This window comes from Natronospira elongata (genome assembly GCF_034931365.1).
In the GTDB taxonomy this organism is placed as follows: Bacteria; Pseudomonadota; Gammaproteobacteria; order Natronospirales; family Natronospiraceae; genus Natronospira; species Natronospira elongata.
Genome location: NZ_JAYGII010000004.1, coordinates 114595 through 170477, shown reverse-complemented (window position 1 = coordinate 170477; position 55883 = coordinate 114595). Strand labels below are relative to the sequence as shown.

The following is a 55883-nucleotide window of genomic DNA, read 5'->3' as shown; positions in this document are numbered from 1 at the left end:
TCATCCACCAGTGCCCGCGGGTAGCGGTCCAGATGGTCGATACTGGCATAGCCCGCTTCCAGGGCCCGGTAAATACCCACATCCTCGGGTACATGCCCGGCGAAGGCCATGCCGAGTTCATTCGCTTCCTCGGCGATGGCGTCGAATTCCGCCCGGCCCAAACCGGGGTGAATCTTGAGAAAATCGTAACCGGCTTCCACCTGATCGCGGACCATCTCGCGGCCCGCTTCGGGGCTATCCACGCTATTGCCATTCAGGGATGGGCCCGAGGTGATCAGCCGGGGCCCCAGAAACTGGCCTTCCTCCAGGCCTTCACGGAGCTCCAGGTGCCAGGGTTCACCCAGCATGCCGCGAGCCAGGGTGACCCCATTGCTCAGATAAAGAAAAAGGATGTCTTCACGCAGTTGCATGGGGGCTTGCTCGCCCGGTACATGGGCGTGCATTTCGGCCAGGCCGGGCATCAGATAGCCGTTCCGGCCATCAATAAGCTGGATCCCGTCGTCGGCTTGCCAGTGTCCCGCGGATCGAATCTCGATGATCTGACCGTCCGAGATGCGCACCGCGCGGTCTCGTAGCACCCGCTCTTCATCCATGGGAATGATGTGCACCTGGTCTATGACGATATCCCGGTGTTCAGCGGCAGAACCGGGCCCGCCAAGCGCCATCAATATCAGGGCGATTATGGCCAAGAAAAAAGTTCGCATTGCTGACCTCCTCAGATCAGGGACTAGTCGGAGCATAGTCCTGGAATCCGTGAAAGTGAACGGCATTCCAGGCGCCGCGTATGGACGATCGGTTTCCTACAGCTGACGGCGATGGCCCGGGAAGGTTCCGCTGAGGTGGGGGCATGGCACTGTCCGTCCCCGGTGCTAGGGAACGGACAGTGCCCTGGAGATCAGGCGAGGCGGGTGAAGACCTGGCGGGCCGCATCCACGGTGCTGTCGATGTCCTCGTCACTGTGGGCGGAGGACAGAAAACCCGCCTCAAAGGCGGACGGTGCCAGGTAGATGCCCTGTTCCAGCATGCCATGGAAGAAGCGCTTGAAGCGGTCAATATCGCAGGCCTGGACCTGACTGAAGCGCTCCACCGGTTCTTCTTTAGTGAAGAACAGACCAAACATGCCGGGGACCTGGTTGATGCTGAGCGGAATGCCGGCATCGTCGGCGGCTAATTTGAGGCCACTGCAAAGCCGGCGGGTGCTGTCTTCCAGGCCCTGGTGAAAACCGGGTTCGCTGATGATGTCCATCATTGCCAGGCCGGCGGCCATGCCAAGGGGGTTTCCGGACAGGGTGCCGGCCTGATAGACAGGTCCCAGCGGCGAGAGATGCTCCATGATTTCCCGACGGCCGCCCACGGCGCCTACCGGCATGCCACCGCCCACGACCTTGCCAAGGGTAGTGACATCCGGCGTCACGCCGGCCCATTGCTGGGCCCCGCCGGGCGCCAGTCGGAAGCCGGTCATGACTTCGTCGAAGATGAGTATGGCGCCGTGTTCGGCGCAGATTTCCTTGAGTCCCTCCAGGAAACCGGCGATTGGGGGCACGCAGTTCATGTTGCCGGCAACCGGTTCGACAATAATGCAGGCGATTTCATCGCCCTTCTCGCGGAAGGCGGCGCGGACCGAATCCAGGTCGTTGAAGGGCAGGGTCATGGTCAGCTCGGCCAGGCCAGCGGGAACCCCGGGGCTGTTCGGCACGCCCTGGGTCAGGGCGCCCGAGCCGGCCTTGACCAGCAGGGAGTCTGAATGGCCGTGATAGTGCCCTTCGAATTTCACCACCCGGTCACGGCCGGTGTAGCCACGGGCCAGACGGATGGCAGTCATGGTCGCCTCGGTGCCGGAGTTGACCATGCGGACCCGCTCGATGGAGGGGACGATTTCGCAGATGCGCTTGGCCATCTCCGTCTCCACCTCGGTGGGAGCGCCGAAAGACAAGCCGCGGGTGGCTGCGCGTTGCACGGCCTCGATCACCTCGGGCCGGGAATGACCGCCAATCATCGGGCCCCAGGAACCCACATAGTCAATGTAGGCTCGGCCATCACTGGCATGGATGCGACTGCCCTGGGCACTTTCCACGAACAGGGGCTCGCCGCCAACGCCGGTGAAGGCTCGTACCGGTGAGTTGACGCCGCCGACGATGTATTGACTGGCTTTTTCCAATAGAGACTGGGTCATGGCAGATTCTTGTCTTTGTCAGATGGGTGGCTCTTGCGGGATTCTCAGGCCGCTTATCCTAACAGTTGCCCCGGCTTCCTACAGCTCCAGGTCGGGGTCATGACGGTTGCCGCTGCCGCCCCTGTTCAAAGGCCTGCTTCAATCGGGCGACATTCTCCCTCGGGTCCCCCGACCAGACGCTGCCAATGACAGCCACCAGGTCGGCGCCCGCGGCCGCGACACGATCCACATTGGCCGGTCCGATACCGCCGATGGCGCAGACGGGAGCAGGAAACTGGGCACTGGCAAGCTGCAACAGCGCCAGGGGAGCATGAACAGCGTTCGGCTTGGTGTCGGAGGGAAATATACTGCCGAAGGCCAGGTAATCGGCACCGGCCTGGGCAGCGGCCCTGGCCCGGTTCAGCTCGTTGTAGCAGGAGACCCCAATCAGCTTGTCTGGCCCCAGCTGCTGGCGCGCTGACTCCAATTGGCCGTCATCCCGGCCCAGGTGAACACCGTCGGCATCCACGGCTGCACAGAGCTCGACATCGTCATTGATGATCAGGGGGGTGCCATAGTCCCTGCATTGTGCCCGCAGTGCGAGTGCTCGCCGGTGCCGGGCGCTGTGATCATGGCTCTTGTCCCGGTACTGGATCATGGCCACCCCGCCTTGCAGGGCAGCTTCCACATCACTGAGCAGGCGCCCATCGTCCAGGCCGTCGTGATCGGTCAGCACATAGATGCCCGAGACAGGTATCGACATGGGCTGTTCAGCGCCCGGGCAGGCGATTGGGGATGTGTTGGCCCTTCCCGAGCCGCCAGCCCGAATGCAGGGCGCGCCAGGTCCAGTCCTGGGCCTGGCGTACGGCTTCAACTGCATCCTGGCCCGACGCCAATCTCGCGGCGATGGCCGAGGCCAGGGTACAGCCGGAGCCATGGTACTGGCCGGGAAGGCGATCCCAGCGGAAATCCTCGCGCCGACCTTCAGCGCCGAACAGGATATTGTCCACTGCCGGGGTGTCTTCGTCGGCACCCTTGTGCAGTACCCAGGGTGCGCCCAGTTCTAGCAGTGTGTCGGCCCGAGCCTGTGGGGTATCCGCCTCGGGTGCCAGTGCGCGGGCTTCGCTCGCGTTGGGTGTGACGACGGTGCTGATGGGAATCAATTGTTCTTTCAGAACCTGAATAAGATTCTCTTCGGCCAGCCGAGCGCCACCGGCGGCGACCAGCACCGGATCAAGGACCACGGGCAGTTCCGGATGGCTCTCCAGAACTTCGGCCACCGCTCGGCCGATCTCGGCATTGCCGAGCAGGCCCAGCTTGACCGCCGCTATCGGCAGATCATCCAGTACGGTGGCGGCCTGCTCCATCACCAGCTGGGGGTCGCTGACTTCCACCCGGTAGGCGTTGAGCGTGTCCTGTACGGTCAGGGCGGTGATAACCGGTGCCGGATGGCAGCCCAGAGCGCTAATGGCCTGGGTATCGGCGCACACCCCGGCGCCACCGGAGGGGTCATTGCCGGCAATGATCAATACAACAGGGGGTGTCGTGGTCGTTGTCATGCCGCCATTATAAGTCAGTCGGTACCGAACGGCGAAGTCCCGGGGCTTGGATGGGGCGCCGCTCCATGTGAGAATTGCCGCCTGTTCACGAGCCCAGTCAGGAGTGCAGATTCCCCATGAAAGCCTATATGTGCGTCATTTGCGGATATGTCTATGAAGAAGAAAAAGGGGACCCGGAGTCCGGTATTGAGCCGGGCACCAAGTGGGAAGATGTACCCATGAACTGGGTCTGCCCCGATTGCGGCGCGGGCAAGGAAGACTTTGAAATGATCGAGATCTGATCTGTCCTGAAGGGTTGCATCGGAGTATCTGATGCAACCCGGCATGACGGTTATTCAGGTCTTCAGATCGAGCTCTCTGCCGCCCCTCTGCCTGCCGACAGGCTTTATCGATAGACGGTTCGGCCTTTCCCGCTCCACGAAGTATTCCCTGCTTTTAGCAATTTGTAACGGACAGCGACGCGGTGCGTCAGATCCATTGCAGGCCGCCAGTATTGGCCCGGTGGCCTGCGTTGAGGAAGCGCGTAGTTACTTCCTGACCTCTCCCTGAGGAGGCGCTGTGAGCGTCGAATTGCCGGGAACCGAAGCGGTTCCCGGCTCTTTTTATGAATCCCTGATCAGGGGGGCCGTGACCAGCAGACGCTTTACTCGGCAGTCACCGACTTGGACTCGATTTGATAGCCGGCCTGGCGAAGCAGGTTAACCAGGCCCTCTTCACCCACCATGTGCAGGGCGCCGACCACCACGAAATAGTCCTGCTCGCCCTCGTCCAGGAAGCGGGTGATATCGTCCATCCAGTTGTGATTGCGATCGGTGACGATGCGCTCGTAGACCTCGGGATAGTCCTGGAAGTCTTCCAGCAGTGCATCTTCCAGCTCTCCCAGGCTGCCGGACTCCCAGGCACTGATCAGTGCCTCGATCTGCTCCTCCATGCCATCAATCTCTTCCAGCGTCTGCATGAGGAAATCAATCTGGGTTTCCTCGTCCAGCTCGTCGAAGAGGCTGATTTGAAATTGCAGGGTTTCCAGCTCGACGATGGATTTGTGCTTGTCGGCCGCCCGATTCAGGAAATAGGTTTCGACGCCGTGATCGGCGGTGTAGCCCATGCGTTCGAATTCGGTCACTGTCAGCACCAGGGCCAACAGCCAGGGTCGGAGCATGTTCATCTGCGACAGATCATAACCATTGGCACCGGCCAGCTCGGTCGCACGCTTATAGCGCTCCTCGCCCAGCACATCCTCCAGGGTGGTGCCTTCCGGGAGAAGGCCGGCATTGACCATCAGCTGCTGCTGAACCTGTGGGTCGATATTGACGATGTCGGTTTCCACCACCAGGTAAGGTGACTGTTCAAATGCCTCTTCCACCGCATCGGCCAGGGGATAGTGCTCCTCCGTCAGTACATGTACAGAGCCGAACAGCCAGACGGTGTTTTGTTCACCTTCCACCTTCCAGAAACTGGGGGCGGCCTCGGACAGATCGCTGTCTTCGGCAAGCAGACTCAGGGGAGCCAACATCAGGAGCAGGGCAAAAATCCAGGTCGCCCCGGTCAGGGCGCGGCTTAGGGGGTCTCGAAATTTCATGAACTCAACCTCCGGGTGAAGGGGAATAGGGCGGCGTTCCTCGCTGTTATTGTCCCGCCTTCTGGGAATACTTTCCAGCAAGACCAGTCAGTCGAGAATTCGTTCCAGGGGAATTCGTCCGGATTGCACAGCGATATAGGCGGTACGGGCGGATTGCTCCAGGGAGCAGCTCCACTTGTAGGCGCGATCCAGCGTCTCGCCCCGCGCGTATATGCCATGGCCGCGGACGATGCAGGCCGGGTGTTCACTCAGACAGTCGGCCACCAGCGCCGGGGCCTCCTCGACATAGCGTTCATAGGGTACATCCAGGACGGGCACACGGCCGAAGTAGAAACTGCCCTCGAAGTCCGGGGGAATGAAGTCACCCCCGCCCAGGGTCAGGCCGACCGCATGGTGGCCGTGACTGTGCAGCACCGCAGAGATGTCCTCCCGAGCAGCCTGGACCGCAAGGTGCAGGGTTGCATCCAGCGAGGCCCCGGAGGGCGGTTTCTCTCCGATCCGGCAGGCGACAAGTTCATCCGCGGTCAGCGTATCGGCGCAGGCCCCGGTGGGGGTAACCCAGATCTGGTTTCCGTCACGAACCGAAGCGTTGCCGCTGTGGCTGTCGTTGTAGCCGTGTCGTCTCAGCAGCTCGTAATAGAGGACCAGGGCCTCCTTGGGGCCGAGTGCCGACAGGGGGCGGCGCTGGGTCGGGTCCTGGGCGCTCATGAAGGCAGGTCAGCGGCCTGCAGCTGCACCAGCTCGTCGTCGATGCGGCCGGCGTCGTCGAGATAAAGAACGCGATAGGCGGGTGGGGCGTCGGGATCGATGGCGAAGTCCTCGCTGCCGGCCAGGAACTGGGCACAGGTGGAGGGTGTCCCCAGCAAGCGCAGGTGACCGTGGTATCCCTCCGAGGGCTGGTGAACATGGCCCCAGATCACGGCACGGGCATGTTCGTGGGCGCTGACTATCTCCAGCAGTTGGTCGCCATCCTTCAGGCCCACCCCATCCAGCCAGGGCGTGCCCACCGGTCGCGGTTGGTGGTGCACCGCCACGAGGGTGGGGCGAGGGCGGTTTGCCTTGAGCAGGCGGTCCAGCTCCGCGAGGCCGGACTCACCCACTCTGCCTGCCGGCGAGCCGGGAATGTGACTGTCCAACTGAATGACGTCCCAGGCACCCAGACTGACTCGGGTGTCCAGACGGAAGGGGGGCATGGTGAGGGTGCGGCGCATGATGTCCGGGTCATCGTGATTGCCCGGAATGCACAGGACGGGCACCTGGAAATCACCGAAATACTGAATGAAATGCCGGTAGGCTGCTTCGGTTTCCTGCTGGACCAGGTCGCCGGTCACCAGGATGGCCTTGGCGTCGGCATGGTGGTCCTGGACATGGTTCAGGACCTTGCGAAGGGTTTCACCGGTTCGTGTGCCGCGCAGTTCGCCATCGCCGTCGGCGAACAAGTGGGTGTCGGTGATCTGGAGAATCTTGTCCATTCGTTGCCGCCCGTCGTGCCCGCCCTGCATGGTGGCGGGAATGCCTCATTTCCCTGAGAGGGATTCCTCCGACCCTGTTCGGGGCAAGGGCCAAGCCCACAGTATTAAAGCTATCACAGCTATGATAGTTAGACTGTGAACCAGGCCTCAGTTTGCCGTTTTCAGTGGCCATGGTCATGGCCATTCAGGGCAATTTGTGGCCTCTGTGACCCAATCTGGCCCTGTCGAGGGAGAGCTTATGTCCAATCGCACCACGCCGCTGGATCCACGCCTGCACGAGTATCTGCTCGGGGTTTCCTTGCGAGAGCCCGCGCCCATGCGGGCCCTGCGTGAGGAGACCGCGAGATTACCGGAGCACAATATGCAGATTGCCCCGGAACAGGGCCAATTCATGCAAATGCTCCTGCGGCTGATGGGCGCCAGGCGCTGTATCGAGATCGGCACCTTTACCGGCTACAGTACGCTGGCGATGGCCCTGGCCCTGCCAGAGGATGGGCGAGTGCTTGCCTGCGATCTCAGTCGGGAGTGGACCGATGTGGGTCGGGGCCATTGGCGGCAGGCCGGAGTGGAGGAGCGCATTGACCTGCGTCTCGGGCCGGCGCTGGAGACTCTCACGGGCCTGCTGGAAGACGAGGAAGAGGGGCGGGCCATCTGGGATTTTGCCTTCATCGATGCCGACAAGACCGCCTACGGTGACTATTTCGAATGCTGTCTACGTCTGCTCCGGCCCGGTGGGCTCATCGCCGTGGATAATACCCTATGGGATGGCAAGGTCGCCGACCCGGCCGTGGACGATGCCGACACCCGTGCCATTCGTCAGTTCAACGAGTCTCTATTGGCCGATGACAGGGTCGACATCAGCCTGGTCCCCATTGGTGACGGGCTTACTCTGGCAAGGAAACGGCAGTAAGCATGGCAGTTTCAGAGTGGCTTTACCGATTGGCAGTTGGCAAAGAAAACGCCCGCCACATCTCCGGTGGCGGGCGTCTTTCCAGCATCCTTCGCAAGGCAATCTACCAGATTAGATCGCCGCTTTCCGGATCAAATACGGCGAATCGTTCCCGTGGAGTTCGGGCGTCCTCGTCCGCGCCGCCACCAGCTGAATCGAATGCCCCGCCCACGAAAATCATATCTTCCGTGACATGAATTGCATGAACGGCGCCTTCGCTAGTGCCCGGATTCCAATCGAGCAGATCGCCGTCACCATCCGGGTTGAAGGCAGCAATACCCTGACGGTCCTCACCGCCAGCGCTACTGAAGCCGCCCCCAGCAAAAAGGACACCGTCTTGCTCCGCGAGGCTCCATACGCGGCTGCTGACTTCCACCTCCCAATCCCGTAGCTCTCCGCTCACGGCATCGAAAGCGGCCAGGTTTTCCCGTTCGGGATCCGCCTCATCCCCGTGATAAAAGACACCGCCCACGAACAAATCGCCATCACGATAGAGCAGTGCATGCAGATCGGGCACATTGATTCCCGAGCGGCCAAGTTGGGGAGAGAAGTCCTGATCCAGGCTTCCGTCGCTGAGGTCGAATGCCGCGATCGCGTCACGCTCTTCGTAATCGGATTCGCCGGCTTCGCGTGCGCCGACAAAGGTACCCGCGACGATCAGACGGTCATCAACACGAACCATGTCCCTGATTATCGGATCAGTGAGCGTAGTGCCCTCGAATTCAATGTTCAGATCAGCGCCAACTGTTCCATCATTGGGGTCCAGCGCTGCCAGACTTTCCCGTGACTCGGCCGGTTCACCGATTTCCGTGAACATGCCAGCTGCATAAAGCACCCCATCATTGAACATCAATGCACTGACATTCTGATTGGGGTCGGGTGACCAGTCGATAACACTGCCATCTACCGCGTCTACAGCGGCCAGATTGCTCCGAGGTTCGCCATTGACTTGCTCGAACTGTCCAGCGACGAAGACGGTGCCGTCATGCGCCAGCAGATCACTGACTCCTGCGGGCGTTCCCTGAATATCGGGGGCCCAGTCGGTCAATGTCCCATGTTCGGCGTCAAGTGCAGCCGCATACTCTCTTATTTCGCCACCGAGACCTGTAAATTCCCCGCCAACGAAGAGTTTCCCACCGTTGCTTGCCAAGGCGGTCGCGACATCGTTTGCCGGTGTGCTCCAGTCCAACAGATTGCCCCCCGCCTCGAATGCTGCCAGGTGGCGCCGCTGCTGATGCTCGGGGTCCGGGCCTGATCCGCCGCCAACGCCGGTGAAGCTGCCGGCCACATAGAGAATGTCCTCATTCAGGGCCAAATCGCGGACCGCATAGCTTGTCAGCCCCTGGCCTCCAATCCCCGGATCCCAATCCTCCAGATTTCCGGTAGTAACGTCGATTGTGGCGAGGCGCATACGGCTCTGCGTCCCGGTTTCGTCTTCGAACTCCTGGAACTGTCCACCAACATACAAGGTATCGTCCTCAACCAGCAGTGTGGATACCCTGCCATCAGCTCCTGTGTCAGCCCAGGCGCTGTGAGTTTCACCGGTTTGGGGGTCGATAGCTGCGAAACGTGATTGTGTATCACCGTCAAGTTCGGTGAAAGTGCCGCCGACGTAGACAAGCTCTTCATCAGCGGTGATGGCGTGAACATGGTTGTTTGGTTCCGGAGCCTCGTTTTCGATCAAATCCCCGTCTTCCGCCTGCAGGACGCGAAGATGATCTGGCCCAGGGCCACTAGTAATGTTGCCGCCGATGTAAACACGCTCCTCATAGGTAGCAATTGCATGGACAGCAGGAGAAGCTGGATGACTCCAGTCCTTTACGGCTCCTGTGTGGACATCGAGTGCTGCCACGCCGTTCCGGGAATAATCCGTCTCGTTATGTTCAACTTCATCGAAACGGCCACCGATGTAGAGGGTGTCATCATCAAGCGCCAAGGCGTATACGTTGCTGTCTGTCGACACGTTCCAATTGGGATCCAGGGAGCCATCAGCACGTATTCTCGCCAGATTCTCACGAGGTTCGCCACCGACGGCAGCAAACTGGCCGCCAATGAACCAGCCACCCTGTCCGTCGGGCTCGGCGGCATTGATGGTTCCGTCGATATGAGGTGTTGGGCCACTGAGCTGGCCACTTTCTTCATCCAGGACGCCCCCACCGCCGGTTGCGGCCGAGGCTACTCTCGGGCGGCCGCCGACATAAAGCGTCTCATCGTAGACTTCCATTGCATCGATGTTGCCCCCGAAAGCGATTGGTGTCGGTCGAGCGCCAGCGGCAAGAGATCGTTCGCCGTTGGACTCTACAACGAAGTACCAACTCGTATCTGAGTCAAATTCGTCTGCTATGGCCCCGATTGTGACACTGCCGTCGCTTACATCGACCAACATGCCGCTATCAGCACACAGGGAATAGTTCTCCCAATCACAGTTGGGATCGGAAGAATACTTGATGTCTACCGGGTCGTTACCTTCCCACTCGAGATGCATCTGCATGATGTCGGAGTAGGCAAAGAAGGCCAGACCCATGTCGCAGTCAACCGCAAGCTCGACATCTGTTCCGTCGATTTCGCCTGAATCTGGATCTACCTGGCAAACCCGATCTGTGGGTGCATCGGAGATATCTACCGTCCAGCTCTGCCCATCTTCAAGTTCTTCATCAAAGCTGAACTGGCCGTCTTCTTCGATCGTCAGGCTTTCGGATTGTCCATTTGCGCTCAGGGTCAGTCCCAGAGCGTCGGCACCAAGTCCGTCGACAATGCCGCTGATGCCGAAGCTGTCCGCGTCATCATCATCGTCGTCGTCGTCGTCGTCGTCGTCATCGTCATCGTCATCGTCATCGTCATCGTCATCGCCGTTGTCCGGGTCCGTCACATCTCCATTGCCGGAATCGGAGTCTGAGCTACTGGAGCTGAAGCAGCCTGGCATCAGCAGAGCAATGAGTAAGGCAATTATCAGCGCATTTAAGCGACTTATCCGGGGTGTTTCATTCTGGTTTTCATCGGTGTTGGAATCCATTGTTACTTCTCCCTTGCGCGTGTCGGAAGCCGTCGACGCACTGCGTGCTGCGTGCAAGAACGGGCTTGAGACTTGGTATGCGAAGGAGTGATTTGCGGAGCAATGGCAGGCTGTAAATGATTGCGTTTAGATTGTTAGCAGTTGCCGGGTGCCCGCTACCCCAAAACCCCTCCCCAATACCGCCCAGAACCGTTTCTGGGTCCCCTGCTTCGTCGCTTCTCCGTTGCGGAGACGACGGGGCCAGCGTAGATTTTTGGATCGATGGTTGAACACCCCCCACATGGAGTGCCTCATGGTAAAAGGGAGCTCAAGGGGGCTATGAGCAGTGATTACGACCATGGCGACTGGGGCGATGGTCGGTCCAGCACCTTTGCCGGGGGCTTGCGAAGGCGCTTTCGCGCAAACTAATGTCAGGAAACGTCGTATGTGCTTGCCCAAAAAATGAAGGGAAAAGCCCCCACGTTTGGGGCTGGATTCAGGGCGCAGCACCCCGCCATTTGATGGAGCAGCCCATGCTCGGCTGCTGAGCCTCCGGCTCCGGTCCCTGGCCGGTCTGGGCAATGCGCTTCATGGCCTCGAACAGTTCGCGACGGCTGCTGTCGTCGGCGCGATGGCGGCCGCTGGCATCCAGCCGGCCCCGATACTGGAGCTTCAGTTCGGCATCGAAGCCGAAGAAATCCGGTGTGCAGACCGCCCCATACAGCCTGGCGGTCTCCTGGCTTTCGTCGTAGAGGTAGGGGAAGGTGAAACCGGCTTCCTCGGCCAGAGCCTTCATCTTGTCAAAGCCGTCTTCCGGGTAGGCCTCGGTGTCATTGGACATGATGGCGACGCTGCCGACCTCGTATTGCTCCAATTCCCGGGCATCGCGGACAATGCGGTCGAGGATTGCCTGCACATAAGGGCAGTGATTGCAGATGAACATCACCACCGTGCCCTTGTAACCGCGGCAATCCTCCAGCGTCCAGTCCTGGCCATCCACCCCGGGGAGGCGGAAATCGGGGGCCGGCCGTCCGAAGTCGCAGGCGGGTGTCTCCAGTCTGGCCATGATCCAATCTCCAGTTCAGGCACTGCCCCGGGGCTGGGGCGAGGGTGGTCGGGGCCGTCTGACCCCCCACCGGTCGAGAAAATATGACGCGAATTGTACAATGAGGCATTCTACGCGTTCCATGCGTTTTTGATCCTTTAGCGACGACCGGCCCGGTGTGGCCGGTTTCAACCCGGGAGACAGCCTGGCATGTCGAAAAACTACCTGTTCACCTCTGAGTCGGTGTCTGAGGGGCACCCGGACAAGATTGCCGATCAGGTGTCCGATGCGATTCTCGATGCGCTCCTTGAGCAAGACAAAAGGGCGCGGGTGGCCTGCGAAACCCTGGTGAAAACCGGATTCGTGATCATTGCCGGCGAAATCACCACCAGCGCCTGGGTGGACCTGGAAGATCTGGTCCGTCAGACCATCGTGGATATCGGCTATGACAGCTCCGAGCTGGGCTTTGACGGCCATACCTGTGCGGTCATGAATGCCATCGGCAAGCAGAGTGAGCATATTGCCCAGGGTGTGGACCGGGAGTCCGAGGAAGAGCAGGGGGCGGGTGACCAGGGCCTGATGTTCGGTTATGCCAGCAACGAGACCGATGTGCTGATGCCGGCGCCCATCACCTTCGCTCACCGTCTGGTCCGTCAGCAGTCGGCGGTGCGCCGCAGCGGCAAGCTGGCGTGGTTGCGCCCGGATGCCAAGAGCCAGGTCACTTTCCGCTACGAGAACAACAAGCCGGTGGGCGTGGATACCGTGGTCTTGTCCACCCAGCACGGCCCGGACGTGAGTAACGAGCAGATCCGCGAGGCGGTGATCGAGGAGATCATCAAGCCGGTACTCCCGGCGGAGTGGATCGACAGCAAGACCCGTTACCTGATCAATCCCACCGGCCGATTCGAGATCGGCGGTCCGGTGGGTGACTGCGGCCTCACCGGCCGCAAGATCATTGTCGATACCTATGGTGGCATGGCCCGACACGGTGGCGGTGCCTTCTCCGGCAAGGACCCGTCCAAGGTCGACCGCTCTGCCGCCTACGCCGCCCGGTATGTGGCCAAGAACGTGGTCGCCGCGGGCCTGGCCGAGCGTTGCGAGATCCAGCTCTCCTATGCCATCGGCGTGGCCGAGCCCACCTCGATCAGCGTGGATACCTTCGGCACCGGTCAGGTGGATGATGAGCGGCTGACTGCGCTGATCCGTGAGCATTTCGATCTGCGGCCCTACGGCATCCTCAAGATGCTGGATCTGGTGCGCCCGATCTATCAACCAACCGCCGCATACGGTCATTTCGGTCGTGAAGACGGTGATTTCCCCTGGGAAAAGACCGACCGGGCTGAAACCTTGCGCGAGGCCGCCGGTCTCAAGGCTGCACGGCAGGCCTGATACCAGAAAATCTGTAAGACCGGTCCGAGGAGCGTTGCAACGGGGTAACCCGCCAGGCTCGGAGCGGAGTTTTCTTTTCAGAACGGCGCTCGCTTCACAATCTACGGAGTTGAACTATGAACGCTGTGGTTGAAAAGCGAAATGGTGAAGACTTTCACGTGGCCGATCTGTCCCTGGCGGAATTCGGTCGCAAGGAAATCGCCATTGCGGAAACCGAAATGCCGGGTCTGATGGCCCTGCGGGAGAAGTACGGCCAGGAAAAGCCCCTCAAGGGTGCGCGCGTGGCCGGTTCCCTGCACATGACCATCCAGACCGCCGTGCTGATCCAGACCCTGGAAGCCCTGGGCGCCGAAGTGCGTTGGGCCTCCTGCAATATCTACTCCACCCAGGACCACGCCGCCGCGGCCATTGCCGACAACGGCACGCCGGTGTTCGCCTTCAAGGGTGAAACTCTGGATGAGTACTGGGAATTCACTCACCGGATCTTTGAGTGGGAGGGCGAAGGCGCCAACATGATCCTGGACGATGGCGGTGATGCCACGCTGTTGATCAATCTGGGTGCCGAGGCCGAGAAGGACCCCTCCGTGCTGGACAATCCCGGCGCTGATGAGGAAAAGGCCCTGTTTGCCGCCATCAAGAAGCGCCTGGATGAAAAGCCGGGCTGGTACTCCAAGGTCAAGGCCCAGATCAAGGGCGTGACCGAGGAAACCACCACCGGTGTGAACCGCCTTTATCGCATGCAGAAGGAAGGCACCCTGGATTTCCCGGCCATCAACGTGAACGACTCGGTGACCAAATCCAAGTTCGACAACCTCTACGGCTGTCGCGAATCGCTGGTGGACAGCATCAAGCGGGCCACCGATGTCATGGTCGCCGGCAAGGTTGCCGTGGTCTGCGGCTATGGTGATGTGGGCAAGGGCTCGGCCCAGTCCCTGCGCGGCCTGGGTGCCACGGTGTGGATTACCGAGATTGATCCCATCTGCGCCCTGCAGGCCGCCATGGAAGGTTATCGCGTGGTGGAGCTCGACGATGTGGTGGATCAGGCTGACATCTTCGTCACCGCCACCGGTAACTTCAATGTGATCAGCGCCGACCACATGGCCAAGATGAAAGATCAGGCCATCGTCTGCAACATCGGTCACTTCGACAATGAAATCGATGTGGCCGGTCTCAAGCAGTACGACTGGGAAAATATCAAGCCCCAGGTGGATCACGTGATTTTCCCCGACGGCAAGCGCATCATTCTGCTGGCCGAAGGGCGTCTGGTGAATCTGGGCTGTGCCACCGGCCATCCCAGTTTCGTCATGTCCGCCAGCTTCACCAACCAGGTGATGGCGCAGATGGAGCTGTTCAACAAGCCGGGTGAGTACGAGAACAAGGTCTATGTCCTGCCCAAGCATCTGGACGAGGAAGTGGCTCGACTGCATCTGGACAAGATCGGCGCCAAGCTGACTCGCCTGTCTGCGGAGCAGGCCAATTACATCGGCGTACCTCAGGATGGCCCCTTCAAGCCGGATTATTATCGCTATTGATCCGGGCATGCGGCCATGCACGACCCAAGGGGCCCGATTCTGCGGGCCCCTTTTTTTGCTCCATGCTTCCCGGGGCAAAGAGATCGTCAGTATCAACCAAGGGTGATGAGTCATGTACGAGAAGGATTACGAGATTCGCTGGGTGGATCTGGACCCCAACGGCCATATGCGTCATAGCGCCTATCTGGACTACGGTGCCCAGATTCGCCTGTCGGCGCTGGCTGATGGCGGCTTGACCATGGCCGCAATGGCCAAGCACGGCGTGGGACCGGTCCTGTTCAAGGAATCCATTGAATACCACCGGGAGATCCGTGGCGGCGAGACGATTCGGGTGGGGACTGAACTGACCGGCATGTCCAGCAACGGCAAGCATTGGCGAATGCGTCATGTGATCAAGAAGGCCGATGGGGAGGTGGCCGCTGTCATTGAGGTTCAGGGCGCCTGGTTGGACTTGCGGGCCCGTCGCATCGCGCCGGCCCCGGCAGAGGTGCAGACCGTCGTCGCTGAGCTGCCGAAAGCGGAGGACTACCAGGTCTTTGATTCTTCCAGGCGTTAATCGTCCTGCGCTCAGCCCCTATCCACTGACACCGACGTTCCCACGGTAAGCTCAAGCAGCGCCGCGGCACTGTCCTGGTTCGCGGCGATCTCCACCAGGTCCATGGAATTGCGATACCAGAACGACTGTCCAGGGGGGACATCGCAGAAGCTGCGGGCACGGGTGATGGCTTTTCCGTTGACCATCAGCTGACTGCTTCTGGGGACGTCGTCGGCGAGCAGGCCGGTCACGCAGTTGCCAAATCCATCCACATAGATGATTTGATCGCTGACGCTGTCGGTGGAGACCGGATCGTGGAGGGGCTGGGCGCCTATGGCAGTCGGGCTCATCCCGGTCTGAAGCTGGGCAGCGAAGGGCGCAAACAGGTCGCGGCCGTGGAAACTGGCGGAGAGCTGCTCTGGCCGCCAGGTGATTTCCCACCACTCGTGGCGGCTGGCATGGTCGGCAAGCGGCGCCAGCAGACCGTTGTCGGGTCCCACATAGTAGATACCGTCGGCCAGGAGACAGACCGGGCAGCGTGCCCCGCCCACGCCGGGGTCGACCACGGCCACGCAGATGTCACCTGGCTGGAATTGCCTGCTTAGTGCCCGCAGTAACAGGCCGGCTGCGCCGGGCTCGAAAGAGGGGGCATCATGCATCAAATGGATTGGCGTTTGTTGACTGTGGCGCCGCGCCGCGGCCTCCATTTCGCCAGCGTAAGGGCCTTGCAGGCCGAAATCCGAGAACAGGAATAGCATGAACGATCCCTCCGTTGCCGTCTGTCATTGCCGTCTCGCGGCCGGACCTTGTCCTAGTGTAGCCTTAGCGGGCATAGGGGGCAGCCCTCGGCGCCGGCCGGAGGGCATTTTCTCCGGGCTTTACCGGGCGGGACATCCCGGCTCAGACCGGGTATCCTTGTCAGCTTTGTCGGGGCAGCGTGGAAAGGGATTTTTCGGCCATCCTGGTCGGTCACGTGGAGGGCATTTTGAAGGTCTTATACGTCTTTGAGGAGATCGATGCCGGAGAGCGACACCAGCTTCTGGGCATGGTAGATCACGGCTTGGATGTGCGGGTTATTTGTGATCCGGCAGCCAAATACCAGGATGATCTGCGCCGGGCCGGCATCACCGTCGAGCACATTCAGTGGGGCGGGCGCATCGACCGCGAGGCCATTGCCCGGGTGCGGGCCATTGTCCTGCATGAAAAACCGGCGCTGGTGCACGTGTTCGTCAAGATCGCCTTGTCCAATGTGATTCGCGCCATCCGCGACCTGCCGCCCAAGCTGGTCGCCTATCGCGGCATCGTGGGTAATCTGCACTGGTTGAATCCCTCCTCGCGGCGGAGTTTTCTCAATCGCCGGGTGGACGCCATCATCTGTGTCTGCGAGGCCATTCGCCAGGATCTGCTGGCCAACCGTTTTCTCGGCTGGCGTGTGCCCATGGAGAAGGTGGTGACCATCCACAAGGGCCATTACGCGGACTTCTGGCGCAAACCGCCGCTGCGTCTGTCCGATTACGGTGTGCCCGGGGACGGTCCGGTGATTGGCTGCGTGGCCCAGATGCGCAAGCGCAAGGGCATCCCGGCACTGATTCATGCCCTGGAGCAGCTGGAGAATCCTCGCGCCCGGCTGGTCCTGGTGGGGGATGTGGCGGACCGGGAAGTGGCCCGCTGTATTCGCCAGAGTCCGGCCAGGGATCGCATTCATCAGCTGGGATGGCAGGATGATGCTTCGCGGATTGCCGGCGCCTTTGATATTTTCGTGCTGCCGGCCTTGCGCCGCGAGGGCTTGCCCCGGGCCGTCATTGAAGCCATGTGTCAGAACGTGCCGCCGGTGGTCACCCGTGCCGGTGGTAGCCCGGAGCTGGTCGAGGATGGCGTTAGCGGCCTGGTGGTCCCGCCGGGCGATGCCGATGCGCTGGCTGGCGCCCTGGGCAGCCTGCTGAGTAATCCCGAGGCCCGCCGGCGCATGGGCCAGGCGGCGGAACAGCGAATCCGCGAATGCTTTACGCCGGAGCGCACAGTGCGCGAGACACTGGCTTTGTACGAAAAGCTCACCGGCTGGCGACCTGCGCAAGCCGCGCCAGCCCTGGCCCAGCAGGGCTGAGCCAGTCGCGGCCTTGCCGTTTGGGCGCCAATCCGCGAAAATAGGCGCTTTAATTTTTCCGTTGCGTCTCCATCCTCCCCGCCATCGGCGCCGCACAGGCCGTGGCCGGTCTGGCCGGCTGTAGCCGTTCCAGTGCCGGGGTGGGCTGCCATCGTACTCAGGGAGCTTGCATGCCCTCACGCCGAGAACTTGCCAACGCCATTCGTGCCCTGAGCATGGATGCGGTTCAGAAAGCCAACTCCGGTCATCCCGGCGCCCCCATGGGCATGGCCGATATTGCCGAAGTGCTGTGGAACGACTTCTTTCGGCACAACCCGCTCAACCCCAAGTGGGAGGACCGTGACCGCTTTGTGATGTCCAACGGTCATGGCTCCATGCTGGTCTATTCCCTCCTGCACCTGAGCGGATATGAGCTGCCCATGGAAGAGATTCGCAACTTCCGTCAGCTTCATTCCATGACACCGGGGCACCCCGAGTACGGCTATGCGCCGGGCGTGGAGACCACCACCGGTCCTCTGGGACAGGGTCTGGCCAATGCCGTGGGCATGGCCCTGGCGGAGAAGGTCCTGGCCGCCCGTTTCAATCAGCCTGGCTTCGATATCGTCGATCACTTCACCTATGTCTTCATGGGGGACGGTTGCCTGATGGAGGGCATCTCCCATGAGGCATGCTCCCTGGCAGGGACCATGGGGCTCGGCAAGCTGATTGCCTTCTATGATGACAACGGCATCTCCATCGACGGCGAGGTCGACGGCTGGTTCACCGACGACACGCCCAGGCGTTTCGAGGCCTATGGCTGGCATGTGGTCCGCGATGTGGATGGCCACGACGCCGAGGCGGTGCGTGCGGCCATCGAGCAGGCCCGTGCCGAATCCGACAAGCCCAGCATCATCTGCTGCAAGACCGTGATTGGTTTTGGTTCCCCCAACAAGAAGGGAACCGCTGGCGTCCACGGTGCCGCCTTGGGCGAGGACGAAGTTGCGGCGGCCCGCCAGGAACTGGGCTGGGAGCACCCGCCGTTTGAAGTGCCCGATGCCATTCGTGGCGGCTGGGATGCCCGCGCCAGGGGACAGGAAGTCGAGGATAGCTGGCGGGCACTGTTTGAGAATTATCGTCAGGAACATCCCGCCCTTGCGGCTGAATTCCAGCGGCGCATGAATGCTGAACTGCCCGGTGACTGGGAGGCGGTGGCCGGTGAGTTGCTGACCGCCATGGATCGGGATGGTGAGAAGATGGCCACCCGCAAGGCTTCCGGCAAGAGTCTCGATAGCCTGGCCCAGGCGCTGCCTGAGCTCATCGGTGGCTCCGCGGATCTCAGCGGCTCCAACAACACCCAGTTCAAGGACGCCCGCACGGTGACCGCGGCGGATCCGGATGGCAACTACATCTACTACGGGGTTCGGGAATTTGCCATGTCGGCAATGGTTTCCGGGCTGGCTCTGCACGGGGGCTTCATTCCCTATGCCGGCACTTTCCTGACCTTTTCCGATTATGCCCGCAATGCCGTGCGCATGGCCGCGCTGATGAAGGTGGGCTCCATCTTCGTCTATACCCATGATTCCATCGGCCTGGGCGAGGATGGGCCGACTCACCAGTCAGTGGAGCACCTGGCCTCCCTGCGCATCATCCCGGACATGACCGTGTGGCGTCCCTGTGACACCGTGGAAACCGCGGTGGCCTGGCAGGATGCCATCGAGCGACGCAACGGGCCCACCTGTCTGGCGTTGTCCCGCCAGGGTCTGCCCTTCCAGGCGCGTGACGGGGAGACCATCGGCAACATCCGGCGTGGCGCCTATGTCCTCTCTGACAGTGATGGCAAGCCCGATGTGATTCTGATCGGCACCGGCTCGGAAGTGGCGCTTTGTACGGAAGCCGCCAAGGGCCTGCGCGAGGAAGGCTTGAAGGTTCGCGTGGTGTCCATGCCTTCCAGTTGTGTCTTCAAGCGCCAGGATGCGGCCTATCGCAAGAGCGTGCTGCCGCCGGATGTCGCCGCCCGCGTGGCGGTGGAAGCCGGCGTCAGCGACGGCTGGCAGCGCTGGACGGGGGATGCCGGGGCCGTGGTCGGCCTGGACCAGTTCGGTGAATCGGCCCCCGCCGAGGACGTTTTCAAGCATTTCGGTTTTACGGTGACGCGGGTCATGGACACCGCGCGCGATGTACTCAAGAATCTCGACAGCTGATTCTCAGGAACCTCCAAGGGAGAGATGACATGGCGATCAAGGTAGCAATCAACGGTTACGGCCGCATCGGCCGCAATGTTCTGCGTGCACTTTATGAGGCTGGCCGCACCGATGAAATCCAAATCGTGGCGATCAACGATCTGGGTGATGCCGCAACCAATGCCCACCTGACGCGTTTCGATACCGCCCACGGCCGTTTCCCGGGCGAAGTGAAAGTGGATGGCGACTACCTGGTCGTCAATGGCGACAAGATCAAGGTCTGCGCCGAGCGCGATCCGAGCAAGCTGCCCTGGGGCGATCTGGGCGTGGATCTGGTGATGGAGTGCACCGGTCTGTTTGCCAGCAAGGACAAGGCCTCCGCCCATATCCAGGCCGGCGCCAAGAAGGTGTTGATTTCCGCTCCCGCGGGCAAGGACCTGCCCACCATCGTCTACGGCGTCAACCACGACAGCCTGACGGCCGATGACAGCGTGGTCTCCAACGCCTCCTGCACCACCAATTGCCTGGCCCCCCTGGTCAAGCCCCTGAACGACAAGGTGGGCATCGAGTCCGGGCTGATGAACACCATTCATGCCTACACCAACGATCAGGTGCTGTCCGACGTTTATCACAAGGACCTGCGCCGCGCCCGTTCCGCCACCATGTCCATGATCCCCACCAAGACCGGCGCCGCCGCCGCCGTGGGACTGGTGATGCCGGAACTCAACGGCAAGCTGGACGGTTTCGCTGTGCGTGTGCCCACCATCAACGTCTCCATGGTGGATCTGAGCTTCACCGCTTCCCGCGAAACCAGCGTCGAGGAAATCAACGGCATCCTGAAGGAAGCCGCTCAAGGTCCGCTCAAGGGTGTTCTGGCCTATACAGAAGACCCGCTGGTTTCCGTGGACTTCAACCACGATCCGGCTTCTTCCACCGTGGATGCCGGCCTGACCAAGGTCATCAACGGCAACCTGGTCAAGGTCTGCGCCTGGTACGACAACGAATGGGGTTTCTCCAACCGTATGCTGGACACCGCACTAGCCGTGATGAAGGCCTGAAGCGACCCCAGGCCGGCATGAGTCCGGGCGCCGGTTGCTGCCGGCGCCCGCATTTGTTTTTGGCAAACCAGGGAGGCTGGCGATGACCATCCTCAAAATGACGGAACTGGACCTTAGTAACAAGCGCGTTCTCATCCGCGAGGATCTGAATGTGCCGGTCAAAGACGGCAAGGTGACAAGTGACGCCCGCATCCGGGCCTCGCTGCCCACGATCAAGGCAGCATTGGACGGTGGTGCCCGGGTAATGCTGATGTCCCACCTTGGCCGACCCACGGAAGGGGAATATGACGAAAGCCAATCCCTGGCACCGGTGGCGGAACGCCTGACGGAATTGCTCGGCCGCAAGGTGCGCCTGGTCAAGGACTGGATCGATGGCGTGGCAGTCGAGGAAGGCGAGGTCGTTCTCTGCGAGAACGTTCGTTTCCTCAAGGGCGAGAAAGCCGATGACGAGGGCCTGGCACGGAAGATGGCCGCCCTGTGTGATGTCTTTGTCATGGATGCCTTTGGTACCGCCCACCGCGCACAGGCCTCGACCCATGGCGTCGCCCGCTTCGCCCCAGTCGCCTGTGCCGGACCGCTGCTGTCTCGGGAGCTGGAGGCACTGGGCCATGCCCTGGAGAACCCCAAGCGTCCCCTGGTGGCCATCGTTGCCGGCTCCAAGGTTTCCACCAAGCTGACCGTGCTGGAAAGCCTCAGCAAGGTGGTGGATCGACTGATTGTCGGTGGTGGCATCGCCAATACCTTCATTGCTGCCGCGGGTCATGACGTGGGCAAATCCCTGCACGAGCCCGATCTCATCCCCGAGGCCAAGCGCCTGATGGAGCAAGCCAAAGCCAAGGGCGGTGAAATTCCGGTTCCCAGCGACGTGGTCGTGGCAACCGAGTTCGATGCCAGCGCCGAGGCGGACGTGAAGAAGGTCGATGAGATTGCCGCCGATGAAATGGTGCTGGATATTGGCCCTGATACCGCCGAGGCCTTCGCCGAAAGCCTCAAGGAAGCCGGTACCATAGTCTGGAACGGTCCGGTGGGTGTGTTCGAGTTTGATCAGTTCGGACAGGGCACCCGCATACTGGCCGAGGCCATCGCCGATTCCTCCGCCTTTTCCATCGCTGGCGGCGGTGACACGCTGGCCGCGGTGGACAAGTATGGCATCGCCGATCGGGTATCCTATATTTCCACCGGTGGCGGGGCCTTCCTCGAATTCCTGGAAGGCAAGACGCTACCGGCGGTGGCCATTCTTGAAAGCCGTGGCAGCGAGCAGGCCGCCGCAGCTGGACATGGCTAGGGACGGTGGACAGTTCCAAGTGAACAGCTCCCATACGAAAACACCGCCCGAAGGCGGTGTTTTCGTATGGGAGCGTGAGGAAGGTTCTGCCTAGCTGTGCCTTTACCCGAGATTCCTTTATTCTCCTTGAACGTCTAGCCTGTTAGTCTGAAGAAATATCAATCCAGGTGATGCCGCTTCGCCGGCACCGCCTGTCGTCATTAACCTGCTGACTGTTCTTTCACATGCCAAGAAGAACCAAGATAGTTGCAACCCTGGGCCCGGCCGTCGCAACGGTTGATAAGTTGCGACAGTTGGTGGCAGCCGGGGTGGATGTCATGCGCATCAATTTTTCCCATGGCCAGGCCGAGGATCACGGTCGCCTGGCGGCGATGGCCCGGGAGGCGGCCGCGGCAGAAGAACGGGATGTGGCCCTGCTGGCGGATCTTCAGGGGCCCAAGATCCGCATAGACGGTTTCCGCAACGGCCCGGTGGAATTACGTGATGGTCAGCGCTTTGTATTGGATTCCAGTCTGGGCCCCAAAGGTGGCGACGAGACCCAGGTTGGCCTGACCTACAAGGGCCTGCCCGGCGATGTCCAGGCTGACGATGTCTTGTTGCTGGACGATGGTCTCATTGCTCTGCGCGTGGAGAGTGTGGAGGGGCAGCGGATTCATACCCGGGTGGAGATCGGCGGGCGCCTGTCGGACAACAAGGGCATCAACCGTCAGGGCGGGGGGCTGTCGGCGCCTGCCCTGACCGGGAAGGATCGGGAAGATATCCGTACCGCCGCGGATCTGGATGTGGATTACCTGGCAATCTCCTTTCCCCGCTCCGCCGAGGACGTGGATCAGGCCCGTTCCTTGCTGAGAGAAGCTGGCGGCCAGGCCGGCATTATCGCCAAGATCGAGCGATCCGAGGCGGTAGAAGCTATCGATGAAATCATTATGGCCAGTGACGGGGTGATGGTGGCTCGTGGCGATCTAGCGGTGGAGATCGGCGACGCGGAGCTGCCGGCGGTCCAGAAAATGATCATCCACCAGGCTCGGGACCTGAACCGGGTCGTCATTGTGGCCACTCAGATGATGGAATCCATGATTACCCAGCCGCGACCTACCCGGGCGGAAGTGCTGGATGTGGCCAATGCGGTCATGGATGGCACTGATGCCGTCATGCTGTCTGCGGAAACGGCGACGGGGCAGTATCCCGTGCGCGTGGTGGAGGCCATGGAGCGGGTTTGTGTCGGCGCGGAGAAGCAACCCCGGACACAGCGCTCCCGGCATCGTCTGGATAGCCGCTTTGAACGGATTGACGAAGCCATTGCCATGGCCAGCATGTATACAGCCAATCACCTGGATGTGCGTGCCATTGTTGCCTTGACCGAATCAGGCTCCACCCCGCTTTGGATGTCCAGAATCCGTTCCGGCATTCCCATTTATGCCTTGACGCGCCATGAGCGAACCCGGCGGCGGGTCACCCTGTATCGAGGGGTTTATCCCGTTCCCTACGACATCCTCCACCATGATCCCAAGAAAATTCTTGAGGATGCAGCGGATGTGTTGGTGAACATGGGGGCGGTGGAAAAGAAAGAGCTTCTGATTTTCACCAAGGGTGACTTTGAAGGCGTGGCCGGAGGGACCAATGCGATGAAGATTCTCAGGGTCTAAGGGGTTAGGGGTTAGGGGTTAGGAAAAGATTCTTTTCGACTCCTGAACCCCTCACCCTTGCCCCTCACTGTTTTCTCTCAAGTGAGCAGCGTAGCCATTCGTCCAGGCCCGAGAAACCCTGCCATGCGGCCTGACGCATCAACTGCTCGTCTTCCTCTGACCAGTGGTTACCATCCAGCCAGTCCAGAAAGCGCTGCCATTGCATGTGCCGGCTGCGACCATAGGCGGTAACGAAGCGGATCGCATCACGACAGTGCTGCGGCAGGGCCAGGCAGAGGTGTTTCTCCACCACTTCCCCGTTCCAGGCGATGTACTCGCTCATGAAGCAGGCGCCAACCGCCTCCGGCAGACACTGAATGCGTGGCAAAAGGGCCAGTGGCGCGGCGGGGCCGGGCATGGCACCGAGTGCTTGCAGGTCCTGTTCCAGCCACGCAGCCTTATTGAGCCGAAGCTTTGCCAGCCCGGCCATGAGCCACTGCTGGCGGCGTCGAATCAGGGTTTCCAGGATGAGGTAGTAGCCGTGAAAGGCAGCAAGAAGATTGCGGTAGGCATGGGGCTCCACAAGATCCGCGAAGGCGCGGACGAACAGGGGGTTGCGCTCAAAACGCTCCCTGATCTCAGCGGTCTCCGATAGCAGGTAATGACTCAGGTCTGTCCCTGACTCAGAGGCAACGCCAGCCATAGCAACATTCCCGCCATTATGATCAGTGACAACCAGGTGAGAACCATACCCCAGAAGCGACCAAAACTGATACCGCCAGAGCGACTCAGGCCCCAGGCATGCAGGAAGCGCCCCAGCAGCAGGCCACCACCCAGTAAATGCAAAAAGCCAACGTGAATGCCCTGAATTTCCAGCAGGGCGAGCAGAAGCAGCCCCAATGGCAGGTTCTCTACCGCATTGGCGTGGGCGCGCATGGCCAGGGCGATATCCTCTCGGCCACCACTGTTGATGCCAACCCGGTGGCGTCGCCTCAGGGGCGGGATACGGCCGGCCAGGGCAAGCAACAACAATGCTCCCAGGCCCGCATAAAGACTGCTTACCGGTAGCCAGATCATGTTTGTCCCCTCAAGGCTGGGTCAGAGTGTCGCGGTCTCGTTCAGTTGGGTTTTCAGGTTCGGATTATTGTCCAGCATACAGGCAACCAGATGGTTCTGATAATCCGGCGGCAGAGCGTGTTCCCGTGCACCCTCAAGGATATGACGGACATAGTGCCATTGGGTGAGCAGGTCCTGACGAGGCTGGCGGGGGTGATAGGTTTGGATGTTCTCGGGGAAATCCTTGCCATCTGCGCTGAGCAGTTCCACAGGGCCCCGCCAATAATCCCGCCCCTCATCTTCTATGGCATCCAGTGTGGGATGGTCGGCGGTTTCGCTTCGAACAACGAAGTGATGTGGAATGTCATAGACCACCCCCCAGACGGGCCGTTCACCGCCGGGCAGGATGCCGGCGGCAGCGCAATCGTTGATGCCACCCCAGACTGGAAAGCAGAATTGATAGGGGTGTCGGGTACGGGCTATGCCAACGACACGGGCGGCGCCGCCCAGCCGCTGGCGGCTGTTCAGGCGTCGGGAAGAAAGATTGGAGCCATACTGGAAGACAAGCATTCGAGCCCCCCTGATTCAGCGTCTACTGAGCCGGCCGAGTGGTTTTGACCCGCCAAGAATAAGCACGGAGCCGGTTTCTCGGCAAGGATTGATCCCCTTCGTCGGTCAGTTTGGTCATTGATGCGACTAATTGGATTCGCCAGAGAATCGCCCCCGCCCGCAGCTTGTGCCAGAATCCCGGTGAGGCACCGAAGGAGGAGGCGATGGTTAAGCGCATCATGATATGGGGTGTGGGCGGATTGGGCCTGACGGTGGCCCTGCTGATCGCAGTGGCCTATTTGCTATTGCGCGCCAGCCTGCCGCTCACAGATGGTGCTTACTCGGTCCCCGGACTCACGGCCCCGGTCACGGTATATAAGGATGCGCAGGGTGTGCCCACCATCAAGGCGGCAGACCTGGATGATCTCGTCCGTGCCAGCGGTTTCATCCATTCCCAGTCTCGCTTTTTTCAGATGGACACCCTGCGACGTTCGGGCGCGGGTGAAATGGCGGCCCTGTTCGGTGAGGTGGCAGTGGATTTTGATCGGGAGCGTCGCCGCTGGCGGGGCCGTGCCCTGGCCGAACAGGCACTCGAAAACCTGAGCGCAAAAGAGCGGGCCATGTTGGGTGCCTATACCGAGGGGGTCAATGCCGGCCTGGAGGCCCTGGCAGCCCGGCCGCCTGAATACTGGCTGCTGCGCACCCGTCCCGAGCCCTGGCAGGAAGCCGATAGCCTGCTGGTAAACCTGGCCATGTACTTCTATCTCACCGATCAGCGGGCCATGCGTAGTCTGCGAATGGCACAGATGGCGGATGCCCTACCCAGCGAGGTGCTGGCCTTTCTGCTTGACCCTGCCGACCCCATGGATGCCCCCATCGTCGAGGAGCCCTATCCGGCGCTACCGCCAGTGCCCTCGGTCGAGGCCCTGGATACTCGTCAGTTCGAGGATGTGGTGACCGATCCGTGGCGGCTCTTCCGTGGCGAAGAACCTCTGGTGGGCAGCAATAACTGGGCGGTAAGTGCCGAGCTGGGGCCGGATGGTCGCGCCTTGCTCGCCGGGGATATGCATCTTGGCCTGTCACTGCCCAATACCTGGTACCGACTTCGCCTTGAGTTGGACGGTGAGCGGCAGCTGAATCTCAGTGGCGTCAGTCTGCCGGGAACGCCTGGGATTATCGCAGGTAGCAATGGCTGGGTGGCCTGGGCCTTTACTAACAGTTACGGCGAGTGGTCGACCCGGGTGCGCCTCGAGCGCCATGAGCCGGACGATGATTCGCCGGGCCATTACCGCCGACCCGGAGGTAGTGCTCCCATTGAAGAACATGAGGAACGGATTCGAGTTCGGGGCGGTGAGGATCGCCTTGTGCATTACCCCTGGACCGAGTGGGGACCAGTGGTGTCGACCGCCGGCGACGATGAACATGTGCTGGTCTGGAACGGTGCCCTGTCGGGCGCCCTCAATATGGATTTTCTGGGTCTTTACCAGGCGCGGGATCTTGAAGAGGCGAGCAAGGCGGCTGCCGCACTGGGTATGCCGCCCCAGAACATCCTCATGGTGGATTCCGCTGGTGACATTGGCTGGACGATTGCGGGGCGGATTCCCAGGCGGGGAAACTGGCAGCAGCCCGGGGAGCCCCTACCCCTTTCCAGCGAGTTCCAGCTCAAGGGTGGCTGGTTGCCAGCCGCCGACTATCCCCGCCTTTTGCGTCCCGATCATCAGCGTCTCTGGACGGCCAATGCGCGGGTCGCCGGGGGAGAGGATCTGAAAAAAGTGGGTGACGGGGGGTACCCCATTGCTGCCCGCCAGCGGCAGATCCGTGACCGCCTGTTCGAGCAGGAAAGCTTTGATGAAGCCGATATGTTGGCCATCCAGCTCGATGACGAAGCCCGGTTGCTTTATGAATGGGTCCCACTGGCCCTGGAAGCGGTGCGGGCCGGGGAGTCCACTGTCGGCAGGGATCGTTTCCACCAGGCAGTGGCCCGCTGGCATGGTCATGCCTGGCCCGAATCGACCGGCTATCCCTTGCTGCGGGATTTCCGTCAGGCGGTTCATGGCCGGGCTTTGGGGCCGCTCCTGCACCCGGTGCTCAAGGCCCATCCGGATTTCGACATGCGCCCCATCCTGAAGCGGGAGCGAGCAGTGCGCAGCCTCCTGGAGGTTCAACCCCCTCATCTTTTGCCGCCTGAGGATGACGATTGGGAGGCGCTGCTGGTATCGGCGATGGATGCCGTGATCGACAATCATGGCCTGGAGAATTCGGATACGGAATTGGTTTCCTGGGGCGAGCGAAACCGGGTTGAAATCCAGCACCCCTTCGGAAGCATGAATCCACTGCTCCGGCGCTGGCTGAATCTGACCCCGGCGGCCCTGCCGGGCGACAGCAATCTACCCAGAGTGCAGTTGGGGAATTTTGGTGCCTCTCAGAGAATGGTGGTCAGCCCCGGAGATGAACAATCAGGGATCTTTCATATGCCCGGAGGCCAAAGCGGTCACTTTCTTTCACCCTGGTACCGTATGGGGCATGATGACTGGAAGTCCGGGAGGTCCAGCCCTTTCCTCCCCGGTGACCCCCAATATGAGCTGCAACTGAGGCCAAAATGAGACATGAAACCCGGGACAGTCGACCCACTGGCTCAAGGTCTGAGGCCGTACCGTCATCCCTTAGCCACAGGATTTATGGCGGGCTATTGCTCCTGTTGATCGCCGCGTTGCTGTCCTTATCAGGTTGCGGTGAAGCGGAGCCCCCGCTGGCGCTGGATGAGATCGACCTTCCCGTGACGGATTCGGAGAGTTTTGCACCCAGATTATCGGTCGATGATTCGGGGCAGGTTTACCTCTCGTGGCTGGCAGGCAAGGAGAACGGTGGTCATGCTTTGCGGTTTGCGCGGCATGATGGAGTGGAGTGGTCCGAGCCGATGACAGTCAGTAGTGGTGAGGACTGGTTCGCCAACTGGGCGGACACCCCGGGTGTACGGCCTGTGGGTGACTGGCTGTTTGCCCATTGGCTGGTGAGAAGCGGGCCCGGTACCTATCACTACAACATCCACGCCGCCTGGTCCAAGGATGGTGGAAAGAGCTGGGGAGAGCCTTTCATCCTCCATGGGAAGGGACGACAGGCCGAGCACGGTTTCCTGTCATCGACGGTATTGCCAACGGGGGAACTCGCCGTTAGCTGGCTTGATGGCCGACATACGGTGGATGGGCATTCGGGGCATTCTCATGGCAATGGCAGCATGACTTTGCGCTGGGCACGCTTTCAGCCAGGTCAGAATGAGCCGGTTCATGATGAGGAACTGGATGACCGAGTCTGCGACTGCTGCATGACGGCGACGGTGTTGGAGAGTGATGGGCCGCGGGTGTTCTATCGCAATCGAAGTGAAGAAGAAATCCGTGATATTTATGCCGTCAGACCGGAACACGCAGCAGAGCGACGCCCGGTCCGTGACGATGGCTGGAATATTGCCGCGTGCCCCGTCAATGGCCCGGCGGCGCAAGCGGTCGGCAACAGAAGCGCCGTCCTGTGGTACACCGCTGCAGACGGTGAGGGTCAGGTCCGTTTTGCTTTTGACGACCCAGCCGGCAGTCGGGCGGGCGAGTCGAAACGAGTGGATCAGGGACGGGCATTGGGCCGGGTGGCCCTGGCCGGCCATGATGAGAATTTGCTGCTTTTATGGATGGAGGAGGGTGATCAGGGTGCCATCATCATGGGGCGAAAGGCAGGGGAAAATGGCCTTGGGCCCGCAGCCGCATTGACTGAACTGAGTGCTGCCCGCAGCAGCGGAGTGCCGATGGCGGTGGCTGCCGAGCAAGGCGTTCTGCTCGCCTGGACGGCCGTCACCGACGGCCAGCGACAGTTGCGTGCCGGCTGGGTCAATCGCCGGGCTTTGCCTGCGCTGTAATATTGGTGTTGTCTAATGGATGGTCGAGGCCCGGTGTCCGATCAGGACCAGCTTGCAGCGATGAACCGTTGAAGAGAGATTCCCTACGTTTTGGCTTTGAGATCCCGGGTATGAATTAACTGATGGACCGGCCGTGACTCTATCCAGTCGATCAGCGGTTTCCACTGATTCCGGTCTTTCCGTGTTTCCGACTCCGGGAGCTCAAAGATGCCAACTCCATGTTCAACTGCCCTGACGTAGTTTTGGGTATCCCGTAGCGTGGTGATAAAGGGGATTTCCAGGCTATTGAGAAAGCGCTCGAGTTTTGCATAGACACGCGTGTGGCGCCTTGCCCGATTTGCCACCACTGCCAGGCGGTCGCCTCGGCGACTGATGCGGGCCTTGATCAGCAGGTCGGCGATGCAGCGGGAGGCGGCATGAATATCGATGTTCGAAGGCAAAACCGGAATGATGATCGCCTGGGCTCCCCGAGTGGCCTCCACCAGTCGATGGTAGTCCAGAGCGGCAGGTGTATCCACGATGAGGCGTTCTGTGCCTTCCGGCGGCCGGGTCTGCCAGACACGGGTAGCCCCCGGTACGGCCTCCGCGGCGCGGACCCCCTCGATATGGGGGCGGTCCGGACCCCGCAACTGCAACCATTGCCAGCTCGAACCCTGGACATCGTAGTCCATGATCGAGGTCCGATGGCCCGCAACGGCATAATAGCTGGCGAGGTTGGTGGCAATGGTGGTCTTGCCACATCCACCCTTGGGGTTGATGACGACGATTCTGCGCATCTTGCTATCCAGTCCCTCTGCGAGCCCTATGGTCCGGTCACGACAATTTTGCGCCAGATGGAAGGAGATATTCGGGAATCATTTATCACCCTAGTGTAGCCCTTACCGTTTGGGAGGCAAGGGAAACCGTTCGTCCTGTGAACCCCTAGATTACTGATTGGGCGGGGTTTCCCAATAAAAAAAACCGGCTTGCGCCGACAACTGGAAAAGGTTAGCGTTTTCTCATGTAGGGGTGGCGGTACCAGAAAACTGGCGAGGTAGTTGCACATGACTTTCAGAATCCTGATAGCTCTGGTCGGCCTGGGCATGGCCTTCAGTCTTCCCGCCAAGGCCGGTATACAGAATCCGATCGTGGAGGGCGACGAGCTTTCCGCGGACATCGAGCTTACACCTGGCTTGAAGGCCGAACTGGTGCTGCGCTTTGAAAAGTCGGTCGGCCTGTCGGTGGACAATCTGGGGCTGTCGGCATCCACGATCGACATTACCGATCTGGATATCCTGCAACGACTACCCGATCCCACCGCTATCAACCTGCTCAGCAGTTTCCCGGTACGGGTGACGGTGGCCCCGCCCGCTGATGGTGGATTTGCTTTCGAAGGCGTGGCGGAAGTGGAGCTTTATACCCGCAATCTCCAGTACACGGCGGCAACCCCGTTTCGGATTTTTGCCGCCTCCCCGGGAGAGGATTTCCGTGACATCACCGCGTCGGTGAGTGGCGGCAGTTATCGAACCCGGGGGTCCACCGGCAACTTCTCCGATTTTCTGATCGTCGCTGATACCCGTCTGCTGCCGGACGCCATCAATGCCAAGTTTGATCATTTGGAGGCAAGCCTGAACCAGTTCGCGACAGAGATGGACAGTGTGTTGTTCAATGAGCTGGATGTCGCCCTGCAGGCCTCACGCAGCGCCTGGGCTGGCGGTGACGCTGCCACCGCCCTGGATTACCTGCAGAGCTTCGAGGCCCTGGTTGAAGCCGCCAGCGGTACCGGGCTGCCCAACGTCTGGCGGTCGGCGCGGGACCTGGACAATGTCGCGGGTGTCCTGCGGGCTGAAGCCCAGACCTTGCGTTTCAGCCTGACCCAGGCGATCAACTTCAGTTGAATCAGGCCCTGGGCGCACGCCTCAGTGTTTACGGGCGTGACGGCGCCACGGTCCGTCACCGGATCTCCGGCAAGGCCGATGTCAGCCTGGGGCGAAACCCGGCCTGTGACATCGTCATTGATGATCCCCGGGTCTCCCGCCGACACCTGCGCATTCATGTTCGTGACGGTGGTTGGTGGCTGGAAGATCTGGGCAGCAAGAACGGAACCCGTCTGGATGGGCGGTTGGTGCTGGAAGCGGCATTGCCGGATGCCGGCTGGTTGAGCCTGGGTGGGGTACCCATCGCCTGGAGTCGGGATGACGAGTCGGGTGATATCCCCCCGGCCAGGCGCCGTCGAACGGCGATGATGCTGGAACGACCGCTTCGGGATCTCAGTGATGCGCGCCAGCTGCTTTCCGACTCCCTGCGCGGCATGATGGAACTGGTGGAGGCCAGGGCCTGTTCACTCTGGCTCCGTCAGGCTGGAGGCGAGCTGGTGGTCATGTCCGATCTGGAAGAAACCACCGCGCCGGACGATGAGGCGAAGCGTCTTTGTCGCCAGGCGGCTTCAATCGGCGAGGCCGTCTATCAGCTGCCGTCCGACCAGGATGTGGGGAAAGGTCACGTCGCCATTCCGCTGGTGGTCGCCGAGCGCCTGATTGGCCTGGTCGTGCTGGCCGGTGAGCGCGTCCCGGGGGCGCGCAATCGCCTGGACCGCGAGTTGCTGGAGGGGCTGGCGGCCCAGGCCGGTCTTGCCGCCAGTGGCTTGCTACTGCGCGATGAAATTCTCGCACTCGGGACACCGCCACCCGCCCATGCCACGGAGATTGGCAACGACTCGCCTCTGCAGCGCTTGCTAAAGCAGGTCTTCCCCGCCTATCGTCAGTCATAAGGCGGTTTATACGTCCCACGCCCACCGCAGGCAGCCAGAGCCGACATGAGTAATGACAAGCACAGCACCACCGGTCATGAGCGGACGCTGACCCAGACCGCCGCCACCGACATGCTCCCGGCCGGGACGGTCTTGGCCGGGCGGTACCGGATTAATGATGTGATCGGTGTGGGCGCCATGGGCGTAGTGTATGAAGCCCATGATCAGCAGCTGGACGTGTCGGTGGCGGTCAAGCTGTTGAAGCCCGAGGGCGGTCGCTCCCAACAGGGCAGCGAACGTTTTCGGCGCGAGATTCTCCTTGCCCGCCAGGTCAGTCACCCCAATGTGGTCCGCATTCACGACATGGGCCAGGACGGTGATGCCCTGTTCCTGACCATGGACCGGGTCATCGGTCGCACGCTCAAGGAACGCCTCGCCGAGGGCCCGCTGTCGGTCGAAGAAGCCGCCTCCATGGGCGCCGATGTGGCCGGCGCCCTTGCCGCCGCTCATGATCAGGATGTGGTCCATCGTGATCTCAAACCCGCCAATATCCTGCTGGACGAGTCCGGCCGCGCCCATGTCACCGATTTCGGCGTCGCGCGCTCCATGCGGGAGAGCGGTCTGACCGTGGCCGGCCAGATCATGGGCACCCCTGATTACCTCTCCCCGGAGCAGGTGCGTGGCGAGGCAGTGGACGGGCGTAGCGATATCTATGCGCTGGGACTGATCTTGTGTGAGGCGCTGACCGGCCGGCTGCCTTTCAGCGGCGAAACCCTGGAGGAAATACTTGCCCAGCGCAGCACGGGCCGCGCCATTGATCCCGGCAAGCTGTCCGTGTCCCTGCCGGGCTGGATGCTCAGGATCCTGCGGCGCTGCCTGGCCCGAGATCCGGCGGATCGCTATGCCGATGCCAAGGAACTGGTCCGTGACCTGGGTCGCGGCCAGGCGGGACGGCGCGTGCGGCGTCGGGCCTCACTGGGAGCAGCGGCGGCCGGTGTGGTGACCCTGGCCGCTTTGCTGGCCTGGCAGTTGTGGCCCAGCTTCCCGCTCACCGATACCGAGCCGACCCCGACCGAACGGATTGCTGTCTTGCCCCTGAGCGTGGAGGGCGAGGGCACCGCGAGCTGGAGTGGCCGCTCCCTGGCCGAGGCCATCTCGGCGACCCTGGCGGAACAGCCGGCGCTGGAGCTGGTGGACTCTTTCCGGGTGCTTCAGCTGATGCGCAATCTGAGACTGGATCCCGAGGACATCAGCCCCCTGGAGATCCGCCAGTTGGCGGATCTGCTGGAAGTATCGGGGGTGGTTCATGGCCGGATGGCGGGCGATCCGGAGCGTGTCCAGGTGGAGTTGTATCTATCCGATGCCCGTGGTGAGAGGGTTGCCAGGACGCAGGAACGATTCGGCGCGGACACTCCGGTTGCTGACGCACCCCGCTTGGCCAGGACCTTGTTCAGTGCTCTTGACGCGGCAGAGCCGGCCCATGAGCCGACCATTCATTCCGGCTACCCGGAGGCCATGCTGGCCTACGATCGCGGCCTGGAACACCTGCTACTGGGTAATAGCGTCGCCGCGATTCCGGTCCTCGAGACCGCCGTGGAGACGGACCCGGAATTCGTGCTTGCCTGGAGCCGCCTGGCGTCCGCCTATGCGGATGCTGGACGGCAGGAGGCGGCTATTGAGGCAGCGGAAGAGGCCCTTGGCCGCCTGCAGGGCCAGGAAGGGCGCCAGGTCCTGTGGGCCCTAGCCCAACACGCCCGCCTGGTGGGTGCCATGGAGGAAGCGCGGGAGACACTCGAGCAGTTGGTGGCCGATTACCCCAATGACATGGAAGCCCGGGTCGCCTTGGGTGAACTCAAAGGGGACATGGGGGAATTCGACCGCGCCCGTGAGCAACTGGAGGCAGTGACGGCCCGTGACGCCACCCACCCCCGCGCCTGGTTCCTGCTGGGCAAGTTCGCCATCATTTCGGGCAATCCCGGACTGGCTGCCGAGGATTACCTGGTCCGCGCGCTGGTGGTCCAGAACCGGGTTGGCGGGCCTCAAGGGCGGGGCGAGGTCTTGAATGCCCTTGGCATCGCCCATGAACACCTGGGTGAGCTTGAACTGGCCGGGGACTATTATCGTTCTGCCGTCGACTTGCGTGACGAGGCCGGTGACAAACGCGGTCTGGCCGCAAGCCTGAGTAATCTGGCCCGCCTGGAGATGATCAGCGGTCATTTTGATTCCGCGCGCGCGAGCATCAACCGCGCTTTGGAGATCAGCCAAGCGCTCGGGGATACCGAGGGGTTGGCGGATCTGTACACGGAACTCGGCTTGCTGGAGGAAGAGCGCGGTGATTATGCCACCGCCCTGAGCCAGTTCCGCGAGGCCCTGCGGCTCTATCGCAGGATGGGGCGATCCCATGCCGTGGCCCAAAGCGAAGACAATGTGGCCTTCGCCTATCTCATGCTTGGTGAGTATGACAATGCCGGGGTCTTTGCCAATAATGCCCTGGACTATTTTCGGAACCAGCAAAACCCGAGAGGGGAGATGGGCACCCTCCAGACCCTGGGGCAGTTGCATCTTGCCCGCGGCGAGTGGGAGGCGGCCATTCGCTCCCTGCTAACGGCCCTTGAGATCAGCCGTGAGGGTGGCCAACCCTTCAGTGAGGCGGCGGTTGAGGGCAGCCTGGCCGAAGTGGCCTATCACCAGGGGCGGATTGCGGTCGCTCTCGACGGTTACCGGCAGGCGATGGCCATTCTTGATGATATGGATGACGTTCGCGGCATGGCCGAATTCAGTCTCCGCAATGCCGAACTGTTGCAATGGCTGGGCCGGTCTGCCGAGGCCGAGGAGTACCTGGCGCGGGCCGAAAGCTGGCTGGAACGGGGCGGCAATCATGCCCAGCTGGCGCATCTGGCCCGGCTCCAGGGACGATTTGATCAGGCCTCAGATCACGCCGAGCGAACCGGTAGTGGGGTGGAGCAGCTGAAGGTAGCTCTGGCGCGACTGAGCGCGCAGCCGGGACAATCCACGGAAAAGGCGGCGCGGCTTGTCCGCCAAGCAGAACAGCTGGGACATCTGCCGCTGCATCTGGAGGCGCGCACTTTGCTGGCCAGGTCGCAGTATCTCGCCGGGGAGCTGGAGGCGGCCGAGCGGACCGTGAGACGGTCCTTGCGGGCGCCGGTCGGCCTGACGCCGTGGCGCGATAATTGGAAATTTCAGCTGCTGCAGATGCGGATTGCCGAGGCCCGGGGTGATCAGTCCGCTGCGGAACAGGCCCGCGAGGCAATGCGCGATGAGCATCAACGCCTCATGCGCGGTCTGTCGCCTGAATATCAGGCAGCCTTTGTGGCCGCGGCAGTGAGCTGGGTCGCGGAAGGGAGTGGCAATGATATTCAAGCGCCTTAGCCGCCGTTCCCGGCAGGACGCGGACCGCCTGCAGGCGCTGGAGCAGCAGAATGATGCCCTGTTCTCCGAGCTGGCCCAGGTGCAGCAGCGCTTCGGCGGCCTGGCCCGTTCGGTGTGGCGGGTCCAGGAAGAGGAGCGTCGTCATATCGCGCGCGAATTGCATGACAGCGTGGGTCAGACACTGACCGCCCTTTGTCACCGGGTAGAGTCCCTGGATGGCGACTCGGCCGCCCGCGATGCCGCCGCAAGCCTATGCCGACAGGCGCTGGAGGAGGTTCGGGAGTTGTCCCGCCTGCTGCGACCGCCCGTGCTGGATGACCTGGGGCTTGTGCCGGCCCTCAAGTGGCTGGCCCGACGGGTGCGTGAATCTCACGGGATTCCGGTCAATGTTCGCGCCGGTGACGAGAGTGTGGGGGTGGACAGTGACGCTGAGACCCTGATTTTCCGCGTGGCCCAGGAGTCGCTCTCCAATGCGGTCCGGCATGGCCGACCCACGCGTATTGATATCCGTTTGACCCGCATCGGCAATCGTCTGGAGCTGCAGGTACGCGACAACGGCGAGGGGTTTGATCCTGAGGCGGTGGAAACCCGGGAAGAACGGGGTATTGGCCTGGCCGGTATGCGCGACCGGGTCTCTCTATTCGGCGGTGAACTGTTGATCAGCTCAAGCCCGGGCCGGGGTACCATGGTATCCGCCAGCCTGGTTCTCGACAGGGGGGAGGGCGATGGAGACCATTAGACTTTTGCTCGCGGACGATCACAGCATCGTTCGTGAAGGCCTGGTCAGTCTGCTGGAGCAGCATGAAGGCTATCAGGTGGTGGCCCAGGCCGCTGATGGTGTGGAAGCGGTGGAGCAAGCCCTGGCGAACCGGCCTGATGTGGCCATTATTGATCTTTCCATGCCGGGGCTGCACGGCATGGAAGTGGTTCGCCGCATCCACGCCGAACTCCCCGATACCCGGATCTTGGTGCTCACCCACCACGACGAGGAAGAATACGTGCTGCCGCTGATTCAGGCCGGGGCCAGCGGCTATCTGGTCAAGGACAGCGCCGGTGAGGAACTACGCCGGGCGGTGGATGCCCTCTCCCGGGGGCAGGCCTATTTCGGCGCCCATGCCGCCAAGGTCTTGGCCGAGCAGCAGCGAAACCCCCACCGCAGTGCCGAAGACCCCTATGGCAGCCTGACCGATCGCGAGCGGGAGGTGTTGCACCTGGTCTGTGAAGGCCTCACCACCAAGGAAATTGCCCGCCGTCTGGATATCGGCGTCAAGACTGCCGAAAACCACCGCGGCCGGGTTCTCGACAAGCTGGGTCTGGCCAATACCGCCGAACTGGTTCGCTATGCAGCGAAGCGGGGTTTGATCAGTTAGCGGATTAGGTGGGTTTGGCTTCGGCTTAGGTAGGACCTTTCTATGTCGGTGACGGGTTGCGTTCCGGCCTAGGTGGCGACAGGCCTTTCCAAGAACGCCGTAAACCCATCCCTGGGGGCTCTGGGTTCGCCATCCTGGCTCACACAGTCTTGGAAAGGCCTGTCGCCACCTAGGCCTACCTTTGGTGATGGTCACCTTGGCCATGCTTGTTGATGGCAAATTCAAGTTGATGATCAGATTGCCTTCGATTTGGCTGGGGAGATCGCGGATAAATCCGCTCCTACGGCGGCTTCGGCATACGCTATAGGCACCGTGGGTGCGAATTTATTCGCGATCAAAAGCCTCCGGACGGCACCAAGAGATAAGACAGAACCAATCCCTCCACTAGCACGCCCAAGGTGACCCCCACCAGGACCGAAGCCGGGACGCAATCCGTCACCGACGTCGAAGGGTCCTAGCCCACTCGAAGCCCACCATGGTATCGGCTGACATGCCTCCCACTACCCAATCCCCCACCTCGCCCGTGAGCGATTGATGCCCAGCTCCCATGCTGGGTGAAGATCATCCGCCCCTCTGGGGGTTTTCCCCGATTCCCGTTCATTGCCCCCTCTGTCTTACTAAGAGGCGTCGAAACAACCGCCTTATGGAGGCAGTCATGTTTAATCGAAAATCCCTTTATGCCGGCGTCTCGGCATTGGGCCTGTCGGCGGCGATGATGCTGCCGGCCTCGGTCCTTGCCGTGACCGTCGGTGACAGCCTCAAGGATGAGCTCAGCAACAGCAGTCTCAGTGACACCCTGGAAGTCATAGTCAGCTTCGAGGGCGATGGCGCCCTGGAACAATCGCAGCTGGACGCCCTGGAATCATTGGGGCTGACCGGTGTGCACTTTGAGGCCCTGCCCATAGCCGGTGTAGTCGCCACGCCGGATCAGATCGACGCCCTGCGTGATATCGATGGCGTCCGCTCCCTGTGGCTGAACGAGGCTCTGGAGTATGACAATGCTGATGGTACCGCACTCACCGGCGTGGACCGGATGCGGAGTGATCAGAATCTTCGCACCGCCATGGGATTGCCCTATTCGGGCATGGGCATCGGCGTGCTGGTGAATGACTCCGGCGTTGACGGCCATCACCCGGACCTTAGCTATCCGGACAAGACCGTGCAGAACGTTGCCGCCCAGACCAATCTTCGCGGCGTCGACAGCATGCTGCCCATCAGCTACGTGGAAGACGTACCGGATACCGATATCGCCGGTGGCCACGGCACGCACGTGGCCGGGACCGTGGGCGGCACCGGTGCCGCCTCCGGTGGTGAGCAGGAAGGCGTGGCGCCGGGCGCCGATATCATCGGCTACGGCTCCGGTGCCGGACTGTTCATCCTGGATACCCTGGGTGGCTTTGATTATGCCCTGGTGAATCAATTCCGCTACAACATCCGCATTGTCCAGAACTCCTTCGGCAGCCCGGGTGATACCGGATCGGACTTCGATCCGGACCATCCCACCAGTATCGCCACCAAGGCCCTGGCCGATCGCAATGTGGTCGTGGTCTTCTCCGCCGGTAACTCCGGCTCCGGCGAAGACACCATCACCGGCAGCTTCAAGAAGGCACCCTGGGTCGTGACCGTCGGCGCCGGCAACCGTGATGGTGAGCTGGCGGATTTCTCCTCCCGCGGCAAGCGCGGCGGTGGTGGCCAGGTGGAGATCGGTGGCGAGCAGTTCCAGTGGACCGATCGGCCCAACGTGGTGGCCCCGGGCGTGGATGTGATTTCCGCCCAGGCCAAAACCGATCCGACCGCACCGCTGGGCTATGACCCGGAAGATCCGGCCGGCTCGCTTTTCTATCAAAGCCTCAGCGGTACCTCCATGGCCGCGCCGCATGTGTCCGGCATTGTTGCGCTCATGCTGGAAGCCGATCCCACCCTGCACTGGAGCGAGGTGATCGAGATACTTGAGGATACGGCCACCAACATGCCCGGCTATGAGGAATGGGAAGTGGGTGCCGGTTATGTGAATGCCTATGCGGCGGTGGCCGCGGCTGCCGGTGTTCGCGATGACTATGGCCTGACCACCAACCTCAACCGGGACTTCAATGCCGAGGCCTCGGTGACACGCGTCGGTGGGCCGGACTTCGAACTGTTCTTCTCGCCCATTGGACCCAAGGACGTGGAAACATTCCATGTTGATTCCGGTCTCTCCACGGTCGTTGCCAGTGCCAATGTCAGCGACAACACCGTGGCCATCGCGCTGACCGATCCGGACGGCAACCGCTATGGTTCCTCCATATCGTTGCCCCTGCTGGGCCCGAGTATTGCCGTGACCGCGCCCGCCATTCCCGGTGAGTGGACCATTGAGGTCAGCGGTATCGGAGCCGTCTCCGGTGTCACCCTCGATCCGCTTGGAGTGACTAATGGTACGGCGGCGCCCGGGACCATCAACGCGAGTGTGGATTTTATCCGCCTGGATGATTTTACCGGCCTGGATGACATTGCCGGGCATCCCGCCCAGGGCCTGATCGAACAGGCCGTGAGTCAGCGGTTGGTGGACGCCCGTGACGGTGGCAGTTATGCCCCGGACGAGCCTCTTACTCGTGCCGAGCTGGCGGATTATCTGATGCAGGGCGGCGCTATTCGCCAGTTCCGTCCCACCGACGGCAGCGACACCATCCTGGACATGACCGGCTTTGCTCAGGCCGCGGCCGAGGCCGTGGTGGCCCAGGGTGGGCCCCTGCGGGATTTGGTTGGGCAACAGGGGGCCACGGTCATGCCCCATGACACGGGTGTGTTCAATGGCGATGCCAGTGTACGGCGCGCCGAGCTGGCCTTCAGTCTGATTCAGGCCCTGGGCCTGGAGGCGGAAGCCGAGGCCGCCCGGCAAGCGCTGGAGGATGAGGTCATTACCGCGCCTTTCCAGGACGAGGCCGTGCCGCTTGAGGACGACAGTCAGGTGCCGGTCGAGCTGCGTGGTCATGTTCAGCTGGCTCTGGACCTTCGCTTGATGCGGGCCGAGTTCGGAATCGAGCAGGGAGCCTTTGATCTTGAGCCCACGCTGACCGCGCATTTCCATCCGGAGGATGATGTCAGTCGAGCGGCCTATGCCTTCAATGCCATCAACTTCCTGGATCGTTATCGTCAATAAGAGGGCTCCAACAATCCCGTAAAGGACTTTGGCGGGTCAGCCACACCAGCAACCCCCCCCGATGATCCGCCAATGTACGGCCCGGCTTCCCCCAGGGGAGTCGGGTCGTTTTATGGAACCTCTGACTCAGACAAAAGGGTCCGTAGGGGAAAGCATTTGTCCGGCTGGGGGTTTTCCCCTCTGTCGGCAAGCACCCTGCACTTGCTCTACTGCATGGCATGCCCCCGGGCGTGTGCGTTTTCATCATTACGGAGGTTGGTCATGTTAAATCAAAGTTCAATGCGGTTGCGACTGCTGGGCCTGGCCGCGGCCATCACGGCCCTGCCGGCTACCGCGAGCGCAACGGTATTGGGACCGGCGCTGGAAGCCAAACTGGATCAGTTGGGCCCTCAGGATACCGCGGAAGTGATTGTCAGCTTTGACAGCGATGGTCCCCTGGGTGAGGAGCAGGTTTCGCTGCTGGAATCCCTGGGACTGTCGGGTGTGCACTTCCAGGCCCTGCCCATGGCAGCGGCCGTGGCCACACCCAGTCAGATCGCCGCCCTTGCCGAGAAGGATCAGGTGCGGTCGATCTATTTCAACAAGGAATTGAGCTATAGCAATAGGGATGCCCGGGATCTGACCGGCGTGGAAAGGATGCGCAGTGATGTCAATCTGCGCAATGCCATGGGCCTGCCGTATTCCGGGGCCGGCATCGGGGTGATGGTGAATGACTCCGGCATTGATGCCACCCACCCGGATCTCACGTTCGGTGACAAGACGGTACAGAACGTCTTCGGCACCACCAACCTGAACGCCGTCGATGGCATGCTGCCCATCACCTGGGTGGAAGATGTGCCGGACACCGATATCGCTAGCGGCCACGGCACCCATGTGGCAGGCACCATTGCCGGTACCGGCGCCGCTTCCGGTGGCGAGCATGCCGGCATGGCCCCGGGCGCGGATTTGATTGGTTACGGTTCGGGGGCGGTACTGCTGCTGGTGGATACCATTGGCGCCTTCGATTACGCGCTGGTCAACCAGTTCCGCTACAACATCCGGGTTATCCAGAACTCCTGGGGCAGCCCGGGTGACGCCGGAAACGATTTTGATCCGGACCATCCCACCGCCATTGCCACCAAGCGTCTGGCGGACCGTAACGTGATGGTGGTCTTCTCCGCGGGTAACTCCGGTTCCGGCGAGGACACCATCGGCGGCAGCTTCATGAAGGCCCCCTGGATCGTCCGGGTGGGTGCCGCCAACAAGGATGGCACCCTGGCGGATTTCTCCTCCCGCGGCAAGCGCGGCGGCGGTGGCACCGTCGAGGTGGATGGCGAGGTCTTCGAATGGGTGGACCGTCCCACCGTGGTCGCCCCCGGCGTGGATATCATTTCGGCCATGGCCAACAGCGGTGTGCTGTCTCTGCTTGACCCCAAGGATGCCCATTACGCCTACATGAGCGGCACCTCCATGTCCGGGCCGGTGGTGGCCGGCATCGTGGCGCTGATGCTGGAAGCCAATCCCCAGCTGCACTGGTCGGACATCATCCGGATTCTCGAGGATACCGCGACCAATATGCCCGGCCGTGAAGACTGGGAAGTGGGTGCCGGCATGGTCAATGCCCATGCTGCCGTGATCGCGGCAGCTGGTATCCGTGATGACTATGGCCTGACCCAGACCTTGAACCGTGACTTCAACGCCGAGGTGCAGCAGTCGCGCATCGAAGGCCCCGATTTCGCCCTGGAATATGATCCCCTGCTGGATTCCGGGCCGGAAACCTTCCATGTGGAAGCGGGGCTGTCCACCGTGATCGCCACCGCCAATGCGTCCGATAACACCGTGGCCATTGTTCTTACCGATCCGGATGGCAATCGCTATGGGTCCGGTGTCTCTCTGCCCCTGCTCGGGCCGAGCATCGCCGTCACCGCTCCGGCCGTGCCGGGGGAATGGCAGATCGAGGCTCGCGGCATTGGTGCTGTTTCCGGCGTGGCCCTTGATCCCCTGGGCCTGACCAATGGTGTCGGCCTGCCGGGCACGGTGAATGCGAGCGTTGATTTCATGCGGGTGGAGGGTTTCACCGGCCTCAACGACATTGATGGTCATCCCGCCCAGGGCTTGATCGAGCAGGGCGTGGCCGAACGGCTGCTGGACGCCCGTGTCGGCGGCAATTACGAGCCGGATCAGGCACTGACCCGGGCGGAACTGGCTGACTATCTGACCCAGGGTGGTGGCATCCGTCAGTTCCGGCCCAGCGACGGCAGTGATTCCCTGTTGGATGTGGGTGGCCTGGATCTCGCCACTGCCGAGGCCGTCAGTGTTCGCGGGGCCGCGCAACGCGATCTACGTCATACACAGGATGCAGTGGTGCCGGTTCAATCGGATACCGCGTTTGACCCCGACGGCGTGGTCGAGCGGGCCGAGCTGGCCTATTCCCTGATCCAGACCCTGGGGCTGCAGGCCGAGGCCCAGGCTGTTCGTGACAATCTCGGCGATGAGCCGGTGACCGTCGAGGTTCTTGGCGAGCGGGTGGCGCTGGAGGATGACGATGCCATTCCCGCCGAACTCAAGGGGCATGTCCAGCTCGCCCTGGATTTCCGGCTCATGCACGTGGATTACAGCCTTGAGCAGGGTCCTTTCGAGCTGGAACCGACCATCCGGGCCCATTTCCGTCCGGGCGATGTCCTGACCCGCGCGGAATATGCCCTCTCGGCGGTGAATCTGCTTGACCGATTCAGCCAGAGCGACTGAAGCGTAAGCGCTGCAGTCGGCGATCCGGCCCGGCCACCCCTGCGGGTGCGAATGAGTCAATCAGAGGTTCCTCCATGAGGGTTTTCCCGGTCCCGGCTGAGGGATCGCCCCTATTGGTGTCGACCACGCAGGGACCGACACTGGCTACAGTCCCGAGAAATCATTACGAGGTCATGCCATGCGTCCCTACATTCTGGCAATACTGCTGTCCCTGGTGATTGTTTTCCCCGTGCAGGCCCAGCCCAGCCTGGACCCGGTGCTGGAAGCCGAGGCCGCGGCTGCGCCTCTGGCCCTGCATGAGATGGTGATCAGCTTCGAGGACGATGTCGGGCAGCAGACCCTCGACAGCCTGGTCATGGCGGGGGTCACCGCCGGAGTGGTACTCAATGAGCTGCCCATGGTGCTGGTGCAGGCAACAGGGCTTCAGCTGAGTCAGCTGCAAAACCTGCCCGGTGTGGTCTCCATCTACGGCAATCGCATCCATCAGCCCTATACCAATGCCAGCCGTGCCTTTATCGGCCTGGAAGCGCTGATTCGCGACCGCGATGTGCAGACGGCCAACATGGGCCTGCCGGTCTCCGGCCAGGGCATCGGCGTGGCCGTGGTGGATACCGGTGTGGATGCCACCCACTCGGATCTGCGCCTGGGGGAGAACGTGGTTCAGAATGTCTATTTCCCTCTCGCCGATGTGCCCTTGAATTTCCCCAGCGAGCTGGTGCCCCCCATCGCGGTTGAGGACTCCCCGCACACCGATATTGAAGGTGGCCACGGCACCTTTGTCGCCGGCGTGACCGGTGGCACCGGGGCCGCTTCAGCAGGGTTCTATGCCGGTGTGGCGCCCGGGGCAGATCTGATTGGGCTCAACGCGGGCAATGATGCCGGCTTATCCACTTTCGCCATTGTGCAGACCTATGACTGGATTCTCGCCAACCAGGATGTCTACAACATCCGCGTGGTCAACAATTCCTTCGGCTCCGATCTGGGCGAGGCGGACAATTACGATCCCTACGATCCCATCAATGTGGGCACGCGGATGATGAATGATCAGCATATTGCCGTGGTCTTTGCCGCCGGCAACAGCGGTGATGCGCCCGGTGCGATCAACCGCCTGGCCGTGGCCCCCTGGGTGATCTCGGTGGCGGCGGGGCAGAAGGAAGGCCTGGGCAGTCCGGCCGGTTTTTCTTCCCGCGGCATGGATAATGGCAGTGACCGCGAGGCGGCCCCCCACCCGGCCGATCCGGAACAGGCGCCCAATCTGCGCCCTGACATCACCGCGCCCGGGGTCAACATCAAGAGCGTGCGCAGCAAGGGCGCTGGTCTCACCAATCTGGCGGGCACGGCGCTGTTGCAGGACACCGATATTCCGCCGGGCTTTCTGCCTTTCTACACCACCTCCCAGGGCACCAGCTTTGCCGCACCCCATGTGGCCGGTGTCATCGCCCTGATGCTGGAGGCCAATCCGGCCCTGACGCCGGAAGAGATCATGCTGATTCTGAGGGGCTCGGCCAATCCCATGCCCTTCGAGGAACGGGTGGTGGGCGCTGGCTATGTGGATGCCCACAACGCTGTGCGCGAGGCCATCGGCCTGTCGGCCGTGAGCCCGGCCTTCGATCTGATGCCGGGACCGGACACGCCCGAGATCGTGGATGTCCGGGGCGACCAGACCGGAACCCAGGCCCAGGACATCCTCAGTGGTCGTTTTTATTACGATGCCGACGCCAATGCATTGGTCTACACCCTTGAGGTGGCTGACCTGGACGAACGTACGCCCAACAACCGCTGGACCATGAGTTCCTTCTTCAGTGATACGGAGCTGTTTGTCACCGCCAGTATCAATGAACTGGGCCAGGCGGAATATGCCTACGGCCGCTTCACTGTGCTGGACACCGGCACCCGCAACCAGGAAACCATTGGCGAGGCCGATGACGGACAGATGACGGGCAACCGCATTGTCATCCGCCTGGGTCTTGAAAAGATCAATGAAGCCGTGGGCTTTGATGTCTTCGATACCGTTTCCACCGGCACTCAGGCCAACAGCCAGATTCTGATCGGCACAAGTTTTACCGGCGGCTTGCTGCTCAATGCCGACTCCGCCTCGGGCCGGGATTTCCGAGTCGGCGAGTTAGGCGACAACGGCGACGGTAACGGTGACGATGATGCCGATAATGGCGAGGGCACGGCCTGTCCCGAGCAGGGGATCCGGGAACGGTTACCCGGGGTTTATCGTGAAGGTGATAGCGGCAAGTCCATTGCTTTCAGCCTTGCCTGTGAAGAGCTCAAGGTGCAGCTGACCTACAATCCCGGGAACCAGGATCTGGCGTATGAGCTGCGTAACAGTGATGGCGACACCGTGGCCCACCCCACTCACGGCAATGGCCGTCGCCTGACAGTCGACGACCTGCCTCCTGGTGACTATGAACTCCACCTGAGCGGTGACACGGGCACCGATGTGGACTTTGTCTTTGCGGTTCATCAGGATTAGGTTGGGCAGCGCTTGCTGATGACCCATTCAGAGATTCGAGCAGATTGCCTTTGATTCGGTCCGGCTAATCGCGGATAAATCCGCTCCCACGGTGGCTTCGTCATACACTAATGGCACCGTGGGAGCGAATTCATTCGCGATCAAAAGCCTCCGGATGGCGCCAAGGCATAAGACAGAACCAAACCCTCCACTAGCACTGCCCAGGTGACCCCCAACAAAGGTAGGCTTCGGTCCTGGTGGGCTTGCTCAGGGCTGTGTGAGCCAGGATGGCGAACCCAGAGCCCCTAGGGATGGGTTCACGGCGAACCTGAGCAAGCCCACCAGGACCGAAGCCGGGACGCAACCGTCATCGGTATCGATGGGCACTAGCTTATTGAAAGCGAACCTCAGAGCAGAGGAGAAATGCAAGGAGCCTAAGCTCCCCATTAAGTGGCGCCCCTCCGCACGGCCATTAGTGCAGCGCGTTGAGGCGGCGCAGCAGGTCGGGGGCGCGGTCAGGATCGGTATTGCGCAGGAAGCCGCGGGTACGGCCGCCCAGCTCCTTGAGATCGGTGCGCGTGATCACCCGCTTGACCTCCAGCAAGGTGGAAGGGTGCATGGAAAAGTCCCGCAGGCCCAGGCCCAGCAATAGCCGGGTGTACTGGGGATCACCGGCCATCTCGCCACACATGGATACCGGGATGCCCGCACGCCGGCCCGCCTGCAGGGTGGTGGAGATCAGCTTCAGCACCGAAGGATGGACGGGATCGTAAAGATAGTTGACGTGATCATCCACCCGGTCGATGGCCAGGGTGTACTGGATCAGGTCGTTGGTGCCAATGGACAGAAAGTCCACATGGCGGGCGATCTGATGGGCCGTGAGGGCCGCAGAGGGGACCTCGATCATGGCGCCCACCGGGATGGCGGGGTCATAATCCTGGCCGCGCGCATCCAGGCTTTGCTTGGCCACTTCGATCATCTGCTGGGCCTGCAGGACTTCCTGGGTGGTGGCGACCAGCGGCAACATGATCCGCAGCGGTGCATCAGCCGATGCCCGTAGCAGGGCCCGCAATTGCTTGAGGAAGATGCCCGGCTCGCTCAGGCTGTAGCGAATGCCACGAAGCCCGAGCGCCGGGTTATGGCCATCGTCGGGCCCGGTCTCACGGCCAATCAGTCTTTTGTCGGCACCCAGGTCCAGGGTTCGGATGGTGACCGGCATGCCGTCGGCCTGAGCCAGTATTTCCAGGTAGCTGCGGTACTGCTCCTCCTCATCGGGAAAGTCCGGGCGATTCATGTAGAGGAACTCGGTGCGATACAGGCCGATGCCGTCGCCGCCGGTCTTTCGGAACAGGCGCAGGTCTTCGGGAAGCTCAATGTTGGCCAGAAGCTGAATGCGAGTGCCGTCCAGGGTGCAGGCAGGTTCGCCTCGCAAGCCTTTCAGCTCCCGGACGTGCTTGAACAATTCGCGACGCTTGTGCCGATAGTAGGCCACCTCGCGTTCGCCCGGGTTGGCAAATACGGCGCCCTTTAGACCGTCAATGATCAGGGATTCGCCGTCCCGCAAAAGCTGCCGTGCGCGGTGGAGGCCCACAACGGCAGGGATGCCGAGGCTTCGGGCTAGAATGCTGGTGTGGGAGAGGGGGCCGCCGGACTCGGTGATCAGTGCCCGAATGCCTCGACTCTGCATCAGGACCACGTCGGCGGGGGAGACGTCCTCGGCAACCAGGATGGGGTAAGCACCGGCCCGTGATTTTTCCTCGTCCCAGATATCGTCTCCCCGCATCAGCAGACGCTGGACCCGGCTGACCACGTGATCCACGTCATCCCTGCGGGTACGGAGGTAGGGGTCCTCCATCTGGTCAAAAACGGCCACCAGCTCGTCCCGCTGAGCCTGCAGGGCCCATTCCGCATTGCACTGCTCCTGCCGAATGATTCTTGCCACTGCCTCGGACAAGGCTTCGTCGTCGAGCATCAGCAGGTGGGTATCGATGAAGGCACCGATCTCGGCGGGTGCGTCGGTGGGAATCTGCTTGCGAACGTTCTGTAGTTGAGCCTTGGCTGATTCCCGTGCCTGATGAAAGCGCTCCACCTCGCTGCCGATTTCGGCGCGAGGCAGGTTGTACTCCAGAATCTCCATGGGTTCGCCATCGGCCACGTGGGCCTGGCCGATGACGATGCCCCTGGAAACGCCGATTCCGGTCAGCAATAGGCTCAAATCTCGTCCCCTCTATTCGCCTTCGTCGAAGCGGTTCTCAACAAGCTGCCGCAAGTGCTCGATGGCCGCTTCCGCATCCGTGCCACTGGCCTCGATATGAATGTCAGTGCCCTTGCTGGCGGCGAGCATCATCAGGCCCATGATGCTCTTGCCACTGACTTCCCGTTGATCCTTGCGTACCCGAATATCCGATTGAAAGCGCGACGCCTCGGTGACAAAGCGGGTGGCCGCCCGGGCATGCATGCCCAGCTTGTTGCAAATGGTTACATCGGCCTCGGCCTGATGGTTTGCCTGTTCGTTCATTTTCTGTTCAGTCCAGACTGATGTGGCGGGTCAGTACCTGGCCCCACTTCTCGCGAAAATGCGCCGCCAATTTATCCACCACGTAGACAGAGCGGTGCTGGCCACCGGTACAACCCACGGCGACGGTCACATAACTGCGCCTGCCCACCTCAAAGGGTGGCAGCCACTGGTCCAGAAAATCAATCAGATCTCCCACCATGCGAGTGGCCAGTTCCGACTTTTCCAGGTACTCGATCACTTCCTGGTCTCGTCCGGTGCGGGGGCGCAAGGCGGGTTCCCAGTGGGGATTGGGAAGGCAGCGCACATCGAAGACGAAATCCGCATCGCGGGGGACGCCGTGCTTGAATCCGAAGCTTTCGAACATCAGAGAGAGGTTGGTCTTGCCTTCCCGGCCCAGACGATCATGAACCAGTTCCCGCAGGCGATTGGCGGTCAGGCGAGAGGTGTCGATGACCAGATCGGCGCGCTCGGCAATCGCCGACAGGATACGGCGTTCCTCCCGGATGGCGTCGGGAAGGGTCCGCTGCTCTCCGGCCAGGGGGTGGCGCCGACGGGTTTCGCTGTAGCGGCGCAACAGCACATCCTCATCAGCATCAAGGAAGACCAGCTCACAATGGATGCCTTCCTGGGCGAAGGTCTCCAGCAGATCGGGCAGAGTCTCCACTTCCTCGGGACGGTTGCGAGCGTCAACGCCTACCGCCATCAGGCTGTAGGCCGGGTCGCCGGTGGCGACGGTCTCGCGGACAAAGTTGCGGAGCACCGCCACGGGCAGGTTATCGATGCAGTAATAGCCCATGTCTTCGAGCATGTGCAGAGCCACACTCTTGCCGGAACCCGACAGTCCGCTGACGATGGTGAGTTTCATTCCTCTCGCTCCGATGGCGGGCGGCCACCCAATATAACAGACCGAAAGGGGGCTCGGGGGAGGGGAAAGGGAGTCCTAGGCGGGGGATTGCTGGGCTTCGGTCTCGAATCCACGCAACAGCTTGCAGATATCCTCTGGGCCCTCGGCCTTGCGGAGCATGTCGCAGAAATCGGCGTGAGAAAACATATGGGCAAGAGCGGCGAGGGCATTGAGATGCTCCTCGGCGCATTGGGAGGGCACGATGAGTGCGAACAGCATATCCACTGGGGCACCATCCGCCGCATCGAAGTCCACCGCGTCCTGGAGACGAATGAAGGCGCCGATGCTCTCTTCAAGGCCTTCAATGCGGCCATGGGGGATGGCGATGCCGGAGCCGATGGCGGTACTCCCCAGTCGTTCCCGACCGAGCATGCTGGTAAACACCTGATTTCGGCTCAGGTCCTGGCTGGTGTCCGCCAGCAGCTCGCTGAGGATTTCCAGCGCACGCTTCTTGCCACCGGCCTCGGCGGCAATCCGGATGCGTTCCGGTGCTAATAGTTCGCTGATCTTCATGGTCTGACTGCCAGATTCGGTATTGCCGGGGGCTCGGTGAGCCGCGACCGACAGTGGATGATGAAACCAGCGCGGCTGGAAAAGCCGCACAGTCTAGACCTCCTCTGTCTGCGTCTCAAGCCTGTCACAGTGCTGCGCTCAAGTTTGGGCTTATCGGCCCGAAACCGAGGCCGGCGGCATTGCCGGCCTCGGTGCTGGTGGCTGTGAAACCGGGCCTAGCTCGGGCCCAATTCATCCGGATGGGGGGGCATGCGGTCTGCCTTGTCGACCTGCGCGGCGTGGTGGTCCTTGAGCTTTTCCTTGTGCTTTTTGACCTGCCTGTCCAGCTTGTCGACCAGCCGGTCAATGGCCGCGTACATATCCTCCTCCTTGGCGTCAGCGAACAGGGGCTTGCCCACCACGTCCACCTTGGCTTCCGCCTTATGCTTCAGGCGTTCCACAGTCAGGATGACGTGCATGCCGGTGATGTGGTCGAAATGGCGCTCAAGGCGCTCCATCTTGGTGCCCACGTATTCGCGCAGGGAGGGGGTGATGTCCACGTGATGGCCGGTCAGGTTCATTTGCATGGTCTGGACTCCTCTCGTGATGCGGCCGCGGGGAAGCGGGGAATGCTTGGCAGGCCCGCGTTTATTGCCAATCAGATTTCCCCGTCCCGTCGACCGTATCGTCACGGGCCGTTTGCTCGCGCGTCCTGCCCCGGTGGCCGGGAACAGGGATGTCACTGCCGCGCTACAGCGTCAGGTTCCAGTGGAACCCTGGCCGGAGGCGACAATCCGCATCCGGCCTAAGCGTTGACCCGCTTGCGTTCGTGAGAGGGCGGAATGCCCAGGGCTTCGCGGTATTTGGCCACGGTCCGGCGAGCAACCCGGAAGCCGTCATCCTTGAGCAACTGGGCCAGCCGGGAGTCGCTCAGGGGCTTGGCCGGATCTTCGGCGCCGACCATGCGGCGAATCCGGGCCCGGACCGCAGTGGCGGAAGTCTCACCGCCATCCTCACGGGAAAGCTGGGTCGAAAAGAAGTACTTGAACTCGAATACACCCCGGGGGGTGAGCATGTATTTGCGGGTCGTCACCCGTGAAATGGTGGATTCATGAAGATCCACCGCCTCGGCAATATCGGCCAGGACCAGGGGCTTCATGTATTCCTCGCCCTGTTCCATGAAGGCTTGCTGGTGTTCAATGATGGCCGTGGCGACCCGCAGAAGAGTGTCATTGCGCATCTCCAGGCTGCGCACCAGCCAGCGGGCCTCCTGGAGTTGTCCGCGCATGGCCTGGGAGTCGGCGCCACCCTGGCGTTTCGCCACCAGGTCGGCGTAGAGACGATTCACCCGGATGCCGGGGGTCACCTCCTGGTTCAGTTCCACCGTCCAGCGGCCCTCCCGCTTTCGAACCACCACATCGGGGGCGATGTATTCGGTGCTTTCCGGCTGAATGCGGTGACCCGGGTGAGGGTTGAGCGTGCGAATGAGCTGAACCGCCTCCTGCACACTGTCGGGATCCGAATTCAGGCGGCTGGCCAGGCGATCGAGAGGCTGCCGGCCCACGCCGTCGAGTTGCTCCCGCACCAGCTGTTCCGCCAGTTTGGTCTCGGCCCCTTCCCGGGCCAGTGCCTGCAGTTGCAGCAGCAGGCACTCGCGAAGGTCACGGGCGGCGACGCCGGCCGGGTCGAAACACTGAACCCGGCGGGTCACCATCTCGATCTCGTCGTCCTCCAGGTCCTCCAGGCTGTTCCTTAGGGCCTGGCGGAGGTCCTCCGGTGTTTCTCGCAGATAGCCGGTGGCGTCGATCCCGTCGATCACCGCCCGGGCAATGCTCTGGTCCCGATCACTGAAAGAGGCCATGTCGAGCTGCCACAGCAGGTGGTCGTGGAGGGAGGTGCCATCGGCGTTCTCCGCCCGACGGTCTTCGTCGATCTCCTCCTGCCAACCGCCACCGGTGGCACCGGCGTAGTAGTACTCCGGGGCTTCGTATTGGGCTTCCACGGCGGGTTCGGTGCTAGTCTCGGTTTTGTCGCCGCCCCGGTCCTGGCTGGCGTCGGAATCTGACTGGCCGGTTTCGGCGCCATCACTGTCATCGCTGTCCTCGCTTTCCAGCATGACGTTGCTGTCCAGCGCCTGGCGAATCTCGGTTTCCAGTTCAATGGAGGAGAGCTGCAACAGACGGATGGCCTGCTGCAGTTGCGGGGTCATGGCCAGTTTCTGGCCGATCTTTAGCTGCAGTGCCGGTTTAAGCATCGGATTTTAAGAAGATTTCCGACAAAGTTGGCTCCCGTTGCAGGAATGGGGCCCGGAATGGCCCTCGATTTTGCTTCTTCATTCTATTTATAGCCCATCTGGCAGCGTCGTGGGGGTGTTTAGAGTCGAAAGTCCTCACCCAGATAGACCTCTCTGACCTGGCGGTGTTCAAGTACCTCCTCGGCGGTACCCTCGGCGATGACCGCGCCCTCGCTGATGATATAGGACCGCCCGCAGATGCCCAGTGTTTCACGGACATTGTGGTCGGTAATCAGTACGCCAATCCCCCGGTCCCGCAAGTGTCTGATAATCCTTTGGATCTCGCCAACGGAGATGGGGTCGACGCCGGCAAAGGGCTCATCCAGCAGCATGAAGGCCGGCTCGGCGGCCAGGGCCCGGGCGATCTCCACCCGTCGGCGCTCGCCACCGGACAGGCTCATGCCCAGGCTTTCCCGCACATGGGCGATATTCAGTTCCTCGAGCAGGGATTCGAGCTTGCTGTCGCGCTCGTCCCGGCTCAGTTCCGGCCGCACTTCCAGTACGGCCCGGATGTTCTGCTCCACACTCAGCTTGCGAAAGACCGAGGCTTCCTGGGGCAGGTAGCCCAGGCCGGCCTGGGCACGGGCATGGACCGGCAAATGGGTAATGTCTCGTCCATTGAGTTCGATATGGCCGGCATCCGGCTGGACCAGGCCGACGATCATGTAGAAGGAGGTGGTCTTGCCGGCCCCATTCGGACCCAGCAGTCCGACGATTTCGCCCGGCTCGACTCGCATGCTCACGTCCCGAACCGCGCGCACTTTCCCGTACTGCTTGGCCAGACCGCGAGCGTCGAGCTGCTTGCTCATGCCCCCCCTCCCTGTTGCTCACTGTCTTCGCCCCGTTCGAAACGGGTCCGAACCCGGCCTTCGTCATCCTCGCCACGCTGCGCCCGGATGCGTTCGCCGGGGATGGTGTATTCGATGCTTTCGGCGCTCAAGGTCTGGCGTGGTCGCTTGAGGCGGGCAGTCCCTTCCATCAGCAGCACCTCGTCCTCAAAGCGATAGCGCATGAACTCTGCCTCGCCTTCGGTCCGGGGGCCGTCCTCTGGGGTAATCACCAGGGTCACCGGGGACCCGGTCATCTCCGCCTTCTCGAAAACGCCCGGTTCCCGTTCGGTGAACACAGCCCGGTCCGCCTTAATGAGCAGTTCCTTGTGACGAATGACCACGTTGCCTTCGTAGATGGAAATGCCTTCACGACCGTCCACTTCCCAGTGATCGGCATCGATTTCCAGCTCTTCGCTGTCCGCGTTCACGGCAGCGGGGGTCAGCAGCAAGAGCAGTAGCCAGAAGAGCAGGGGGCCGTTTCCAGACCTAGTCACGGGGAACATGTCGGGTCCTTACCTCCGATAAGATTTTGATACGGTCCTTGTCGAGCTCGGCACGCATGCCCCGGCCCGTGGTCTGGCTTGGGCCCTGTTCCATCCGTACCGGCTCATCAGTCAGGAGCAGCTCCTGCTCCGGGAAATAATCCAGGCTGTCGCTGAACAGACTGGCGGTCAGCCGGGTCTGCCGATGCCGTTCGATGCGCACATCGCCGTAGAGATGTACATGGTCACTGTCGCCGGAAACCATGCCATGATCGGCACGGATATCCCAGCTCAGGCCCGCCACCGGCTCACGATGGATTTGAACCTGGCGCAATTCGCTGCGCTGATCATCCGGGTAATTGGCCAATTCTTCGGCATTGAGCCGGGCCAGGGGCTGGCCATCGGCATCATACCGCTGGATTTGCGCCCCGCTGATCCAGTAGTCCGGGTGCACCGCCGCCTCAGGCGGTGGTTCGGGTTGCGGCAGGGAGGGTGCCTCCCGGTCCCCCATCAGCCAAAGGCTGAGGATCAAGCCAATCGCCAGCAGAAGTCCAAGCGCCCAGCGAGCCATCAGTTCCCCGCGTAGGCGGTGTCGATGCCCCGGGCCGCCAGCAGCAGATCACAACATTCGCGTGCCGCGCCAAAGCCACCCGGGCGGTGACTCTGCCAATGGGCCATGCGGGCCACGTCAGGATGGGCATCGGCCGGAGCGGCGGCCAGGCCCACTTCACGCATCACCGGCAAATCCACCACATCATCGCCCATGAAAGCGCAATGTTCCCTGGGTACAGACAGTCTCTGTCGCAGTTTCTCGAAGCAGGGCAACTTGTCATCCACGCCCAGAAAGACATGCTCGATGCCCAGCTGGGCCATGCGTGACTCCACCGCCTGGGATGCCCGCCCCGAGATGATCGCGACCTCAATGTCCTGACGCCGCAGGGCCTTGAGACCGTGTCCGTCCCGGGTATGGAAAACTTTCATCTCGAAGCCATCGGGTCCCAGATAGAGACGGCCGTCGGTGAGCACGCCATCGACATCAAAGACCGCCAGGCGTATTTGTGCCGCGCGGGCCTCGGCTGATTGCCCCGTCATCAGACCACTCCTGCCCGCAGCATGTCATGCATGTTGAGTGCGCCGACAAGGCAGCCCTCTGCGTCGGTCACCAGGACCTGGTTGATCCGATGGGTCTCCATCATCTTCAGGGCCTCGCCGGCCAGCATTTCCGGCGGTGCCGTACGGGGCCTCGGCGTCATCACCTGGCCGATGGTGGTGCGGTGCACGTCCAATTGCCGGTCCAGACTCCGACGCAGGTCACCGTCAGTGAAGATGCCGACCACCTGGCGTTTCTCATTGACCACGGCGGTCATGCCCAGGCCCTTTTGGGTCATTTCCAGCAGGGCGTCACGGAAGGGGGTCTCAGCGGCCACTGCCGGGACTCGCTCTCCCTTGTGCATCAGGTCTTCCAGGCGCAGGAGCAACCGTCGTCCCAGGCTGCCACCGGGGTGGGAGCGGGCGAAATCCTCCTGCGTGAAACCGCGGCTCTCCAGCAGGGCAACCGCCAGGGCATCGCCCATGGCCAGGGAGGCGGTGGTGCTGGAGGTGGGCGCAAGGTTGAGAGGGCAGGCCTCTCTTTGCACCGTGACATCCAGGTTGACCGAGGCGGCCCGGGCCAGGGTGGACTCGGGGCGACCGGTCATGCTGATCAGCGGAACGCCCAGGCGCTTGATCAGGGGCAGGATGGTGAGAACCTCGCTGGTCTCGCCGGAGTTGGACAGGGCAAGCACGGCATCGTCGCCGGTAATCATGCCCAGATCCCCGTGACTGGCCTCGCCCGGATGGACGAAAAAGGCCGGGGTGCCGGTGCTGGCCAGGGTGGCGGCTATCTTGCCTGCCACGTGTCCGGACTTGCCCATGCCCGTGACAATCACCCGTCCCCGGCAGTCCAGACAGATCTGCCAGGCACGCGAGAAATCCTCGCCCAGACGTCCGGCCAGGTCACGGACGCAATCGGCTTCCAGGTGCAGGACCTCACGGGCCAGTGCCAGGGCACGGTCGGCATCGGCGATGGGTTTTCCGGAGGACTGGCTGGCCATTGACTGAATCCTGCTCTGCTTCAATGAATCAAGTGGCACGATTATCTCATAGTAGCCGCCCGTGGCCGAAGTCAGGGCCGCGCTCAGTTCCAGGCGATGAAGATCCCGAGCTGGTAGGCGATAAAGAGTGCGAACAGCAGCAGGCCCTGGCCCCGGCTGATGCTGCCATGGCGGGTAAAGCCCCGTGCGAGGATAATCAACAACAGAGTCAGCCCCAGCATCACGGGAAAATCACGGCCCAGAATCCCGCTTGGTAATGGACCGGGGGCGATCAGGGCCGGTAGCGGCAGTACCGCCAGCAGATTGAAGAGATTGGAGCCAATGACATTGCCCACGGCGATATCGTGCTGGCGTTTGAGCACGGCGGCGATGCAGGTGGCCAGTTCAGGCAGACTCGTGCCGATGGCGACGATACTCAGGCCGATTACCAGGTCGCTGACACCCAGGCTGCCGGCCAGACCGACGGCACCCCAGACCAGCAACTGGGCAGCGCCCAGCAACAGCAACAACCCCAGGAACAGATTGAACAGGGCGGGGGCCATTCGGGTTTCAGCAGGTAGCTCGCTATTGAGTTCGGCCAGCAAGGGATCATCCCGGCCGGGGGTGAGTGCGATTCGAATGATCCACAGCAGGGCCAGCACCAGCATCACCAACATTGCCAGGCCCTCGGCCCGGCCCAGCTCCCCGTTGGCGATAAGCAGAATGGTCACCAGCTTGACCAGGACCAGCAGGGGCAGCTCTCGGCGCAGGGAGGCGGAGGCCAGCTTGAGCGGCACGATCATGGCGGTGAGACCGATGATCAGGCCGATGTTGGCAATGTTCGATCCCAGGGCATTGCCAATGGCGAGGGCCGGGTAACCCTGTGCGGCGGCCAGGATGGAGGCGGCGATTTCAGGGCCTGAGGTGCCCAGGGCCATGACTGTCAGGCCCACCACCAGGGCGGGAACGCCCAGGGCCCGGGCGGTCTGCGCCGCGCCGTCCACAAAGCGGTCAGCGGCCCAGATCGTTATCCCGATGCCGAGCAGGATGGCTGCCGTTTGAAGCACTGCGCTCAAATCCGGATCTCCCTGTTACGACTTCCACCGGCCCATTCTGCCTTTCAAGCCAGCCAGAGGCATAGCGCTCTGGCGCTTCGCGTAGGAATTGCCGGCGGCTTCCTTTATCATTGTGCACCCCTGATCCATTCATTTGCGCCTGCCAAAGACGGCGATTGATTGATCGGGTTTGAGAGTGTCCTTGCGCGCCGCCGCTGTGGCGGTGGTTCGCATTTTTGCCCGCAATAGCTGTTGAGGAGCCTATGGATCCCCAGATGGTGAAGTCCCTGATCGAGGCCGGCATGCCCGAGGCCCAGGTGGAAGTTCGGGGTGAAGACCACACCCACTTTGAGGCGGTCATCATTTCTCCGGCTTTCGAAGGCAAGCGCACCATTCAGCGACACCAGATGGTTTATCGCACCCTGGGAGAAAAGATGGGGCGCGAGATCCATGCGCTGTCCATGCAGACACTGACGCCGGAAGA

Annotated in this window: 47 protein-coding genes and 1 riboswitch (1 of these 48 running past the window's edge); of the genes, 21 read left to right on the top strand and 26 right to left on the bottom strand. The window is 61.8% G+C overall.

What is annotated here, in order from left to right; all coding sequences use genetic code 11:
* From VCB98_RS03665 to thiD, 4 genes are all read right to left on the bottom strand, one after another.
* On the bottom strand, positions 1 to 704 hold a 704-nt coding region (locus VCB98_RS03665), incomplete at its 3' end, for an amidohydrolase family protein (protein WP_346050543.1).
* A gap of 191 nt (positions 705 to 895) precedes the next feature.
* Positions 896 to 2173 carry a glutamate-1-semialdehyde 2,1-aminomutase gene (hemL, locus tag VCB98_RS03660; RefSeq protein WP_346050542.1) on the bottom strand — a complete coding sequence of 426 codons (1278 nt, stop codon included), beginning with the start codon at positions 2171 to 2173 and terminating at the stop codon, positions 896 to 898.
* A 97-nt stretch (positions 2174 to 2270) separates the two neighbouring features.
* Complete coding sequence (thiE, locus tag VCB98_RS03655; protein ID WP_346050541.1) at positions 2271 to 2915, bottom strand: thiamine phosphate synthase; 645 nt, start codon at positions 2913 to 2915, stop codon at positions 2271 to 2273.
* A gap of 7 nt (positions 2916 to 2922) precedes the next feature.
* Positions 2923 to 3711 carry a bifunctional hydroxymethylpyrimidine kinase/phosphomethylpyrimidine kinase gene (gene thiD, locus VCB98_RS03650; RefSeq protein WP_346050540.1) on the bottom strand — a complete coding sequence of 263 codons (789 nt, stop codon included), beginning with the start codon at positions 3709 to 3711 and terminating at the stop codon, positions 2923 to 2925.
* A 116-nt stretch (positions 3712 to 3827) separates the two neighbouring features.
* On the opposite strand from thiD, the gene rd reads away from it, so the two are divergent.
* Entirely contained in the window at positions 3828 to 3992 is a 165-nt protein-coding gene (rd, locus tag VCB98_RS03645) for a rubredoxin (protein WP_253443673.1), read from the top strand.
* Positions 3993 to 4354: 362 nt separating this feature from the next.
* On the opposite strand, the gene VCB98_RS03640 is transcribed toward rd, so the two are convergent.
* The 3 genes from VCB98_RS03640 to VCB98_RS03630 all read right to left on the bottom strand — a co-directional run bounded on the left by VCB98_RS03640 (position 4355) and on the right by VCB98_RS03630 (position 6762).
* Positions 4355 to 5290 (bottom strand): TraB/GumN family protein, encoded by a 936-nt coding sequence (locus VCB98_RS03640; RefSeq protein ID WP_346050539.1) that lies wholly within the window; start codon positions 5288 to 5290, stop codon positions 4355 to 4357.
* Between the two features lie 87 nt (positions 5291 to 5377).
* The gene (locus VCB98_RS03635; RefSeq protein WP_346050538.1) at positions 5378 to 5998 is read right to left on the bottom strand and encodes a class II aldolase/adducin family protein; all 621 of its coding nucleotides are present in this window, start codon (positions 5996 to 5998) and stop codon (positions 5378 to 5380) included.
* A complete protein-coding gene (locus tag VCB98_RS03630; RefSeq protein WP_346050537.1) occupies positions 5995 to 6762 on the bottom strand; it encodes a phosphodiesterase in 768 nt (255 codons plus the stop codon). The genes VCB98_RS03635 and VCB98_RS03630 overlap by 4 nt, the downstream gene beginning before the upstream one ends.
* Before the next feature lie 238 nt (positions 6763 to 7000).
* Between VCB98_RS03630 and VCB98_RS03625 the strand changes: the two genes are divergently transcribed.
* Complete coding sequence (locus VCB98_RS03625; protein ID WP_346050536.1) at positions 7001 to 7672, top strand: class I SAM-dependent methyltransferase; 672 nt, start codon at positions 7001 to 7003, stop codon at positions 7670 to 7672.
* 103 nt (positions 7673 to 7775) lie between these two features.
* On the opposite strand, the gene VCB98_RS03620 is transcribed toward VCB98_RS03625, so the two are convergent.
* Entirely contained in the window at positions 7776 to 10724 is a 2949-nt protein-coding gene (locus tag VCB98_RS03620) for a delta-60 repeat domain-containing protein (protein WP_346050535.1), read from the bottom strand.
* 475 nt (positions 10725 to 11199) lie between these two features.
* On the bottom strand, positions 11200 to 11769 hold the full coding sequence (locus VCB98_RS03615; RefSeq protein WP_346050534.1) for a thioredoxin family protein: 570 nt from the start codon (positions 11767 to 11769) through the stop codon (positions 11200 to 11202).
* A 189-nt stretch (positions 11770 to 11958) separates the two neighbouring features.
* On the opposite strand from VCB98_RS03615, the gene metK reads away from it, so the two are divergent.
* From metK to VCB98_RS03600, 3 genes are all read left to right on the top strand, one after another.
* Entirely contained in the window at positions 11959 to 13137 is a 1179-nt protein-coding gene (metK, locus tag VCB98_RS03610) for a methionine adenosyltransferase (RefSeq protein WP_346050533.1), read from the top strand.
* Between the two features lie 20 nt (positions 13138 to 13157).
* A riboswitch (S-adenosyl-L-homocysteine riboswitch) is annotated at positions 13158 to 13235 on the top strand.
* An 18-nt stretch (positions 13236 to 13253) separates the two neighbouring features.
* Positions 13254 to 14669 carry an adenosylhomocysteinase gene (gene ahcY / locus VCB98_RS03605; RefSeq protein WP_346050532.1) on the top strand — a complete coding sequence of 472 codons (1416 nt, stop codon included), beginning with the start codon at positions 13254 to 13256 and terminating at the stop codon, positions 14667 to 14669.
* Between the two features lie 112 nt (positions 14670 to 14781).
* Positions 14782 to 15225 carry an acyl-CoA thioesterase gene (locus VCB98_RS03600; protein ID WP_346050531.1) on the top strand — a complete coding sequence of 148 codons (444 nt, stop codon included), beginning with the start codon at positions 14782 to 14784 and terminating at the stop codon, positions 15223 to 15225.
* Between the two features lie 11 nt (positions 15226 to 15236).
* On the opposite strand, the gene VCB98_RS03595 is transcribed toward VCB98_RS03600, so the two are convergent.
* Positions 15237 to 15962: an SAM hydrolase/SAM-dependent halogenase family protein gene (locus VCB98_RS03595; protein WP_346050530.1), complete on the bottom strand. Its 726-nt coding sequence runs from the start codon at positions 15960 to 15962 to the stop codon at positions 15237 to 15239.
* Between the two features lie 227 nt (positions 15963 to 16189).
* On the opposite strand from VCB98_RS03595, the gene VCB98_RS03590 reads away from it, so the two are divergent.
* The 5 genes from VCB98_RS03590 to pyk all read left to right on the top strand — a co-directional run bounded on the left by VCB98_RS03590 (position 16190) and on the right by pyk (position 23456).
* A complete protein-coding gene (locus tag VCB98_RS03590; RefSeq protein WP_346050529.1) occupies positions 16190 to 17308 on the top strand; it encodes a glycosyltransferase family 4 protein in 1119 nt (372 codons plus the stop codon).
* A gap of 170 nt (positions 17309 to 17478) precedes the next feature.
* Positions 17479 to 19488: a transketolase gene (gene tkt, locus VCB98_RS03585; protein ID WP_346050528.1), complete on the top strand. Its 2010-nt coding sequence runs from the start codon at positions 17479 to 17481 to the stop codon at positions 19486 to 19488.
* Between the two features lie 29 nt (positions 19489 to 19517).
* Positions 19518 to 20525, top strand: coding sequence for a type I glyceraldehyde-3-phosphate dehydrogenase (gene gap, locus VCB98_RS03580; RefSeq protein ID WP_346050527.1), 1008 nt, complete (start codon positions 19518 to 19520; stop codon positions 20523 to 20525).
* A gap of 82 nt (positions 20526 to 20607) precedes the next feature.
* Complete coding sequence (locus tag VCB98_RS03575; RefSeq protein ID WP_346050526.1) at positions 20608 to 21810, top strand: phosphoglycerate kinase; 1203 nt, start codon at positions 20608 to 20610, stop codon at positions 21808 to 21810.
* 224 nt (positions 21811 to 22034) lie between these two features.
* Positions 22035 to 23456, top strand: coding sequence for a pyruvate kinase (gene pyk / locus VCB98_RS03570; protein WP_346050525.1), 1422 nt, complete (start codon positions 22035 to 22037; stop codon positions 23454 to 23456).
* 64 nt (positions 23457 to 23520) lie between these two features.
* Here the strand turns inward: pyk and VCB98_RS03565 are convergent, their stop codons facing one another.
* From VCB98_RS03565 to VCB98_RS03555, 3 genes are read right to left on the bottom strand one after another with little or no spacing between them, the layout of a single operon-like run.
* Positions 23521 to 24138, bottom strand: coding sequence for a biliverdin-producing heme oxygenase (locus VCB98_RS03565; protein ID WP_346050524.1), 618 nt, complete (start codon positions 24136 to 24138; stop codon positions 23521 to 23523).
* On the bottom strand, positions 24102 to 24512 hold the full coding sequence (locus tag VCB98_RS03560) for an MAPEG family protein (protein WP_346050523.1): 411 nt from the start codon (positions 24510 to 24512) through the stop codon (positions 24102 to 24104). Before VCB98_RS03560 ends, VCB98_RS03565 begins: the two co-directional genes overlap by 37 nt.
* Before the next feature lie 21 nt (positions 24513 to 24533).
* Complete coding sequence (locus tag VCB98_RS03555) at positions 24534 to 25061, bottom strand: gamma-glutamylcyclotransferase family protein (protein WP_346050522.1); 528 nt, start codon at positions 25059 to 25061, stop codon at positions 24534 to 24536.
* Between the two features lie 203 nt (positions 25062 to 25264).
* Here VCB98_RS03555 and VCB98_RS03550 point away from each other — a divergent pair, with 203 nt between their 5' ends.
* Together VCB98_RS03550 and VCB98_RS03545 are read left to right on the top strand one after the other, a co-directional pair.
* Positions 25265 to 27643 (top strand): penicillin acylase family protein, encoded by a 2379-nt coding sequence (locus VCB98_RS03550; RefSeq protein ID WP_346050521.1) that lies wholly within the window; start codon positions 25265 to 25267, stop codon positions 27641 to 27643.
* A 314-nt stretch (positions 27644 to 27957) separates the two neighbouring features.
* On the top strand, positions 27958 to 28941 hold the full coding sequence (locus tag VCB98_RS03545; protein ID WP_346050520.1) for a hypothetical protein: 984 nt from the start codon (positions 27958 to 27960) through the stop codon (positions 28939 to 28941).
* An 83-nt stretch (positions 28942 to 29024) separates the two neighbouring features.
* Here the strand turns inward: VCB98_RS03545 and VCB98_RS03540 are convergent, their stop codons facing one another.
* Positions 29025 to 29717: a nucleotide-binding protein gene (locus VCB98_RS03540; protein ID WP_346050519.1), complete on the bottom strand. Its 693-nt coding sequence runs from the start codon at positions 29715 to 29717 to the stop codon at positions 29025 to 29027.
* Positions 29718 to 29984: 267 nt separating this feature from the next.
* On the opposite strand from VCB98_RS03540, the gene VCB98_RS03535 reads away from it, so the two are divergent.
* The 8 genes from VCB98_RS03535 to VCB98_RS03500 all read left to right on the top strand — a co-directional run bounded on the left by VCB98_RS03535 (position 29985) and on the right by VCB98_RS03500 (position 44774).
* Positions 29985 to 30818: a DUF6689 family protein gene (locus VCB98_RS03535; protein WP_346050518.1), complete on the top strand. Its 834-nt coding sequence runs from the start codon at positions 29985 to 29987 to the stop codon at positions 30816 to 30818.
* Complete coding sequence (locus tag VCB98_RS03530; protein ID WP_346050517.1) at positions 30815 to 31690, top strand: FHA domain-containing protein; 876 nt, start codon at positions 30815 to 30817, stop codon at positions 31688 to 31690. The genes VCB98_RS03535 and VCB98_RS03530 overlap by 4 nt, the downstream gene beginning before the upstream one ends.
* A gap of 45 nt (positions 31691 to 31735) precedes the next feature.
* On the top strand, positions 31736 to 35059 hold the full coding sequence (locus VCB98_RS03525; protein WP_346050516.1) for a serine/threonine-protein kinase: 3324 nt from the start codon (positions 31736 to 31738) through the stop codon (positions 35057 to 35059).
* Complete coding sequence (locus VCB98_RS03520; RefSeq protein WP_346050515.1) at positions 35040 to 35798, top strand: sensor histidine kinase; 759 nt, start codon at positions 35040 to 35042, stop codon at positions 35796 to 35798. The genes VCB98_RS03525 and VCB98_RS03520 overlap by 20 nt, the downstream gene beginning before the upstream one ends.
* Positions 35785 to 36429: a response regulator gene (locus tag VCB98_RS03515; protein ID WP_346050514.1), complete on the top strand. Its 645-nt coding sequence runs from the start codon at positions 35785 to 35787 to the stop codon at positions 36427 to 36429. Before VCB98_RS03520 ends, VCB98_RS03515 begins: the two co-directional genes overlap by 14 nt.
* 655 nt (positions 36430 to 37084) lie before the next feature.
* Positions 37085 to 39565 carry a S8 family serine peptidase gene (locus VCB98_RS03510; RefSeq protein ID WP_346050513.1) on the top strand — a complete coding sequence of 827 codons (2481 nt, stop codon included), beginning with the start codon at positions 37085 to 37087 and terminating at the stop codon, positions 39563 to 39565.
* A 261-nt stretch (positions 39566 to 39826) separates the two neighbouring features.
* Positions 39827 to 42292 carry a S8 family peptidase gene (locus tag VCB98_RS03505; protein WP_346050512.1) on the top strand — a complete coding sequence of 822 codons (2466 nt, stop codon included), beginning with the start codon at positions 39827 to 39829 and terminating at the stop codon, positions 42290 to 42292.
* Positions 42293 to 42470: 178 nt separating this feature from the next.
* Positions 42471 to 44774 carry a S8 family serine peptidase gene (locus VCB98_RS03500; RefSeq protein WP_346050511.1) on the top strand — a complete coding sequence of 768 codons (2304 nt, stop codon included), beginning with the start codon at positions 42471 to 42473 and terminating at the stop codon, positions 44772 to 44774.
* Between the two features lie 451 nt (positions 44775 to 45225).
* Here the strand turns inward: VCB98_RS03500 and ptsP are convergent, their stop codons facing one another.
* The 12 genes from ptsP to VCB98_RS03440 form a co-directional block, all read right to left on the bottom strand.
* Entirely contained in the window at positions 45226 to 46968 is a 1743-nt protein-coding gene (ptsP, locus tag VCB98_RS03495) for a phosphoenolpyruvate--protein phosphotransferase (RefSeq protein ID WP_346050510.1), read from the bottom strand.
* A gap of 12 nt (positions 46969 to 46980) precedes the next feature.
* Positions 46981 to 47271, bottom strand: coding sequence for an HPr family phosphocarrier protein (locus VCB98_RS03490; RefSeq protein WP_346050509.1), 291 nt, complete (start codon positions 47269 to 47271; stop codon positions 46981 to 46983).
* A gap of 7 nt (positions 47272 to 47278) precedes the next feature.
* On the bottom strand, positions 47279 to 48136 hold the full coding sequence (gene rapZ / locus VCB98_RS03485; RefSeq protein WP_346050508.1) for an RNase adapter RapZ: 858 nt from the start codon (positions 48134 to 48136) through the stop codon (positions 47279 to 47281).
* Positions 48137 to 48211: 75 nt separating this feature from the next.
* The gene (gene ptsN, locus VCB98_RS03480; RefSeq protein WP_346050507.1) at positions 48212 to 48688 is read right to left on the bottom strand and encodes a PTS IIA-like nitrogen regulatory protein PtsN; all 477 of its coding nucleotides are present in this window, start codon (positions 48686 to 48688) and stop codon (positions 48212 to 48214) included.
* A 215-nt stretch (positions 48689 to 48903) separates the two neighbouring features.
* Positions 48904 to 49254 (bottom strand): ribosome hibernation-promoting factor, HPF/YfiA family, encoded by a 351-nt coding sequence (gene hpf / locus VCB98_RS03475; protein ID WP_346050506.1) that lies wholly within the window; start codon positions 49252 to 49254, stop codon positions 48904 to 48906.
* Positions 49255 to 49472: 218 nt separating this feature from the next.
* Entirely contained in the window at positions 49473 to 50921 is a 1449-nt protein-coding gene (locus VCB98_RS03470) for an RNA polymerase factor sigma-54 (protein ID WP_346050505.1), read from the bottom strand.
* A gap of 119 nt (positions 50922 to 51040) precedes the next feature.
* Positions 51041 to 51769 (bottom strand): LPS export ABC transporter ATP-binding protein, encoded by a 729-nt coding sequence (lptB, locus tag VCB98_RS03465; protein ID WP_346050504.1) that lies wholly within the window; start codon positions 51767 to 51769, stop codon positions 51041 to 51043.
* A complete protein-coding gene (gene lptA / locus VCB98_RS03460; RefSeq protein WP_346050503.1) occupies positions 51766 to 52293 on the bottom strand; it encodes a lipopolysaccharide transport periplasmic protein LptA in 528 nt (175 codons plus the stop codon). Before lptA ends, lptB begins: the two co-directional genes overlap by 4 nt.
* Positions 52277 to 52843, bottom strand: a complete 567-nt coding sequence (gene lptC / locus VCB98_RS03455) for an LPS export ABC transporter periplasmic protein LptC (RefSeq protein ID WP_346050502.1) — start codon at positions 52841 to 52843, stop codon at positions 52277 to 52279. The genes lptA and lptC overlap by 17 nt, the downstream gene beginning before the upstream one ends.
* A complete protein-coding gene (locus tag VCB98_RS03450) occupies positions 52843 to 53364 on the bottom strand; it encodes a KdsC family phosphatase (protein WP_346050501.1) in 522 nt (173 codons plus the stop codon). The genes lptC and VCB98_RS03450 overlap by 1 nt, the downstream gene beginning before the upstream one ends.
* Entirely contained in the window at positions 53364 to 54365 is a 1002-nt protein-coding gene (locus tag VCB98_RS03445; protein ID WP_346050500.1) for a KpsF/GutQ family sugar-phosphate isomerase, read from the bottom strand. The genes VCB98_RS03450 and VCB98_RS03445 overlap by 1 nt, the downstream gene beginning before the upstream one ends.
* Before the next feature lie 83 nt (positions 54366 to 54448).
* Entirely contained in the window at positions 54449 to 55420 is a 972-nt protein-coding gene (locus VCB98_RS03440) for a calcium/sodium antiporter (RefSeq protein ID WP_346050499.1), read from the bottom strand.
* Positions 55421 to 55662: 242 nt separating this feature from the next.
* Here VCB98_RS03440 and VCB98_RS03435 point away from each other — a divergent pair, with 242 nt between their 5' ends.
* Positions 55663 to 55883, top strand: partial view of a BolA family protein gene (locus VCB98_RS03435; RefSeq protein ID WP_346050498.1) — the 5' portion only. It continues 13 nt past the right edge of the window; only the first 221 of its 234 coding nucleotides appear in the window; the start codon lies at positions 55663 to 55665; its stop codon lies beyond the right edge, outside the window.

Excerpts from the sequence above, each read along its gene's own strand:
- VCB98_RS03575 (WP_346050526.1), top strand. The coding sequence starts at position 20,608 with ATGACCATCCTCAAAATGACGGAACTGGACCTTAGTAACAAGCGCGTT.
- ahcY (WP_346050532.1), top strand. The coding sequence starts at position 13,254 with ATGAACGCTGTGGTTGAAAAGCGAAATGGTGAAGACTTTCACGTGGCC.
- VCB98_RS03600 (WP_346050531.1), top strand. The coding sequence starts at position 14,782 with ATGTACGAGAAGGATTACGAGATTCGCTGGGTGGATCTGGACCCCAAC.
- VCB98_RS03635 (WP_346050538.1), bottom strand. The coding sequence starts at position 5,998 with ATGAGCGCCCAGGACCCGACCCAGCGCCGCCCCCTGTCGGCACTCGGC.
- hemL (WP_346050542.1), bottom strand. The coding sequence starts at position 2,173 with ATGACCCAGTCTCTATTGGAAAAAGCCAGTCAATACATCGTCGGCGGC.
- gap (WP_346050527.1), top strand. The coding sequence starts at position 19,518 with ATGGCGATCAAGGTAGCAATCAACGGTTACGGCCGCATCGGCCGCAAT.
- VCB98_RS03550 (WP_346050521.1), top strand. The coding sequence starts at position 25,265 with ATGGTTAAGCGCATCATGATATGGGGTGTGGGCGGATTGGGCCTGACG.
- lptA (WP_346050503.1), bottom strand. The coding sequence starts at position 52,293 with ATGTTCCCCGTGACTAGGTCTGGAAACGGCCCCCTGCTCTTCTGGCTA.
- ptsN (WP_346050507.1), bottom strand. The coding sequence starts at position 48,688 with ATGAAGATCAGCGAACTATTAGCACCGGAACGCATCCGGATTGCCGCC.
- metK (WP_346050533.1), top strand. The coding sequence starts at position 11,959 with ATGTCGAAAAACTACCTGTTCACCTCTGAGTCGGTGTCTGAGGGGCAC.
- VCB98_RS03620 (WP_346050535.1), bottom strand. The coding sequence starts at position 10,724 with ATGGATTCCAACACCGATGAAAACCAGAATGAAACACCCCGGATAAGT.
- VCB98_RS03505 (WP_346050512.1), top strand. The coding sequence starts at position 39,827 with ATGTTAAATCAAAGTTCAATGCGGTTGCGACTGCTGGGCCTGGCCGCG.
- rapZ (WP_346050508.1), bottom strand. The coding sequence starts at position 48,136 with ATGAAACTCACCATCGTCAGCGGACTGTCGGGTTCCGGCAAGAGTGTG.
- VCB98_RS03640 (WP_346050539.1), bottom strand. The coding sequence starts at position 5,290 with ATGAAATTTCGAGACCCCCTAAGCCGCGCCCTGACCGGGGCGACCTGG.
- VCB98_RS03545 (WP_346050520.1), top strand. The coding sequence starts at position 27,958 with ATGACAGTCAGTAGTGGTGAGGACTGGTTCGCCAACTGGGCGGACACC.
- VCB98_RS03595 (WP_346050530.1), bottom strand. The coding sequence starts at position 15,962 with ATGCTATTCCTGTTCTCGGATTTCGGCCTGCAAGGCCCTTACGCTGGC.
- VCB98_RS03560 (WP_346050523.1), bottom strand. The coding sequence starts at position 24,512 with ATGATCTGGCTACCGGTAAGCAGTCTTTATGCGGGCCTGGGAGCATTG.
- VCB98_RS03535 (WP_346050518.1), top strand. The coding sequence starts at position 29,985 with ATGACTTTCAGAATCCTGATAGCTCTGGTCGGCCTGGGCATGGCCTTC.
- VCB98_RS03540 (WP_346050519.1), bottom strand. The coding sequence starts at position 29,717 with ATGCGCAGAATCGTCGTCATCAACCCCAAGGGTGGATGTGGCAAGACC.
- VCB98_RS03615 (WP_346050534.1), bottom strand. The coding sequence starts at position 11,769 with ATGGCCAGACTGGAGACACCCGCCTGCGACTTCGGACGGCCGGCCCCC.
- lptB (WP_346050504.1), bottom strand. The coding sequence starts at position 51,769 with ATGAGCAAGCAGCTCGACGCTCGCGGTCTGGCCAAGCAGTACGGGAAA.
- VCB98_RS03555 (WP_346050522.1), bottom strand. The coding sequence starts at position 25,061 with ATGCTTGTCTTCCAGTATGGCTCCAATCTTTCTTCCCGACGCCTGAAC.
- pyk (WP_346050525.1), top strand. The coding sequence starts at position 22,035 with ATGCCAAGAAGAACCAAGATAGTTGCAACCCTGGGCCCGGCCGTCGCA.
- VCB98_RS03515 (WP_346050514.1), top strand. The coding sequence starts at position 35,785 with ATGGAGACCATTAGACTTTTGCTCGCGGACGATCACAGCATCGTTCGT.
- hpf (WP_346050506.1), bottom strand. The coding sequence starts at position 49,254 with ATGCAAATGAACCTGACCGGCCATCACGTGGACATCACCCCCTCCCTG.
- VCB98_RS03445 (WP_346050500.1), bottom strand. The coding sequence starts at position 54,365 with ATGGCCAGCCAGTCCTCCGGAAAACCCATCGCCGATGCCGACCGTGCC.
- VCB98_RS03500 (WP_346050511.1), top strand. The coding sequence starts at position 42,471 with ATGCGTCCCTACATTCTGGCAATACTGCTGTCCCTGGTGATTGTTTTC.
- VCB98_RS03525 (WP_346050516.1), top strand. The coding sequence starts at position 31,736 with ATGAGTAATGACAAGCACAGCACCACCGGTCATGAGCGGACGCTGACC.
- thiD (WP_346050540.1), bottom strand. The coding sequence starts at position 3,711 with ATGACAACGACCACGACACCCCCTGTTGTATTGATCATTGCCGGCAAT.
- VCB98_RS03450 (WP_346050501.1), bottom strand. The coding sequence starts at position 53,364 with ATGACGGGGCAATCAGCCGAGGCCCGCGCGGCACAAATACGCCTGGCG.
- tkt (WP_346050528.1), top strand. The coding sequence starts at position 17,479 with ATGCCCTCACGCCGAGAACTTGCCAACGCCATTCGTGCCCTGAGCATG.
- VCB98_RS03510 (WP_346050513.1), top strand. The coding sequence starts at position 37,085 with ATGTTTAATCGAAAATCCCTTTATGCCGGCGTCTCGGCATTGGGCCTG.
- VCB98_RS03565 (WP_346050524.1), bottom strand. The coding sequence starts at position 24,138 with ATGGCTGGCGTTGCCTCTGAGTCAGGGACAGACCTGAGTCATTACCTG.
- VCB98_RS03490 (WP_346050509.1), bottom strand. The coding sequence starts at position 47,271 with ATGAACGAACAGGCAAACCATCAGGCCGAGGCCGATGTAACCATTTGC.
- VCB98_RS03625 (WP_346050536.1), top strand. The coding sequence starts at position 7,001 with ATGTCCAATCGCACCACGCCGCTGGATCCACGCCTGCACGAGTATCTG.
- VCB98_RS03470 (WP_346050505.1), bottom strand. The coding sequence starts at position 50,921 with ATGCTTAAACCGGCACTGCAGCTAAAGATCGGCCAGAAACTGGCCATG.
- VCB98_RS03630 (WP_346050537.1), bottom strand. The coding sequence starts at position 6,762 with ATGGACAAGATTCTCCAGATCACCGACACCCACTTGTTCGCCGACGGC.
- lptC (WP_346050502.1), bottom strand. The coding sequence starts at position 52,843 with ATGGCTCGCTGGGCGCTTGGACTTCTGCTGGCGATTGGCTTGATCCTC.
- VCB98_RS03520 (WP_346050515.1), top strand. The coding sequence starts at position 35,040 with ATGATATTCAAGCGCCTTAGCCGCCGTTCCCGGCAGGACGCGGACCGC.
- rd (WP_253443673.1), top strand. The coding sequence starts at position 3,828 with ATGAAAGCCTATATGTGCGTCATTTGCGGATATGTCTATGAAGAAGAA.
- thiE (WP_346050541.1), bottom strand. The coding sequence starts at position 2,915 with ATGTCGATACCTGTCTCGGGCATCTATGTGCTGACCGATCACGACGGC.